This window comes from Pseudomonas sp. HB05 (assembly GCF_016756915.1).
GTDB classification, from domain to species: Bacteria; Pseudomonadota; Gammaproteobacteria; order Pseudomonadales; family Pseudomonadaceae; genus Aquipseudomonas; species Aquipseudomonas alvandae.
On record NZ_JAESPG010000018.1, the window covers coordinates 113638 to 160563 of the forward strand.

48 protein-coding genes (1 of these 48 only partly in view) are annotated in these 46926 nt (G+C 61.2%); 8 read left to right on the forward strand and 40 right to left on the reverse strand.

Features of this window, described 5'->3' with window-relative positions; genetic code table 11:
• The 22 genes from araG to JMN22_RS17155 form a co-directional block, all read right to left on the reverse strand.
• A protein-coding gene (gene araG, locus JMN22_RS17050) for an L-arabinose ABC transporter ATP-binding protein AraG (RefSeq protein WP_198798198.1) crosses the window boundary here: on the reverse strand, positions 1 to 215 show its 5' portion. It extends 1330 nt beyond the left edge of the window; the window shows 215 of its 1545 coding nt (coding positions 1-215); the start codon lies at positions 213 to 215; its stop codon lies beyond the left edge, outside the window.
• A gap of 75 nt (positions 216 to 290) precedes the next feature.
• The gene (locus tag JMN22_RS17055) at positions 291 to 1295 is read right to left on the reverse strand and encodes a substrate-binding domain-containing protein (protein WP_030137722.1); all 1005 of its coding nucleotides are present in this window, start codon (positions 1293 to 1295) and stop codon (positions 291 to 293) included.
• A gap of 174 nt (positions 1296 to 1469) precedes the next feature.
• On the reverse strand, positions 1470 to 2288 hold the full coding sequence (locus JMN22_RS17060; protein ID WP_198798199.1) for an SDR family oxidoreductase: 819 nt from the start codon (positions 2286 to 2288) through the stop codon (positions 1470 to 1472).
• A 236-nt stretch (positions 2289 to 2524) separates the two neighbouring features.
• Complete coding sequence (locus JMN22_RS17065; RefSeq protein ID WP_198798200.1) at positions 2525 to 3400, reverse strand: SMP-30/gluconolactonase/LRE family protein; 876 nt, start codon at positions 3398 to 3400, stop codon at positions 2525 to 2527.
• Entirely contained in the window at positions 3397 to 4143 is a 747-nt protein-coding gene (locus JMN22_RS17070) for a FadR/GntR family transcriptional regulator (protein WP_030137719.1), read from the reverse strand. The genes JMN22_RS17065 and JMN22_RS17070 overlap by 4 nt, the downstream gene beginning before the upstream one ends.
• A 292-nt stretch (positions 4144 to 4435) precedes the next feature.
• Positions 4436 to 4996, reverse strand: a complete 561-nt coding sequence (locus JMN22_RS17075) for a DUF1285 domain-containing protein (RefSeq protein ID WP_030137718.1) — start codon at positions 4994 to 4996, stop codon at positions 4436 to 4438.
• A 15-nt stretch (positions 4997 to 5011) separates the two neighbouring features.
• Entirely contained in the window at positions 5012 to 5617 is a 606-nt protein-coding gene (locus JMN22_RS17080) for a DUF4823 domain-containing protein (protein ID WP_030137717.1), read from the reverse strand.
• A gap of 231 nt (positions 5618 to 5848) precedes the next feature.
• The gene (locus tag JMN22_RS17085) at positions 5849 to 6817 is read right to left on the reverse strand and encodes a GTP 3',8-cyclase MoaA (RefSeq protein ID WP_030137716.1); all 969 of its coding nucleotides are present in this window, start codon (positions 6815 to 6817) and stop codon (positions 5849 to 5851) included.
• Between the two features lie 138 nt (positions 6818 to 6955).
• Positions 6956 to 7594 (reverse strand): TetR/AcrR family transcriptional regulator, encoded by a 639-nt coding sequence (locus tag JMN22_RS17090; protein WP_030137715.1) that lies wholly within the window; start codon positions 7592 to 7594, stop codon positions 6956 to 6958.
• Between the two features lie 384 nt (positions 7595 to 7978).
• On the reverse strand, positions 7979 to 8773 hold the full coding sequence (locus JMN22_RS17095; RefSeq protein ID WP_030137714.1) for a TatD family hydrolase: 795 nt from the start codon (positions 8771 to 8773) through the stop codon (positions 7979 to 7981).
• A gap of 11 nt (positions 8774 to 8784) precedes the next feature.
• Positions 8785 to 9141 (reverse strand): PilZ domain-containing protein, encoded by a 357-nt coding sequence (locus JMN22_RS17100; protein WP_030137713.1) that lies wholly within the window; start codon positions 9139 to 9141, stop codon positions 8785 to 8787.
• A gap of 40 nt (positions 9142 to 9181) precedes the next feature.
• Entirely contained in the window at positions 9182 to 10168 is a 987-nt protein-coding gene (locus JMN22_RS17105) for a DNA polymerase III subunit delta' (RefSeq protein ID WP_030137712.1), read from the reverse strand.
• Entirely contained in the window at positions 10161 to 10793 is a 633-nt protein-coding gene (tmk, locus tag JMN22_RS17110) for a dTMP kinase (RefSeq protein WP_198798201.1), read from the reverse strand. Before tmk ends, JMN22_RS17105 begins: the two co-directional genes overlap by 8 nt.
• A 19-nt stretch (positions 10794 to 10812) precedes the next feature.
• Complete coding sequence (gene mltG / locus JMN22_RS17115) at positions 10813 to 11973, reverse strand: endolytic transglycosylase MltG (protein WP_198798202.1); 1161 nt, start codon at positions 11971 to 11973, stop codon at positions 10813 to 10815.
• Between the two features lie 3 nt (positions 11974 to 11976).
• Positions 11977 to 12792, reverse strand: coding sequence for an aminodeoxychorismate lyase (gene pabC / locus JMN22_RS17120; protein WP_198798203.1), 816 nt, complete (start codon positions 12790 to 12792; stop codon positions 11977 to 11979).
• The gene (gene fabF / locus JMN22_RS17125; RefSeq protein ID WP_198798204.1) at positions 12792 to 14036 is read right to left on the reverse strand and encodes a beta-ketoacyl-ACP synthase II; all 1245 of its coding nucleotides are present in this window, start codon (positions 14034 to 14036) and stop codon (positions 12792 to 12794) included. The genes pabC and fabF overlap by 1 nt, the downstream gene beginning before the upstream one ends.
• Before the next feature lie 108 nt (positions 14037 to 14144).
• The gene (acpP, locus tag JMN22_RS17130) at positions 14145 to 14381 is read right to left on the reverse strand and encodes an acyl carrier protein (protein ID WP_003175607.1); all 237 of its coding nucleotides are present in this window, start codon (positions 14379 to 14381) and stop codon (positions 14145 to 14147) included.
• Positions 14382 to 14572: 191 nt separating this feature from the next.
• The gene (gene fabG, locus JMN22_RS17135) at positions 14573 to 15316 is read right to left on the reverse strand and encodes a 3-oxoacyl-ACP reductase FabG (RefSeq protein WP_030137707.1); all 744 of its coding nucleotides are present in this window, start codon (positions 15314 to 15316) and stop codon (positions 14573 to 14575) included.
• 15 nt (positions 15317 to 15331) lie between these two features.
• Positions 15332 to 16270 (reverse strand): ACP S-malonyltransferase, encoded by a 939-nt coding sequence (gene fabD, locus JMN22_RS17140; RefSeq protein ID WP_198798205.1) that lies wholly within the window; start codon positions 16268 to 16270, stop codon positions 15332 to 15334.
• Between the two features lie 123 nt (positions 16271 to 16393).
• Positions 16394 to 17404, reverse strand: a complete 1011-nt coding sequence (gene plsX / locus JMN22_RS17145) for a phosphate acyltransferase PlsX (RefSeq protein WP_198798206.1) — start codon at positions 17402 to 17404, stop codon at positions 16394 to 16396.
• A 4-nt stretch (positions 17405 to 17408) separates the two neighbouring features.
• Entirely contained in the window at positions 17409 to 17591 is a 183-nt protein-coding gene (rpmF, locus tag JMN22_RS17150; RefSeq protein ID WP_003179396.1) for a 50S ribosomal protein L32, read from the reverse strand.
• Between the two features lie 13 nt (positions 17592 to 17604).
• Positions 17605 to 18132 carry a YceD family protein gene (locus tag JMN22_RS17155; protein ID WP_003204262.1) on the reverse strand — a complete coding sequence of 176 codons (528 nt, stop codon included), beginning with the start codon at positions 18130 to 18132 and terminating at the stop codon, positions 17605 to 17607.
• A 105-nt stretch (positions 18133 to 18237) separates the two neighbouring features.
• Between JMN22_RS17155 and JMN22_RS17160 the strand changes: the two genes are divergently transcribed.
• Positions 18238 to 18816, forward strand: coding sequence for a Maf family protein (locus JMN22_RS17160; RefSeq protein WP_198798207.1), 579 nt, complete (start codon positions 18238 to 18240; stop codon positions 18814 to 18816).
• Between the two features lie 157 nt (positions 18817 to 18973).
• On the opposite strand, the gene JMN22_RS17165 is transcribed toward JMN22_RS17160, so the two are convergent.
• From JMN22_RS17165 to rluC, 3 genes are read right to left on the reverse strand one after another with little or no spacing between them, the layout of a single operon-like run.
• Positions 18974 to 19963, reverse strand: a complete 990-nt coding sequence (locus JMN22_RS17165; protein ID WP_198798208.1) for a S49 family peptidase — start codon at positions 19961 to 19963, stop codon at positions 18974 to 18976.
• A gap of 20 nt (positions 19964 to 19983) precedes the next feature.
• Complete coding sequence (locus tag JMN22_RS17170) at positions 19984 to 20646, reverse strand: HAD-IA family hydrolase (RefSeq protein ID WP_198798209.1); 663 nt, start codon at positions 20644 to 20646, stop codon at positions 19984 to 19986.
• Positions 20636 to 21592, reverse strand: a complete 957-nt coding sequence (gene rluC, locus JMN22_RS17175) for a 23S rRNA pseudouridine(955/2504/2580) synthase RluC (protein ID WP_030137701.1) — start codon at positions 21590 to 21592, stop codon at positions 20636 to 20638. The genes JMN22_RS17170 and rluC overlap by 11 nt, the downstream gene beginning before the upstream one ends.
• 700 nt (positions 21593 to 22292) lie before the next feature.
• Here rluC and rne point away from each other — a divergent pair.
• The gene (rne, locus tag JMN22_RS17180; protein ID WP_198798210.1) at positions 22293 to 25490 is read left to right on the forward strand and encodes a ribonuclease E; all 3198 of its coding nucleotides are present in this window, start codon (positions 22293 to 22295) and stop codon (positions 25488 to 25490) included.
• A 479-nt stretch (positions 25491 to 25969) separates the two neighbouring features.
• Here rne and JMN22_RS17185 read toward each other — a convergent pair whose 3' ends face one another.
• The 12 genes from JMN22_RS17185 to JMN22_RS17240 all read right to left on the reverse strand — a co-directional run bounded on the left by JMN22_RS17185 (position 25970) and on the right by JMN22_RS17240 (position 37467).
• On the reverse strand, positions 25970 to 26560 hold the full coding sequence (locus JMN22_RS17185) for a nucleotidyltransferase family protein (RefSeq protein ID WP_198798211.1): 591 nt from the start codon (positions 26558 to 26560) through the stop codon (positions 25970 to 25972).
• Between the two features lie 20 nt (positions 26561 to 26580).
• Positions 26581 to 27552, reverse strand: coding sequence for an XdhC family protein (locus JMN22_RS17190; RefSeq protein WP_030137698.1), 972 nt, complete (start codon positions 27550 to 27552; stop codon positions 26581 to 26583).
• Positions 27552 to 29867, reverse strand: coding sequence for a xanthine dehydrogenase family protein molybdopterin-binding subunit (locus JMN22_RS17195; protein ID WP_198798212.1), 2316 nt, complete (start codon positions 29865 to 29867; stop codon positions 27552 to 27554). The genes JMN22_RS17190 and JMN22_RS17195 overlap by 1 nt, the downstream gene beginning before the upstream one ends.
• Positions 29864 to 30334, reverse strand: coding sequence for a (2Fe-2S)-binding protein (locus JMN22_RS17200; protein ID WP_030137696.1), 471 nt, complete (start codon positions 30332 to 30334; stop codon positions 29864 to 29866). The genes JMN22_RS17195 and JMN22_RS17200 overlap by 4 nt, the downstream gene beginning before the upstream one ends.
• Positions 30335 to 30603: 269 nt before the next feature.
• Positions 30604 to 31623 (reverse strand): UDP-N-acetylmuramate dehydrogenase, encoded by a 1020-nt coding sequence (gene murB / locus JMN22_RS17205; protein WP_198798213.1) that lies wholly within the window; start codon positions 31621 to 31623, stop codon positions 30604 to 30606.
• Complete coding sequence (locus JMN22_RS17210; RefSeq protein WP_198798214.1) at positions 31620 to 32084, reverse strand: low molecular weight protein-tyrosine-phosphatase; 465 nt, start codon at positions 32082 to 32084, stop codon at positions 31620 to 31622. The genes murB and JMN22_RS17210 overlap by 4 nt, the downstream gene beginning before the upstream one ends.
• Positions 32084 to 32848, reverse strand: coding sequence for a 3-deoxy-manno-octulosonate cytidylyltransferase (kdsB, locus tag JMN22_RS17215; RefSeq protein WP_198798215.1), 765 nt, complete (start codon positions 32846 to 32848; stop codon positions 32084 to 32086). Before kdsB ends, JMN22_RS17210 begins: the two co-directional genes overlap by 1 nt.
• On the reverse strand, positions 32845 to 33030 hold the full coding sequence (locus JMN22_RS17220) for a Trm112 family protein (RefSeq protein WP_003179363.1): 186 nt from the start codon (positions 33028 to 33030) through the stop codon (positions 32845 to 32847). The genes kdsB and JMN22_RS17220 overlap by 4 nt, the downstream gene beginning before the upstream one ends.
• 23 nt (positions 33031 to 33053) lie before the next feature.
• Positions 33054 to 34064, reverse strand: a complete 1011-nt coding sequence (gene lpxK / locus JMN22_RS17225) for a tetraacyldisaccharide 4'-kinase (RefSeq protein WP_030137692.1) — start codon at positions 34062 to 34064, stop codon at positions 33054 to 33056.
• Positions 34064 to 34492: an ExbD/TolR family protein gene (locus JMN22_RS17230; RefSeq protein WP_030137691.1), complete on the reverse strand. Its 429-nt coding sequence runs from the start codon at positions 34490 to 34492 to the stop codon at positions 34064 to 34066. The genes lpxK and JMN22_RS17230 overlap by 1 nt, the downstream gene beginning before the upstream one ends.
• A complete protein-coding gene (locus JMN22_RS17235) occupies positions 34489 to 35124 on the reverse strand; it encodes a MotA/TolQ/ExbB proton channel family protein (protein ID WP_030137690.1) in 636 nt (211 codons plus the stop codon). Before JMN22_RS17235 ends, JMN22_RS17230 begins: the two co-directional genes overlap by 4 nt.
• Positions 35125 to 35220: 96 nt before the next feature.
• Entirely contained in the window at positions 35221 to 37467 is a 2247-nt protein-coding gene (locus JMN22_RS17240; RefSeq protein ID WP_198798216.1) for a DNA internalization-related competence protein ComEC/Rec2, read from the reverse strand.
• 144 nt (positions 37468 to 37611) lie between these two features.
• Here JMN22_RS17240 and JMN22_RS17245 point away from each other — a divergent pair, with 144 nt between their 5' ends.
• Positions 37612 to 38127 carry a DUF2062 domain-containing protein gene (locus JMN22_RS17245; RefSeq protein WP_030137688.1) on the forward strand — a complete coding sequence of 172 codons (516 nt, stop codon included), beginning with the start codon at positions 37612 to 37614 and terminating at the stop codon, positions 38125 to 38127.
• 166 nt (positions 38128 to 38293) lie between these two features.
• Here JMN22_RS17245 and JMN22_RS17250 read toward each other — a convergent pair whose 3' ends face one another.
• From JMN22_RS17250 to JMN22_RS17260, 3 genes are all read right to left on the reverse strand, one after another.
• On the reverse strand, positions 38294 to 39073 hold the full coding sequence (locus tag JMN22_RS17250) for an ABC transporter permease (protein WP_030137687.1): 780 nt from the start codon (positions 39071 to 39073) through the stop codon (positions 38294 to 38296).
• Entirely contained in the window at positions 39070 to 40002 is a 933-nt protein-coding gene (locus JMN22_RS17255; protein ID WP_030137686.1) for an ABC transporter ATP-binding protein, read from the reverse strand. The genes JMN22_RS17250 and JMN22_RS17255 overlap by 4 nt, the downstream gene beginning before the upstream one ends.
• Positions 40003 to 40136: 134 nt before the next feature.
• On the reverse strand, positions 40137 to 40760 hold the full coding sequence (locus JMN22_RS17260; protein ID WP_030137685.1) for a glutathione S-transferase family protein: 624 nt from the start codon (positions 40758 to 40760) through the stop codon (positions 40137 to 40139).
• A 294-nt stretch (positions 40761 to 41054) separates the two neighbouring features.
• On the opposite strand from JMN22_RS17260, the gene JMN22_RS17265 reads away from it, so the two are divergent.
• The 5 genes from JMN22_RS17265 to JMN22_RS17285 all read left to right on the forward strand — a co-directional run bounded on the left by JMN22_RS17265 (position 41055) and on the right by JMN22_RS17285 (position 46754).
• Positions 41055 to 43502 carry an acyl-CoA dehydrogenase gene (locus tag JMN22_RS17265; RefSeq protein WP_198798217.1) on the forward strand — a complete coding sequence of 816 codons (2448 nt, stop codon included), beginning with the start codon at positions 41055 to 41057 and terminating at the stop codon, positions 43500 to 43502.
• Positions 43503 to 43590: 88 nt separating this feature from the next.
• Positions 43591 to 43998: a PA2817 family protein gene (locus JMN22_RS17270; RefSeq protein WP_030137683.1), complete on the forward strand. Its 408-nt coding sequence runs from the start codon at positions 43591 to 43593 to the stop codon at positions 43996 to 43998.
• Between the two features lie 472 nt (positions 43999 to 44470).
• Positions 44471 to 45694: a type II and III secretion system protein family protein gene (locus tag JMN22_RS17275; RefSeq protein WP_030137682.1), complete on the forward strand. Its 1224-nt coding sequence runs from the start codon at positions 44471 to 44473 to the stop codon at positions 45692 to 45694.
• 56 nt (positions 45695 to 45750) lie between these two features.
• The gene (locus tag JMN22_RS17280) at positions 45751 to 46464 is read left to right on the forward strand and encodes a tetratricopeptide repeat protein (RefSeq protein ID WP_030137681.1); all 714 of its coding nucleotides are present in this window, start codon (positions 45751 to 45753) and stop codon (positions 46462 to 46464) included.
• Positions 46465 to 46484: 20 nt separating this feature from the next.
• Entirely contained in the window at positions 46485 to 46754 is a 270-nt protein-coding gene (locus tag JMN22_RS17285) for a DUF3613 domain-containing protein (protein ID WP_030137680.1), read from the forward strand.
• Positions 46755 to 46926: the final 172 nt, after the last annotated feature.

Below are 46926 nucleotides of genomic sequence, written 5' to 3' on the forward strand. Positions count from 1 at the left end.
AGATCACCGCTGCTCGGAATGTAGGCGCCACCGAGGATCTTGAGCAAGGTGGACTTGCCCGCGCCGTTCTCGCCCATCAAGGCATGCACCTGCCCCGGATGCGCGACGAAACTGATATTGGCCAGCGCCTGCACGCCGGGAAACGATTTACCGATCCCGTTGAATCGCAAGCTGCCACCGATGTTCTGTTGCTGTGCCGCTGTTTGCGCTTGCATAACCACCTCGAACTTACAGAGATCAAGCGACCCCGTCACGTGTGTGACCGGGGCCGCTTTTGAATCAACCGGCCATCAATTCCACAAGCCGATCTTTTCCAGCTCCTGCTTGAAGTTCTCCCGGGTGATCAGCGTCACCTCGTCCATGGCGGTGTACTTCGGCGGCTCCTTGCCGGTGGTGACCCACTCGTACATCATTTCGGCAGTCTTGTAGCCTTCGATGTGCGGGCTCGGCAGCATCGAACCGAAGAAGCCGCTTTCCGGTTTCTTCAGCTCGCCGATGGCGTCAGTGCCGTTGATACCAATACCGATCACGTTGGCCGCCTTGAACCCGGCCGCTTCGGTGGCACGCACGCCGCCCAGCACGGTGTTGTCGTTCATGCCGCCGATGATCAGGTTTTTCGCGCCGCTTGGCAGCTTCACCAACGCCGAGTTGGTGGAGTCCATGCTGCCGGGGACGTCGAGAGTTTTCAGGGCCGCGAAGAGGATGTGGTCTTTCGGCATGCCTGCGTCTTCCAGAGACTTGACCGAACCGTCGGTGCGCTTCTTGCCGGTGTCCAGCTCGTTGAAGGTGTTGACCACCGCGTAGGTGTCTTTCCAATCCCAGCCACGTTTTTTCGCTTCGGCCGCCATGGCGGCGCCTTGCTTCTGGCCCACCTCGAACGCAGCCATGCCCAGGTACGGCACGTCTTCCATGAACTTGCCCTTGGAATCGACAAAACGGTCGTCCACGGCAATCACCTTGAGATCATTGAGTTTGGCCTTGGCCATGATGGCCGGGCCGAGGGACACGTCCGGCGGACAGATCACGAAGCCCTTGGCACCGTTGGCGGCCAGGCTGTCGATGGCCGAGAGGGTCTTCTCGCCGTCGGGCACGGCGATCTTGATCAATTGGAAGCCTTTGTCTTTGGCAGCTTTTTCAGCGAACGCCCACTCGGTCTGGAACCAGGGCTCCTCGGCCTGCTTGACCAGGAAACCGATTTTTACCGGATCGGCCGCCAGCAAGTGGCTGCTGAGGCTGACCGCGGTCACCGCGAGGGCGGCGCGACACAGGGAACGGATCCCACGACGATGTTTCATAGCTGACTCCTTGTTTTTTTTATTGAAAGCCAAACGTCCAGGGATCTGCTCCACGTGGGTGGAAATGCGCAGGCTGGTCGCTCAAATCGTGTTACTGCACAGCATAGGTCTAAATAGTCATATCGTATGATGATTGGATTACAGGCGAAGTTTCCTACCGCAATCCAAGAATGTTCAGTCGTGGTACATGACCGAACGTCCACCATCGATGGTGATGCATGAAGCATTGATAAACGGTGCTTCGTCACCGGCCAGGAATACGGCCGTCATCGCCACTTCGATCGGCTGCCCGATACGCCGTGGCGGGTGCAGATCCAGCGCGCGCTGGCGTTCGGCATGGGGATCGGCGAAGCCGTTCCAGTAGTCGATGTTCAGTTGCGTCTCGATGTAGCCCGGCGCGATGGCATTCACGCGCACGCCCTTGGGCGCGTACTCGATGCCCAGGGCGCGGGTCAGGCCCAGCAGCCCATGCTTGGCGACGGGATACGGGAAACAGCCAGGAATGATGTGGGACGAATGGGTCGAGGCAATGTTGATGATGCTGCCCACGCCCTGCTCGATCATTTGCGGCAATACCGCCTTGCAACCGTACCAGGCGCCATCCAGGTCGATGGCGAAGCAGCGGCGCCAGTCCTCTTCGGTCATTTCCAGCGGATCGCGGAACACATTGACGCCAGCGCAGTTCACCAGCACATCGATGCGACCGTGCAGTTCAACAGCCCGGCGGGCCATGGCGTGCAGATCCTGCTGGTTCGAAACGTCGACCTTCAGCGCCTGCACATCGGCGCCTTGTCCGCGCCAATGGGCGGCGACGGCTTCGACTTTTTCAGCCTGGATATCGCTGATCACCAGTCGTGCCTGTTGCGACGCGAATGCGGCCACGATTGCTTCGCCGATACCTTGGGCCGCGCCGGTCAGCAACACGACCTTGTCTTTCAGTCGCTGCCCTTTGGGAGGCTCGGGCACGGGCGGCAAGCACAGCACGTCAGCCATGAATCATGACTCCCGCAGGCAGGCACGACAAAAACCGGACATCCGTTGATGGCCGGCCTGACAGAGCCTGAACGAGGAGTTGTTCGCGGACGCCGCCAGGGCGTCCGGGAAAAGATTGATGCATCGCTTCACCTGTTTTGTTTTTTTAGTGTGAGTGCGTATTGCTGATGGAGCCGACTATAAACCCGACCGCCAAATAATCTCAATATATATATTTACATCCCATATTTTGGGATTTAACCAGCGAACCGCGTACAAGGCATGCCCGGCACATCGACGCGCATCGACAGCACCGCACCGTCCAGCGGATGACCGAGCGGACTGGCCGCACTGGTGATGTACAGCGTCTTGAGATCTTCCCCGCCGAATACACAACTGGTCGGGCGACTGACCGGCAGTTCTATCACCCGATCGACATGGCCGTCCGGATGCAACCGCAGCAGGCAACTGCCGTCCCAGCGAGCGTTCCAGACATAACCCCGTGCATCCATGGCCGAACCGTCCGGGCCGCCACGGGAATGGGGTCCGAACCAGACTTCAGCCGGCGCCAGCTTGCCATCGGGGTAAATGAAATGACGGTACAGCGTGCCGTCCAGGCTTTCGCCGAAATACACCGTCGTGCCATCGGGGCTCCATAACAGCGTGTTGGGAATACCCAGGCCGCGTAGCAACGGCATCACACGGCCATCGGTCCCGACACGGAACAGGCCGCCGGAACGCCGCTCGACAGGCAGGTCTTCGCCATGTTCACCGATGTTGTTCTGCATGGTACCGAGCCAGAGCTGGCCCAACGCGTCGCAGCGGGCTTCGTTGGCGCGGTTGCCAGGCTGTGGATCGGCCATGCACAGCAGCTTCAGGCGCGGCTCCAACCCTGGCGAATCGAGATCCAACCGATAGACACCACTGCTCAGCGTCACCAACGCGTCGCCGCTCTGGGTCGGGATAAACGCCGAGACGTGTTCGGGCATCTGCCAGATCTGCACGTTCGCGCCAATCAGCCGCAGCGCTTGCTTGCCGATGATATCGACCCAATACAACGCCTGCGTCGGCTCATCCCAGAATGGCCCCTCGCCCAGCTTCGCGCGGTGTTCTGTCAAAGCCGTCCACTTCATTGAAACCTCCTGTCCCCGGGTGCCCCGGCGTTATCTGGTCGACCGGCCATGACATTGGGATAAAAACGCTTGATGGCCAGGTCTGCGTTATCGATCAGGGTCATGCAGGCCCAGACGCCCCGCGTCGCATCCCGTGCGGCGATCGCCTCGGCAATGTCCTTGTGGATCGGCAAAGTGCGGCGCAGCTCGTCCGGGTCGGCCGCCGACACCTCGAACGAAACCGCCAGCAACGCGCCCAAGGCCGGAACCATTTGTTCGATGAATTGATTGTGGCTGGCGGCGAGAATGCATTCGTGGAAGAACTGGTCGGCGCGGTTGTAATCCGCGCCGCTGTCCACCGCCCGCTCCAAGGCATGATAGGCCACGCGGATCGCCTGCACCTGCTCGGCCGTCGCCCGTTCGCAGGCCCATCTCACGGCCATGGGTTCGATGGTGCGTCGCAGGTCCAGCAGGTCGTCGACGAAGTTTTCCGGCAGGCCACTGCGTGACAGCCAGCCGACTACTTGCGGATCAAACAGATTCCAGCGGCGCACCGGCAGCACCCGCGTGCCGACCTTCGGCCCGACCTCCAGCATGCCTTTGGCAACCAGCGTCTTGATGGCCTCGCGAATCACCGTGCGGCTGACGCCCAGTTGCTCGCCAAGGTCTGCTTCGACCTTGATGGTTTGCCCAGGCTTGACCTGGCCGGCGGCAATCCAGCCCCCCAGCCAATCGACGGTCGATGCGTGAAAACTGCTGGACATGAATACCCCGTGGGCGATTTTTTGTTAGGCGCCCACGCTAATCATCATACGATTGGGTGTCAATTTGAATTTTGCATACCACTGTGGGAGCGGACTTGCTCGCGAAAGCGGTGGGTCAGTTGTGAAGGTGTTGGATGTACCGACGCCTTCGCGAGCAAGCTCGCTCCCACAGGGTTTGGTGGCGCACACAGATATTGCAGGCACCCCAAATCCACTGTGGGAGCGAGCTTGCTCGCGATAGCGATCCTTCAGCCGACGCGGATGTTGGATCAACCCTCACTTCCACAAAGGATCAGGGTTCCAGGCCGATGGGGAAGAACTCGCCACCACTCCACACGCCCAACCAACGCTGCCCGTCGATCTCGCGGCTGACCGCCAGCTCCACCAGTTGGTAGAACACGTTGCGATGGATCAAGGCCTCGAGGTTGCTGCGCACATGCACGTAGGGCGCCGGTTCCTGGGTCTGGGGATCGATCACGACGCGCATCGGATGTTCCGGGCCGGCTTCGGTGATTTCCTCGACATTGGTGGTGAAGCGCAACAACTGCGCTTCACCCTGCCCTTCGACTTCAAGAGTCACCGCCACGAACGGCGCGTCATCGACCTTGATGCCGACTTTTTCCACGGGAGTGATCAGGAAATAATCATCGCCGTCGCGGCGAATGATGGTGGAGAACAGCTTGACCATCGGCTTGCGCCCAATGGGCGTGCCCAGGTAATACCAGGTGCCGTCCCGGGCGATACGCATGTCGATGTCGCCGCAGAAGTCGGGGTTCCACAAGTGGACCGGAGGCAGGCCTTTGGTCTTGGGGATCTGCCCCAGCAGGTCATTGGCTTTTTGCGGTCCGCTCATGGTGTCTCCTTCTGTTTATTCGTCGCTCATCCCCAGCAGGCTGCGGGCGTACTCACGCAACGGCGTGGCGATGAGGTCTTGTGGCTGCTTGTCGTGCAACGTCAGCAAACCGCCACGGCTCTTGATGCGTGCAGTATCAATCAAATACTGGGTGCTGGTCTCGATCAACATGATTTGAATCACGCTGGTGTCGACGCCCAGGCGATCCACGGCCTCCTCATCCAGCCATTCGTCAGTATTGCCGATGCGGTTGTCGGCCTTGGCGAAGCGGGTGTAAAGCAGGTAGTGGGCGCCAGCAGCCCGCGCTTCGCCCATCGCCTGGTCGAGGCCTTCCGGGACTCGGGCGCGACGAACCATGGGGAAATATTCGATGAAACCGTTGAAGGCTTCTTCAGCCACGACGTTGGGCCGAGGATAGGCGCTGCCCGGCGGAGCAAAAGCGCCTTGGGCGATGTAGATGAAGGAATCCGGCTGGATGCGCAGGTTGTTCACGCGGCGGCTGTCGCTATGGTCCAGCAGGCCGGCATCGCTCATGTGATAACGAACGCCCTCCCCCATGTCGCTGACATTCATGCAGCCACCAAGCGTCAAAACGGTCAGCAGCAAAAACAGGCTACGCATCCTATCCTCCAAAAACCGGTGACGGAAAACCGGCGAATGGCCGTGGGATGCAGCTTTTGCGCCAGCTTGATGGGGGAATGGTTCATTATTCCTGTGGCGAGGGGATTTATCCCCGCTGGGTGCGAAGCGCCCCCAAAGGACAGAAATGTTCGACCTGATTCTCCGAGGCGATAGTTCCGGGGTGGCTGCGCAACCCAGCGGGGATAAATCCCCTCGCCACAACAGCCTTATTCAGCCACCGATGATCTTCATGATGGTTGCGCCACCGGAAAACGCCACTTCCTGCTTGTCCCCCAGCGCCTTGACCAGCAGACGCTGGAGCGCCGGCAAGGCTTGGTGACGAGGCTTGTCCAGCAGATCGCCGACGAAGTGACGGTTGCTCGACGACAGGCAGCCATGCAGCCAGCCGGTGGACGACAAGCGCAGTCGCGAACAGGTCCGGCAGAACGGCACGCTCTCGTTGGCGATCACGCCAAAATGGCCTAACCCCGGAATTTCGTAGCGCACGGCTGTCGCATCGACAGGCGCATCGGCCTGCAGGTATTCGTATTGCTCGCCAATCAGGCCCAGCAGTTGCTGGAGGCTGACGAACTGTTGCAGGAACGCATTGGAATCGCTGGCCAGGTGGCCCATGCGCATCAACTCGATGAACCGCAGTTCATAGCCACGTTCCAGGCAATACTCCAGCAACGGCATCACCTGATCGAGGTTCTGCCCGCGCAATGGCACCATGTTGACCTTGATTTTCATCCCGGCGGCCCGGGCTTGTTCCATGCCGTCCAGCACGGTCGCCAGGTCGCCGCCACGGGCGATACTGCGAAACGCAGCAGGGTCGAGGGTGTCGAGGGAAACATTGATGCGACGGATACCGGCGTTTACCAATAACGGCAATTTCTTGGCCAGCAACTGACCGTTGGTAGTCAGGCTGATGTCTTCCAGCCCCATCTGCCCCACCGCCGTCATGAAGCTTTCGAGCTTGGGGCTGACCAGCGGCTCGCCACCGGTGATGCGCAACCGCTCGATACCGGCGGCTTCGATCAGATAAGCAACGCCTCGCGCCATGGCCTCGGCCGACAGTTCATCCTGCGCAGCCACCAGCCGCTTGCCGTCAGGCACGCAGTAGGTACAGGCGTAATTGCAGGCTGAAGTCAGGCTGATCCGCAAATTGCGAAAACGCCTGCCTTGACGGTCAACGATCATGGATCACTCCGGCGAAAGAAGAATCGAGTCCGAGAAAATTGACCTAGAAATCAAGTTTTCGCAAGACCCAAGCCTGAGTATATTCCTCGGGCACTGCGCCATGTAAGCGGACATGGCGCAATCAGGTAGCTGAATGCCTCAACTGCTCGGGACTTCCGGGTCGCGCTTGCGCTTGTTGCCCATGCGCACGCCGATGTCCATCAGGAACTGGAAGAAACCTTCCTGATCTTCCAGCACGTTGCTCCAGAACGGCGAGTGATACAGCGCCACCGCGCCATGTACCAATGCCCAGGCAGCGCAATAATGGAAATACGGCGGCACGTCTTCGAGCTTGCCTTCGCTGATCCGGCCCTTGATCAAGAGGGTCAGGCGATCGAAGTTCGAAGCGCGAATCTTGTGCAGCTCCTCGACCATCTCTGGCACCTGGTTGCCCTTGACCACCTTTTCTTCGAGGCGATCGAACAAGCGATAACGTTGCGGGTCGCGCATACGGAACTCGAAGTAGGCCCGGGACAGGGCTTCCTTGTCCTTGTCGACATCGGCCGAATGCAGGAGCTCGTTCAAATCGCGCTCGTAATCGAGCATCAGGCGCAGGTAGATCTCAGCCTTGGATTTGAAGTGTTTATAGATCGTGCCTTTGCCGATACCCACGGCATCCGCAATCATCTCGACGGTGACGCTGTCTTCGCCCTGGTCGAGGAACAACTTGAGCGCGGTGTCGAGAATTTCCTGCTCGCGGCGACGAAACTCACGGACCTTACGGGGTTCTTTGTGCATAAGAAAAAGGTCTGAAGGGTCAAAATTCGAAGCCCGGTATTATGCCTAACTTACGCAAAAATGCACGGATCATCCGTTCTGGGCCACAGATCTCAACAAAACCGCGCAAATCCGGCTCCTCCGTTTCAACTGATGCCTTATCGCCGCGCAGGCGTCAGGCACAATGAGAACCTATCCGAAGCGAACGTATTCCAAATTTGTTTAAAAACCAACCCGGTGAAACTGGACGCACTGCCATAGTGATCAATACTTGAACTGTCGGCGCGACATCTCCCCCAAGTGACGCGCCGATAAAGGTGCCAACGGACCGCGTGCCTTTGTTTTACTCCTAATGGTCTTAACCCGGATTCACCCCCCAGAACCCGGGTTTTTTTTGTCTCGGTTTCAGGCCATCGGCGAACGGACGCGCGCCAATGGGAACAGGCGCTTGAAGTTTTCCGTGGTTTGCTCCGCGAACCGGCCATAGGATTCCCCCCGCAACATCGCCAGGAACTCCGCCACTTCCCGCACATATTGCGGAAGGTTTGGCTTGCCGCGATACGGGATTGGCGCCAGGTAAGGCGAGTCGGTCTCGACCAACAGGCGATCGGCCGGCACCTTGCTGGCAACGTCGCGCAAGGCGTCGGCATTGCGGAACGTGACAATACCGGACAAGGAAATGTAATAACCCATGTCCAGCGCAGCCTTGGCCATGTCCCAATCTTCAGTGAAGCAATGCAACACACCGGCCTGGGGCAGCGCCGCGTCGCGCAACAGGGCCAAAGTATCGGCCCGTGCCCCACGGGTGTGGATAATCACCGGCTTGCCGGTCTGTCTTGCGGCTTCCAAGTGCAAGCGGAACGACGCCTGCTGTACCTCGGAGGCCTCCGGCTCGTAGTGATAATCGAGACCGGTTTCGCCGATGGCGACGACTCGAGGGTGGTCGAGTTCATGCAGCAGCCAGTCCAGGGCGGGCGTAGCATCGGGTTGTACGTCCAGCGGGTGGATGCCGACCGAACAATCGACATCCTCATAACGTTCGGCCAGGACCTTGACGTCGGCAGCGTTGTCGGCGCTGACGCCGATGCACAGGAAGTGTCCGACGCCCCGCTGGCGCGCGGCATCCAGCGCGGCATCCAGGGAACCGCCGTGGGCGGCAAGGTCGAGGCGATCGAGGTGGCAATGAGAGTCTACGAGCATAAGGGGCCAGGCTACATCGTATGGGTAGGACGGTCGGACTTGAGCGATCCGGCCAGGTGGGTTTCGATCTGATTGCGGGCCGAGTTGTCACCCTCGTTGAACTGCACGCCAACGCCGGCGGCCCGATTACCCTGGGCGCCCTTGGGGGTGATCCAGATGACCTTGCCGGCGACCGGTATCTTTTCCGCTTCGTCCATCAGGCTCAACAGCATGAACACCTCGTCGCCCAGGCGATAATTCTTGTTGGTAGGAATGAACAGGCCACCGTTCTTGATAAACGGCATGTAGGCTGCGTAAAGCACGGACTTGTCCTTGATGGTCAGGGACAGGATGCCGTTGCGTGGCCCGGGACTGACAGGTTCGTTCATGCTGATCTCCGCTGCGATTGAGCTGAGTCTAGTGCCTCTGTCAGGTACGACCAGGCAAACTCGCCCATTGCACCAACAGCGCCTCCAGCAGCAACACGCGATTGAGGTTCGCCTTGCTCAGCACCTTCTGACGTTGGGCAAGAATCCAGTCCTGAATGTTCAAGATTTTGTCCTGGCTGCTTTTTTGCGCCAGGTACTGGATCACCTTGCGCATATCCGGCAATCCGAGGCCGGCTTCGTCCTCGGTGAGCTGATAACGCAGGATCAGGCTCGACCAATCGCAGAACCAGTCGAACAACAGCAACAAGGGGATGGCGTTCCACCCCTCGGCCAGTTGTGTCGGCGATTGCTGCTGCTTGAGCAGCTTCTTCACGCCGTCCACGACCAGGGCCCGCTGCTCGCGCACGCCTTGGGCCTGGAGGCTGACCGCCGCCAGCGGCGAGCCGGCGGCCAGGGTCAGCAGTTCGACGCGCTCTTCATCGGAGCTGTCAGGCAAGGCCTTGGCCAGCCATTGCAGGCTCATTGCCTCGCTGGGCAGCGGACAGGTCTGCTGAACGCAACGGCTCTTGATGGTCGGCAGCAAACGGCTCGGCTGATGGCTGACCAGCAACAGCACGGTATCGCCGGAAGGCTCTTCGAGGCTCTTGAGCAAGGCGTTGGCGGCGTTGATGTTCATCGACTCCACCGGCTCGATCAGCACCACTTTGCGCCCGCCCATTTGCGAGGTCTGGACCACGAAGCTGACCAGGTCACGAACCTGGTCGACCTTGATCGCCTTGTCCGCCTCTTCCGGCTCCAGCACGTAATTGTCAGGATGGCTACCGGCCTTGAGCAACAGGCAGGACTTGCATTCACCGCAGGCATTCGAGGCCGCCGGGGCCTGGCACAACAGGCTGGCCATCAGGCGTTCGGCCAGCGCTCGCTTGCCGATTCCGACCGGGCCATGCAACAGGTAGGCATGGGCGTGCTGGGCACGGCCGGCCAGTTGTTGCCAAAGGCCGTCCTGCCAGGGATAAGCTTCAGCCACGGGCACGCTCCAGCAAGCGCGGCAACAAATCCTCCAGCGATTGCTGGACCTGCCTCAACGGTTGAGCGGCATCGATCAACAGGTAACGCGCCGGATCGGCCTTGGCGCGCCCCAGGAAGGCATTGCGCACGGCGTTGAAGAACCCCTGCCCTTCGAGCTCGAAGCGGTCCAGCCGGCCACGAGCGCTTGCCCGTGCCAGGCCGATTTCAACTGGCAGGTCGAAAACCAGGGTCAGGTCGGGACGCAGGTCACCCTGGACAAAGGTTTCCAGCGTCGCGATGCGTTCAAGGGACAAGCCACGCCCGCCGCCCTGATAGGCATAAGTCGAATCGGTAAAGCGGTCGCACAACACGACAGCGCCGCGAGCCAGCGCCGGGCGAATCACCTCGGCCAAATGCTGCGCCCGCGCGGCAAACACCAGCAACAATTCGGTATCGGGATTCATGATTTCATCGGCCGGTGCCAGCAGCACCTCGCGAATCCGCTCGGCCAGTGGCGTGCCGCCCGGCTCGCGGGTCAGCACCACCTCGATGCCGGCAGCCCGCAGGCGTTCGGCCAGGTACTCGCGATTGGTGCTCTTGCCGGCGCCTTCCGGGCCTTCCAGTGTGATAAACAAGCCAGTCACGGGCGATCCTTAGTCAAAGTCATTGCGAGCTCGGCGGCTCGCTCGCATTCGGTTCGGGGGCAGGCTCTTGTGGCGGCACCTGAGGCACGGCTTCAGGCGCCGTGTCCGGTGACGCTGCGGGAATCGGTGCCGAATCATCCGGGGCCGCCGGGGCCGGACTGGAGCGATAATCGGCACGGCGCTTGAGCTGGAATTCACGCACCGCGTTGTTGTGCGTCTCCAGATCATCGGAAAAGACATGGCTGCCATCGCCACGGGCAACGAAGTAAAGACTGTTGCCGTCGGCCGGGTTCAACGCCGCGTGGATCGCTTCGCGCCCCACCATTGCAATCGGTGTCGGCGGCAAACCCGGGATCAGGTAAGTGTTATAGGGATTCTCTTCTTTCAGATGGGCACGGGTGAGCTTGCCGGTGTAGCGCTCGCCGAGGCCATAGATCACGGTCGGGTCGGTCTGCAGCAGCATGCCCAGACGCAGGCGACGCACGAACACTCCAGCGATCTGGCCACGTTCCTGGGGCACCCCGGTTTCCTTTTCTATCAGGGAGGCCATGATCAGGGCCTGATAGGGTTGGCTGTACGGGACGTCGGCGGCACGCTGTGCCCACTCTTTGGCAAGCACGTCGTCCAGCCGATCGTAGGCCTTCTTCAACAGATCGGCATCCGTGGTGCCCCGCACGAAGCGGTAGGTATCCGGGAAGAACCGGCCTTCGGGGAACACGCCCGAATGACCAAGGCGGTCCATGACCTGGCTGTCGCTCAGGCCAGCAAGGGTCTGCTGGAGTTTTTCGTCCTTGGCCAATGCCGCGCGCACCTGACGGAAATTCCAGCCCTCCACCAGCGTCACGCTGTACTGCACCACATCTCCGCGCTTCCAGACGCCGATCAAGGCTTCCATGGTCATGCCCGGCACCATCCGATATTCACCGGAGTGCAATGGCTGGTCGGCTAGATTGAAGCGCCAATAAATACGCAGCCAGAAGGCGTCCTTGATCAGGCCGTCGGCTTCGAGGCGCTTCAAGGTTCCGGTCGGGGTGGTCCCGTTGGGTACGTCCAGCAACTCTTCCTGGGTGATGTTCAGCGGCTGTTGCAGCGCCGAATGAATCTTCCAGGCTGAAGCGCCCAACAACAGCCCTGCCAGAACCAGTCCGGTCTCCAGCAGCAGCAAGAATTTACGTCTCACGAATCAGGCATCCAATAGCGCACGGGCAAGGGTCTGCAGTTTACGGGTGAGTGGGCCAGCCGACCAGCGTGCCGAACCGCATCCGAGTACCGGCCACACGCCATATACGCTGTTGCAGACAAAGACCTCATCGGCCTGGTGCAGCTGTTCGAGGCTGATATCCATGATTTGCGTAGCGATACCTTGGGAATTGGCTTGAAACAACAATTCTGCGCGCATCACCCCGGCGACACCACAACGGCTCAGGTCCGCTGTAGACAAGACCCCATCGCGCACCAGGAACAGGTTACTGAACACACCTTCGATCACCCGCCCGGACGCGTCCTGCATCAAGCCGTCGGCATACCGCGAATCAGTCCACTCAGCACGGGCCAGCACCTGTTCCAGGCGATTGAGGTGCTTGAGACCGGCAAGCAAAGGCTGCTCGGACAAGCGCACTGAACAGGGAAACAGGAACACGCCTTGCTCGGCATGGGCAGCGGGATAAGCAACAGGAGCACTGCCCTGCAGGATGCGTCGGGCGGTGGCCGAGGGATCGGCGGCATAACCACGCCGACTGTCGCCACGGGTCACGATCAATTTCATCACGCCGTCACCCTGAGACCGGGCGTAAGCGCTCAGCTCGGCGCTCACCACCGTCATGTCGACCCTGAGCGCCAGTCGCTGGCAGCCTGTTTCCAGGCGCTGCAAGTGACGCTCCAGCAACAGTGGCCTGCCATTGCGCACGGCGATGGTCTCGAACAACCCATCGCCATAAGCCAGGCCGCGATCTTTCAGCGACAGGACGTCAGCCGGTTGACCGTCGACCCAGCTCTCCATCAACCTGCGAACCGGCGGAACACCAGCGAACCATTGGTCCCGCCAAAACCGAAGGAGTTGGACAACACCACATCGATGTCCATGCCACGGGCTGTATGCGGCACGAAGTCCAGGTCGCACCCTTCGTCAGGCTCCTCGAGGTTGATGGTCGGCGGCGCTGTCTGGCTGTTGATCGCCAGGACGCTGAAGATCGCTTCCACGGCCCCTGCCGCACCCAGCAAGTGACCGGTCATGGACTTGGTGGAGCTGACCGCCAGCTTGTAGGCGTGTTCGCCAAACACCGTCTTGATCGCCTGGGCTTCGGCCAAGTCACCCGCCGGAGTAGAAGTGCCGTGAGCGTTGATGTATTGCACTTGGTCGCCGTTGATCTTCGCGTCACGCAAGGCGTTGGCGATGCAACGGGCGGCACCGGCGCCATCGGCCGGTGGCGACGTCATGTGGTACGCGTCGCCACTGGTGCCAAAACCGATCAGCTCGGCATAGATGGTCGCGCCGCGGGCCTTGGCGTGTTCCAGCTCTTCGAGCACCAGCGCACCGGCACCGTCGGACAGCACGAAGCCGTCACGGCCCTTGTCCCATGGTCGGCTGGCACGTGCTGGCTCATCGTTGCGGGTCGACAGCGCACGGGACGCGCCGAAACCGCCCATGCCCAGGCCGCAGGCCGCCATTTCGGCGCCGCCAGCAATCATCACGTCGGCTTCGTCGTACATGATGTTGCGCGCGGCCATGCCGATGCAATGGGTGCCGGTGGTGCACGCCGTGGCGATGGCGTAGTTGGGCCCCTGTGCACCCAAGTGGATGGACAGGAAACCGGAAATCATATTGATGATCGAGCCCGGCACGAAGAACGGAGAAATCCGTCGCGGCCCCGAATCGTGCAGCGTGCGGCTGGTTTCTTCGATATTGGTCAAGCCGCCAATACCCGAGCCCATGGCCACGCCGATGCGTTCACGATTGGCATCGGTCACTTCCAGCCTGGCGTTGCGCACCGCCTGGAAACCGGCTGCCAAGCCGTATTGAATGAACAGGTCAAGCTTGCGAGCTTCCTTGACCGACAGGTATTCCTCGACATTGAAGCCTTTTACCGAGCCGCCAAAACGGGTGGAATAGGCAGAAAGGTCGGTGTGTTCGATCAGACCAATGCCACTACGGCCAGCCAGAATGCCCTGCCAACTGCTTGGCACATCCGTGCCCAGTGGCGACAACATACCCATACCGGTGACTACGACGCGTCTACGCGACACAGCACTCTCCTTTTTCAAATGACGACTTTGCATCAGGCCTAAAGAAAAAACCGCACGCCGTGATGGCAGTGCGGTTTTTCCATGACAGCTAGCGACGACTAAAAACGATTACGCCTGGTGGCTGGTAACGTAGTCGATAGCAGCTTGTACAGTAGTGATCTTTTCAGCTTCTTCGTCAGGAATCTCGGTCTCGAATTCCTCTTCCAGAGCCATCACCAGCTCAACAGTGTCAAGGGAGTCGGCACCCAGGTCTTCAACGAAGGAAGCGGTGTTCACAACTTCTTCTTCTTTAACGCCCAGTTGCTCGGCAACGATTTTCTTGACGCGCTCTTCGATGGTGCTCATACCTTGTTTTCACTCCTAATGGACAAATTCAGGCAGCTGGCCGGTGGGTAAGTGTATAGAAAGACTTTTCGGTTTTTCAACCGAAAGCTTCACTCCTCGAACCCTGGGGCCCGCCGCCTATAAATAGATTGCAGCTTTATAACGGATTTTAGACAGCTCGTATGACATTTTTTTGAAGCAATCCGTCACATTTAACTCATGTACATCCCGCCGTTCACCGGGATTGTAGCCCCGGTCACGTATGCCGCACCGTCCGAAGCAAGAAAAGCGACCACGGACGCGATTTCTTGAGCTTGCCCCAGACGACCCAGCGGAATCTGCGTCAACAAGGCTTCACGCTGTGCTTCCGGCAGTTCACGGGTCATGTCGGTGTCGATGAAACCCGGTGCAACCGAGTTTACCGTAATCGAGCGCGAACCGACTTCTCGTGCCAGCGCACGGCTGAAACCTTCCAGACCGGCTTTCGCCGCAGCATAGTTTACTTGGCCTGCGTTGCCCATGGCACCCACAACCGAGCCGATACTGATAATTCGGCCCCAACGTGCCTTGGTCATGCCGCGCAAGACGCCCTTGGACAGCCGGTAGAGGCTGTTCAGGTTGGTGTCGACCACGTCGAACCACTCGTCATCTTTCATGCGCATCATCAGGTTATCGCGGGTGATGCCGGCATTATTCACCAGGATCGCCGGTGCACCGAACTGCTCCTGGATGCTTGCCAACACGGCGGCAACGGATTCATCACTGGTCACGTTGAGCTCGAGCCCGGTGCCCTGGATACCGTTTTCCTTCAAGGTCGCGGCGATACGCTCGGCGCCCGAAGCGGACGTCGCGGTGCCGACAACGATGGCGCCTTGGCGACCCAGTTCCAGGGCAATGGCCTGGCCGATGCCGCGGCTTGCACCGGTCACCAGTGCAACTTTACCTTGCAGACTCATGCAAGCTTCTCCTGTTCAGGCTTGCGCTGCGCGAGCGGCAGCGAAAGCGTCTGGGGTGTTGAGGTTGGAAGTGGACACGCCTTCGGCGCAGCGCTTGTTCAGGCCTGCCAGCACCTTGCCAGGGCCGCATTCGACCAGCTCGGTCGCGCCCTTGGCTGCCAGCGTCTGCACCGATTCGACCCAGCGAACCGGCTTGTAGAGCTGCTCCAGCAAGTCGCGCTTGAGGGTCTCGAGATCCGGCGCCACGTTGGCGCTGACGTTCTGCACAACAGGAATCTGCGGAGCCTGCCAGTCGATGGTGGCGATGGACTCGGCAAAACGCTCGGCAGCCGGACGCATCAGTTCGCAGTGCGACGGCACGCTGACCGGCAGCGGCATGGCGCGCTTGGCGCCACGGACCTTGCAGCCTTCGATGGCACGCTCGACGGCAGCCTTGGCTCCGGCGATAACCACCTGGCCCGGGGAGTTGAAGTTGACGGCGCTGACCACGTCGCCTTGCGCCGCTTCGGCACAGGCAGCCAACACATCGGCATCTTCCAGGCCGAGGATCGCGGCCATGCCGCCCTGCCCGGCCGGAACGGCTTCTTGCATCAACTGGCCACGACGCTCCACCAGTTTCACCGCATCAGCCAGGCTCAGGCTGCCAGCGGCCACGAGTGCGCTGTATTCACCCAGGCTATGACCGGCGACAAACGCCGGGCGCGCGCCGCCTTCAGCCAGCCACAGGCGCCACAAGGCAATCGAGGCGGTGAGGATGGCCGGTTGGGTTTTATCGGTTTGATTGAGTTGCTCTTCCGGCCCTTGCTGGGTCAGTGCCCACAAGTCGTAGCCGAGCGCGTCGGACGCTTCTTTGAATGTTTCGAGGACCAGCGGGTATTGCGCGCCCAGCTCGGCCAGCATGCCGAGGGACTGCGAGCCCTGTCCTGGAAAGACGAATGCGAGGGAAGCAGACATGAAAACAAAGCCCCTAATGATCTTGTCGTCAAAAATTGACGCCCCTGGGGGCGCTAGGAAACTGACAGTTGGATGGCGGCTTGAACCGACCGGTCACATTTAAGCATTGTCAGACGAAAACGCCTAAGTTAACAAATCCTCGAGACGGCCGTGCAAGCGTTCCGGCAGGTTTTCCTGCACTTCGATCACCGCCCGGTTGATAGCGCTTTGAAAGCCCTGCACGCCCGCCGAACCATGGCTCTTGATAACGATACCTTGCAGCCCGAGGAAACTCGCACCGTTGTGCCGCGCCGGCGCCAGGTCTGCCTGCAGCCGTCGCATCAATGGCAGCGCCAGGGCACCCACCACCCGCGAAGCCAGGCTTTGCTTGAACAGTGTCTCGATGCGCTGGCCAATCATGGTCGCCAGCCCCTCGCTGGACTTGAGCAGGATATTGCCAACGAAACCATCACAGACCACCACATCGGCCTCGCCGCGATAGAGACCATCGCCTTCGACGAACCCGATGTAATGGATGCCCCGCGCATTTTGCAACAAGGTCGCCGCCAGCTTGACCTGCTGGTTTCCCTTGATGTCTTCGGTGCCAATGTTCAGCAGCGCAACGCGAGGTCGCGCAATGCCGAGTGTCTGCGCGGCAACCGAGCCCATCACGGCGAATTGCAGAAGGTGCTCGGCGCTGCAATCGACGTTGGCGCCCAAATCGAGCAGTTGGCAGAACCCGCGCTGGGTCGGGATCGCCGCGACCATTGCCGGACGATCGATCCCCGGCAACGTCTTCAGGACATAGCGCGACAGCGCCATCAGCGCCCCGGTATTACCCGCACTGACACAGGCCTGGACCTTGCCGTCGCGCAGCAACTCAAGGGCTACCCGCATCGACGCGTCAGGCTTGCCGCGTAGGGCCTGTGCCGGCTTTTCGTCCATGGTGATGACTTCGGACGCTGGCGCAATTGTCAGGCGCGCAAGATCGACAGCCGACTGGCCGTTGAGCAGTTCTTCAAGGAGAGAGGGTTGACCGACGAGGGTCAGGTGCAGCGAGGGCGTAGCATTCAGGCAAGCAAGGCTGGCCTTAACAATGCTGCGGGGACCGAAGTCCCCGCCCATTGCGTCAATCGCGATGACTTGAGCGGACAAGTGATTACTCGTCGGCGCCCTTGTCGATCACTTTACGGCCACGGTATACGCCTTCTGGCGATACGTGGTGACGCAGGTGAACTTCACCAGTGGTTTTTTCTACAGACAGGGTGCTAGCCTCGAGAGCGTCGTGCGAACGGCGCATGTCACGGGCGGAGCGGGATTTTTTGTTCTGCTGAACAGCCATAATTGATTAACTCCTAAACGTTTGGGTCACGCTTTAACTGCGCCAATACACTGAACGGGTTGGACCGCGTTACCTCGTCCTCGCTCGGTTCGGGCTCATCTGCTCCCGCCGGCTGCTGGCATTCTTCCGGATGATGAGCAGGCACAATGGGCAAGGCGAGCAGAAGCTCCTCCTCGATCAGTGACTGCAGATCCAATGGATCTTCGCCCAGTTCCAGCACGTCATAACCTTTCGGCAACGACTGGGTATTCGCACCCTCCTTCACCACGGCGTAACTGCATTCGCTGTGGATCGGCAGGGTGACCAGCTCAAGACAACGCTGGCAAACCATTTTGACTTCAGTGTCGATAAAGCTGTGGATCACCACAGATTTACGTTCATCTCGTTCAAAAACGAATTTGGCCTGGACCGTCCCGACATCGTCGGAAAGCGGGTCGCAGAGTCTCTTCAAATCGGCCAGCAGCAGTTCACCTTGAAGGGTGGTGCCACGGTCAGCCAATTTGCGCGGGTCAACGTGAGGTGGAATCGGGTCATTCAACATAGGCGCAGCATTATAGGGATGCACCGGGCCATGTCAAAGGAAATTCAGCCCTGTCCGTCACTTGCGCGCCTGGCTAGAATCCTCCCCTGCCCATCGGAGAGAGCCATGCTGCCTTTATTATTAGCCTCAAGCTCGGTTTATCGCCGGGAACTGCTCGCCCGCCTGGGGCTGCCATTCGTCTGCAGCTCGCCAGACATCGACGAAAGCCGCCACCCCGACGAATCCGCGGTCGAGCTGGTAAAGCGCCTGGCCCGGGAAAAGGCCTTGGCATTGACCGACAGACACCCAGCGCACCTGATCATCGGCTCGGACCAGGTCGCCGTGCTCGGCGAGCGCATCCTGGGCAAGCCCCACACATTCGAAAATGCCCGCGAGCAGCTAATGGCCGCCAGTGGCGCCAGGGTGACGTTCCTGACCAGCCTGGCGCTGCTTAACAGCCAGACAGGCCGATGCCAGGTCGACTGCGTTCCGTTCACCGTGAATATGCGAACCCTGGACCTGGCCCGCGTGGAGCGCTACCTGCGCGCCGAACAGCCGTACGACTGCGCCGGCAGCTTCAAGGCCGAGGGCCTCGGTGTGAGCCTGTTCCAGAGCACTGAAGGCCCGGACGCCACGAGCCTGATTGGCCTGCCGCTGATTCGTCTTGTGGATATGTTGCTGGCTGAGGGGGTGCAGGTTCCCTGAAACACCTCCATGGCGAGGGAGCTTGCTCCCGCTCGGTTGCGCAGCGACCGCAGAAATTTTGGGGCCGCTGCGCCCGAGGCGTCGGACCGGCCCAGCGGGAGCAAGCTCCCTCGCCACAGGGACCGCATCACACTTCAGGTGCGCAGCCTTTCAAAAATCAGCGCAACGCCGGCCCCTGGAAGCCCATCCACATCGCCAGGTGCTCGGCGATGCTAGCCCCCAGCTTCTTCGAGAAGCGATCAAACGGCGATTCTTCGATGGTGAAATCCACCAGGTCCTTCTGGCCGATCACATCCCGCGCCACAGAGCTGGCACTGCCCAAGCCATCGATCAGGCCCAGGGGCAAGGCCTGCTCGCCAGACCAGACCAGTCCGGAAAACAGCTCCGGGTGCTCCTTGTCCTTCAGACGGTCGCCCCGCCCTTTCTTGACGCTGGCAATGAACTGCTTGTGGGTGGTGTCCAGCACGCCTTGCCAGAATGCGGTTTCCTCAGGCTTCTGCGGCTGGAACGGGTCAAGAAACGACTTGTGCTCGCCGGAGGTATAGACCCGACGCTCCACACCAAGCTTTTCCATGGTCCCGACAAACCCGTATCCGGCCGCCGTCACACCAATGGAGCCGACCAAACTGGCCTTGTCGGCATAGATCTGGTCCGCCGCACTGGCAATGTAATAAGCGCCTGATGCGCCGAGATCGGCGATCACCGCGTAGACCTTGATGTCCGGGTGCAAGCCGCGCAATCGGACAATCTCGTCGTAGACATAACCGGACTGCACCGGACTGCCACCAGGACTGTTGATGCGCAGCACCACGCCCTTGACCTTTGGATCCTCGAACGCCGCCCGCAGGCTGCCGACGATATTGTCCGCGCTCGCAGGCTCCTTATCGGCAATCATGCCTTCGATGTCGATCAACGCAGTGTAAGCCGAGCCGCTCACGGCGCTTTTTTCGATGCTCATCAGCGGCGTGAACAGCATGAGCGCGCCGAACAGATACACGAAAGTCAGCAATTTGAAGAAAATACCCCAGCGGCGTGAACGACGCTGCTCCTGCACACTGGCCAGCAGGGTCTTTTCCAGCAGTTTCCAGCTTTTATCGTCACCGCTTTCGGCATTCGCCTTGGCCGGGGCCTTCCATTCGTCCGTCATGCATGCCACTCCATCAAAACTTAATCGGTACGCCGGCTCAACCAGGCGTGCAATTCAGGAAAGCGGTCAATCGCCAGGCACGGCTCGAAGGCCTTCAACGCCTCGATCGTCTGCGCGCCGTAGCTGACAGCCACCGAACCCATGCCTGCATTGCGGGCCATCTGCAGGTCGAACGATGAGTCGCCGACCATCAGCGCCTGCCCAGGCGATACATCGCAATGGGCGAGAATCTGCTCAAGCATCAGCGGGTGTGGCTTGCTCGCGGTTTCATCCGCCGCACGGGTGATATCGAAATAATCTTCCCAGCCATGGGCCTTCAATACCCGATCCAGCCCACGCCGGGCCTTGCCGGTTGCGACTGCCAGGTGATACCCCTCTTCGCGCAAGGCATCGAGCGTTTCCACCACGCCGTCAAACAGCGGCGACGGCTCGGCTTCCAAGGCGATGTAGTGGTCGGCGTAATGCTGGCGAAAAACGATCAGCTCACCCTCCTCGATTTCCGGGTACAGGCTGCGAATCGCCTCCGGCAAGCCGAGACCGATGATGCCCTTTACCGCCAGATCATCGCACCGGGCAAACCCCGTACGATCCGACGCAACGTGCATCGCGTCCACGATCCGACCGATGGAGTTCGCCAGAGTGCCATCCCAATCGAATATCAGCAGCTTGTAGTCAGGATGCACTCAACCGCTCCACGGTCTTGGCCCACATGTCATCCACGGGAGCCTGCAATTTCAGCTCGCCGCCATCGGGCAGTGGCACAGTCAACATGTAGGCATGCAGAAACAGGCGCTTGCCACCCAGGTCGCGGATTTCCTTGGTGAAATCGTCATCGCCGTATTTGCTGTCGCCGGCGATGCAGTGTCCGGCATGCAGCGTGTGGACGCGGATCTGGTGGGTACGCCCGGTGACCGGCTTGGCCTCGACCATGGTGGCAAAGTCGCCGAAACGCCGAAGCACCTTGAACACGGTCAGCGCCTCCTTGCCTTCCTCGTTGACCTCCACCATGCGCTCGCCTGAACGCAGGTTGCTCTTGAGCAACGGTGCGCGGACTTGCTTGATGGAGGTATCCCAACGCCCACGCACCAGCGCCATGTAGCGCTTGTCGACACCATCGCCGCGCAATTGCTCGTGCAAGTGGCGCAGCATGCTGCGCTTCTTGGCAATCATCAGCAGACCGGAAGTATCGCGGTCGAGGCGATGGACCAGCTCCAACTCCTTGGCGTCCGGACGCAACTGACGAAAGGCTTCGATCACGCCGAAATTCAGGCCGCTGCCGCCGTGGACCGCGATGCCCGCAGGCTTGTTGACCACGATCAGCGCTTTGTCTTCGTAGACGATGGAGGCTTCCAGGCGTTGCAGCAGGCCTTGGGCCAAAGGCACCGGCTCATCACGCTCAGGCACGCGAACCGGCGGTACGCGCACGACATCGCCGGCCTGCAGCTTGTATTCGGGCTTGATCCGACCTTTGTTCACCCGCACTTCGCCTTTGCGCAAGATGCGGTAAATCAAGGTCTTGGGCACGCCTTTGAGCCGGGCCAGCAGGAAATTATCGATTCGTTGGCCGGCATATTCCGGCGAGACCTCGAGCAGTTGAACGCCAGGGGTCGAAGGGGCAGTAGTCGTCATGGCGGCGATCATAACAATTTTTTATGGAATTGAAGCACTTAATCATTGCTGCTATAGTCGCGAACGCCGCCAAAAGTGGCTGGACAGCGGACTAGCGGTCAAAAACCGGCCCTGACCAACGCAATTCACGAGGACGAGAGGCCGTCCTACGGGGTTCTTGCTACGTAACGGCAGAGTTTGCAGGTGTAACGAGCGCAGGTGACATGAGGCCTGAAATACGCCGCAAAGCAGAGTTCTGACTCGCCTTGCGCGCCACATTCACGGCCAGTTCACAAAGTGCAGTCACCCGGAAACGACCCCGAGCGAGAGCTTCGGAAACAACGCCTAAATTAGCCATGATGCGTGACCTCCCCTTTCGGAGCTCACGGTAAATGCCAACCCGCTGCGGATTCTGCGCGCGGCAGCACCCGAATTATCAGGGATACGTGTAGGGTGGAGATGTACAACCGTCGGACTGTGTAGCACTAGGCTTATATTTAGACGCTTCATCTCGTCCACAGGCGCCGGTTGATTCCTCCTCCTGACTGAGTGCTTGAGTACCAGCAAGCAGGACGCGTCCGTCGCGACTTCACCGCCATTTGGGTCGAACTCGCTGGACACTGGAATGGCACTGCCATCTCCAGGACGCACCTGACACCGACCGTGAGAAGTCGTGTGTGCCGAACGCCGTTTCCGGCAGCCCGGAAACCGACGGTACTACATGAAAAGAATGCTGATTAACGCAACTCAACCCGAAGAGTTGCGTGTTGCACTGGTAGACGGCCAGCGCCTCTACGACCTGGATATCGAATCCGGTGCACGCGAGCAGAAGAAGGCCAACATCTATAAAGGCCGGATTACTCGCATCGAACCAAGCCTTGAGGCTGCCTTTGTCGATTTCGGCTCCGAGCGCCACGGCTTCCTGCCCCTCAAAGAAATCTCCCGCGAATACTTCAAGAAGGCCCCAGAAGGCCGCGTCAACATCAAGGACGTCCTGAGCGAAGGCCAGGAAGTCATTGTCCAGGTCGAAAAAGAAGAACGTGGCAACAAGGGCGCCGCCCTGACCACCTTCATCAGCCTCGCCGGCCGCTACCTGGTCCTGATGCCGAACAACCCGCGTGCCGGCGGCATTTCCCGCCGCATCGAAGGCGAAGAGCGCAACGAACTGCGTGAAGCCCTCAATGGCCTGGTCGCACCTGCCGACATGGGCCTGATCGTTCGCACTGCCGGCCTGGGCCGCAGCAGCGAAGAAATGCAGTGGGACCTCGACTACCTGCTGCAACTGTGGACCGCCATCAAAGAAGCCTCGCTGGATCGTTCCGCGCCGTTCCTGATCTACCAGGAAAGCAACGTGATCATCCGCGCCATCCGCGATTACCTGCGCCAGGACATCGGCGAAGTGCTGATCGACAGCGTCGAAGCCCAGGACGAAGCCCTGACCTTCATCCGCCAGGTGATGCCGCAGTACGCCAGCAAGATCAAGCTCTACGAAGACAGCGTCCCGCTGTTCAACCGCTTCCAGATCGAAAGCCAGATCGAGACCGCTTTCCAGCGCGTCGTCGAGCTGCCGTCCGGCGGTTCCATCGTCATCGATCCGACCGAAGCCCTGGTGTCCATCGACATCAACTCGGCCCGCGCCACCAAAGGCAGCGACATCGAAGAAACCGCCCTGCAGACCAACCTTGAAGCCGCCGAAGAAATCGCCCGTCAGTTGCGCCTGCGTGACATCGGCGGCCTGATCGTCATCGACTTCATCGACATGACCCCGGCCAAGAACCAGCGCGCCGTGGAAGAAAAGGTCCGTGAATGCCTGGAAGCCGACCGCGCCCGCGTACAGGTCGGTCGCATCTCGCGCTTCGGCCTGCTGGAAATGTCCCGTCAACGCCTGCGTCCATCCCTGGGCGAAAGCAGCGGCATCGTTTGCCCGCGTTGCAACGGCACCGGCATCATCCGTGACGTCGAATCGCTGTCCCTGGCGATCCTGCGCCTGATCGAAGAAGAAGCCCTGAAAGACCGCACCGCCGAAGTCCGCGCCCAAGTGCCGATCCCGGTGGCCGCGTTCCTGCTCAACGAAAAACGCAACTCGATCACCAAGATCGAACTGCGCACCCGTGCCCGCATCGTCATCCTGCCGAACGATCACCTCGAGACGCCGCACTTCGAAGTGCAGCGCCTGCGCGATGACAGCCCGGAAGCCCACACCAACCAGTCCAGCTACGAAATCGCTGCTGCCGCTGCCGAAGTGGAAGACGTCCAGCCAGCTGCCGCCACTCGCACCCTGGTTCGCCAGGAAGCAGCGGTCAAGACCGCTCCGGCCCGCGCCAACGCACCGGTTCCGACCGAAGTGGCCGCTCCGGTTGCCACTCCGGCCGCAGCACCAGAGCCAAGCCTGTTCAAAGGCCTGGTGAAGTCCCTGGTCAGCCTGTTCGCCACCAAGGAAGAACCTGCCGCCCCGGCCGTCGTCGCCAAGCCGGCCGCCACCGAGCGCCCTGCCCGCAACGAAGAACGCCGCAACGGTCGCCAGCAGACCCGCAACCGCAACGGTCGTCGCGACGAAGAGCGCAAGCCCCGCGAAGAACGTGCACCGCGTGAAGAGCGCGCGCCACGCGAGCCGCGTGAAGAACGCCAGCCTCGCGAAGTCCGTGAGGAAGTGCCAGCCGTAGCCCGCGAAGAACGCGCACCGCGTCCGCCGCGTGAAGAGCGTCAGCCTCGCGCACCGCGTGAAGATCGCAAGCCGCGTGGCGAGCGTGAGGAACGTGTTCGCGAACTGCGCGAGCCACTGGATGCCGCCCCGGCCGCTGCTGCCGCCACCGCTGAAGAGCGTCCGGCCCGCCAGCCTCGTGAAGAACGCGCACCGCGTCCGCCACGTGAGGAACGCCAGCCACGCGCCGAGCAAGCCGCCGCCGCTGCCAGCGAAGAAGAAGTGCTGAACGCCGAAGAGCCGTTGCAGGAAGACGGCCAGGACACCGCCGAAGGCGATCGTCCACGTCGCCGCTCCCGCGGCCAGCGTCGTCGCAGCAACCGTCGTGAGCGTCAGCGCGATGCCAACGGCAACGTGATCGAAGGTTCGGAAGAATCCGAGTCCACCGAGAACGCCGAAGCGCCAAGCGCCGCTGACCTGGCCGCCGGCCTGGCCGTCACTGCGGCCGTTGCCAGCAGCGCGATCAGCGCCCCAGCCGAAGCCCAGGCAAACGAGCAGGCTGAGCGCGCCACCGCTGCGGTGGAGAACGCGCCGGTTGAAGCGCCTGTCGTCGAATCCACTGCCCCGGTAGAAGTCACCGCTTCGCCAGAAGTGGAACTCGCGCCGGTACGTGAAGCCCAGCCTGAAGCTGAAGTCGCCGCCGAGCCTGCGCCCGTTGTTGAAGCGCCCATCGTCGCTGCCGAACCGGTTGTCGAAGCACCGGCAGAGGAAAAGGCGCCAGAGCCTGCCCGCGAGGAGCAGACTGCGTTCAACTGGACCGCAGAGCCCGCCGCACCGGCACCTGTTGTCGAGCCTGAGCCAACGCCAGAGCCCGTGCAAGCGGTCGAGCCAGAAGTGGTCGAACCTGCTCCAGTGGTCGAAGCACCGGTGGCTGTCGAAGCGCCTGCCCCCGCGCAAGAGCCTGCACCTGCCAGTGCCCTGACCGCGAATGGCCGCGCACCGAACGATCCACGTGAAGTGCGTCGTCGCAAGCGTGAAGCCGAGCGCCTGCAGAAGGAAGCTGAACAAGCCGCCGCTGCCGCCGCTCAAGCGCCTGCTGCCGAACCGGCTCCGGTCGTGGAAGAAGTCGTCGAGGCAGCCCCTGCCCCGGTCGCTGAAACCCCAGCCGAACCAGCCCCGGCGCTCGACGAACCCCAGCACTCCGCTGAAGAAGTCGAAGTCGCGCCACGTCACACTGAAGCCTTGGAAAAAGAGCACGAGCCTAAACCTCACGCCTGATTCCATCGCCCAGTAAAAAGCCCCGCCTGGTGATGCCAGGCGGGGCTTTTTTATGCCTTCAGACTTATCCACAGGGACCTGATGCCCATCGAAGATCGTTGTGGCAGCGGGCTTGCTCGCGAAGGCGGTGGGTCAGCTTGCATCAATAATGAATGTCAGACCGCTTTCGCGAGCAAGCCCGCTCCCACAGGGGGCCGGGGTCGGATACAAGATTTATGCACCACTGAAGATCCACTGTGGGAGCCGAGCTTGCTCGCGATGGCGTCGGGTCAGCTTGCATCAATAATGAATGTCAGACCGCTATCGCGAGCGAGCTCGCTCCCACAGGGGGCCGGGGTCGGATACAAGATTTATGCACCACTGAAGATCCACTGTGGGAGCCGAGCTTGCTCGCGATGGCGTCGGGTCAGCTTGCATCAATAATGAATGTCAGACCGCTTTCGCGAGCAAGCTCGCTCCCACAGGTTTTGAGTCGCCTGTTATTTGAAGGCCAGTGCTTCTGGCACATCGACATCCCAGGTCACGCCAGGATCATCCACCGGCACTTCAAGCACCTGCGCCCCGGCAAACAACACCTTGGCACCACGATCCCCGGTCAGCGCCATCAGTTTCGGCCCAAACTCCCGACCAAATCCCACCGGATGCCCGTACTCGCCAGCCAGGACTGGCACGCTGATGCCATCCTCACGTATTCCTGCAACGACCTGCTCGATGCTCGACGGCAGGATAAAAGGCATATCGCCCAAGATCATCAGCCACCCATCAAGGTCCGGGCAGGCCTGGACGCCCGCCGCAATGCTGTCGCCCAACCCGGGCGAGTCCAGTTCCACGAAGTCGCACCCGTAAGCCTGGGCCATGCGAATGGCTTGCGGCCGCCCCTTGCCTGTCACCAGCACACGCTTTTCCAACGAGGCCGGCAGGTTGACCAGTACATGCTCGATCACCGATCTGACGGCGCCATCTCGGCCCGCACAATCGGCCAGCAACTTATCCTTTTCCGCACCAGCCACCTGACGGAAACGGCTGCCCGATCCCGCCGCCAGGATAATCACGCCTATCGACTTTCCCATTCGCCCTCCTCGCCCACGGCCTACAGCGATTTTTTCTGCCGCAGTTCCACGCCATTCTTGATGGCCACGATTTCCGCCAGCAGCGACAAGGCGATTTCCGCCGGGGTGTGGCTGCCGATGTGCAAGCCGATCGGTCCATGCAGGCGTCCAATCGCCTCCGCAGACAAGCCTAGCTGAGCCAGATTGTCCCGGCGCTTCTGGCTGTTGACCCGCGACCCCAGGGCACCCACATAAAAAGCCTTGGAGTCCAGGGCCGTGAGCAGCGCCATGTCGTCCAGGCGTGGATCATGGGTCAGGGCCACGATGGCCGTGCGCTCGTCGGTCTGGATACTCAGCACCGCTTCGTCGGGCATACCCGAGACAAAGCGGCCATGTTGCTCTTCCCAACCGTAGACGAACTCCTTGCGCGGGTCACAGATCAACACCTCGAAATCCAGCAAGCGAGCCATTTCCGCCACGTAGCGAGACAGTTGCCCGGCGCCGATCAGCAACAGCCGCCATCGCGGCCCATAAATGGCGCGCAGCACCTGCCCATCGAACACCAGGGCGTCGGTTTTGCTCGCCGGAACCAGAGTCACGCGACCACTGGCCACCGTCAGCTCACGGGCGACGATCTCATGGGCCTCGCAACGCTCCAGCAACTCGGCAACCCAGTGTGGATCGCCCACCCGCTCCTCCGTCAGGCGCAAGGTGCCGCCACACGGCAGGCCAAAGCGCGCCGCCTCCTCGCGGGTGACGCCGTAGGTAATGAGTTGCACCGGCGGCCCCTCCGCCGGAATCCGACCGTCGTGCAACCGGGCGATCAAGTCATCCTCGACACAGCCGCCCGACACCGAACCAATCACCACGCCATCCTCGCGCAGGGCCAACATGGCTCCCGGAGGCCTTGGCGCGGTGCCCCAGGTCTGAACCACGGTAAACAACACCACTCGCTGCCCGGCGCGGCGCCATTCCAGCACGCTGCGCAATACGTTCAGGTCAACGCTGTCCATCAGGCTTTGGCCTGCTGCCAGCCTTGCAGCTGATAACGCACGGGCAGATCGCGGATACGCTTGCCGGTGGCGGCGAAGATGGCGTTGCACAGGGCTGGCGCAATCGGCGGCACGCCCGGCTCGCCAACGCCGCCCAACGGTACCTCGCCCGGCGAAGTGACCAGGTGCACCGCTACCTCCTTAGGCGCCAGGGACATGCGAGCGACTTCGTACATGTGGAAATTATCCTGTTGGACCTTGCCGTCCTTGAAACTGATCTCGCCGACCATCGCGTTACCCAGGCCCATGACGCAGGCGCCTTCGAACTGCGAACGGATGCGTTCAGGGTTGATCTGCGGGCCGCAGTCCACGGCAATATCAGCCTTGTGCACGATCACCGTGCCGTCGTCCTTGACCTCGACTTCGATCGCCGCCGCGACATACGTGACGAAGCTGTAATGCACCGCCAGCCCCAGCCCGCGGCCCTTGGGCAACTCTCGCCCCCAACCGGCAGCCTTCGCGGCGGTTTCCAGCACGGTGCGGATCCGCGCCGTATCGATGGGATAGCGCTCGGGAGATTCACCGTAGTTCCAACTGTCATTGAGGCTGTTCGGATCGATCTTGCGGTCCGGGCCGAGCAGCTTCAGGTGATATTTCAGCGGATCCTGGCCGGCCTTGTGGGCCAGTTCGTCAATGAAGCTCTGGATCGCGAACCCATGGGGAATGTTCGACACCGAGCGGTACCAGCCAACCCGCGTGTGGGCCACCGCTTCAGGGTTTTCCAGGCGCATGTTGGGAATGGCGTAGGCCATGTTGGTCACGCCCATCCCCACTTCGAACGGCGCTTCATGGGTCATCCCCGGCGCGAACAGCGCGGTGATGGTCGGGGCCACGGTGCGGTGCAGCCAACCGGAGGGCAACCCGTCCTGGTTCAGGCTGGCCTTCAGGTATTCGGCCGAGACGGTGTGGAAGTACGAATGATGAATGTCGTCCTCACGGGTCCACTGCACCCGTACTGCCTGGCCGGGGAACTCCTTGGCCAGCACGGCCGCTTCGACGACGAAGTCGGGCTTTGACTTGCGCCCGAAACCGCCACCCAACAACGTGATGTTGACCGTGACCTTCTCGAAAGGAATGCCCAGGCGTTCCGCCACGCGCTCACGGGTAACCTGGGGTGCCTGGCTCGGCGCCCAGGCTTCGCATTGACCGTCCTTGAACCGGGCGACAGCGACCATGGGTTCCATGGGCGACTGGGACAGGTGCGGCAGGTAGTACGAAGCCTCCAACGTCGAGTCGGCCTTGGCCAATGCGTCGTCGAGGTCGCCGGTGCTGCGCAGGACTTTTCCCGGCTGGCGGGCGGCCGCTTCCAGTTCCTTGCGGTAGGCAATGGAGTCATAACCGGCATTCGGGCCATCGTCCCACTGGATCTTCAGTGCTTCGCGCCCCTTGATCGCCGCCCAGGTATTCTTCGCCACTACGGCGACGCCGCCCAGGGGCTGGAATTCGGAGGGCAACGGACGCCCCTCGATCTGCAGCACCTTGACCACGCCCGGTACTTTCAGCGCTGCACTGCTGTCAACGGACTTGACCTTGCCGCCATAGACCGGCGGACGCGCCACGACGGCGTAGAGCATGCCATCAAAATGCACGTCGGCGCCGAACACCGCGCGACCGTTGACGATGTCCGCACCATCGATGGCGCGGCTCGCTTCCTTGCCTATATAGCGGAACTCCGACGGCTGCTTGAGACGCAGGCTGTCACGCCCCGGCACTGGCAAGGCACTGGCGGCGGAGGCCAACTCGCCATATCCCAACTCTCGACCTGAAGGCTGGTGCACCACTTTGTGCAGTTGCGCGCGGCATTCGCCCACCGGCACCTTCCACTGGGCAGCGGCGGCCAGTTCGAGCATGGTCCGGGCGGCGGCACCGCAGCGACGCATCGGCTCGTACCAGTGACGCATGCTGCGTGAACCGTCAGTGTCCTGGTTGCCGAAACGCGCTTCGTCCGCCGGTGCTTGCCGAACCTTGACGAGTGCCCAGTCGGCGTCCAGTTCGTCGGCCACCACCATGCTCAGACTGGTGCGCACACCCTGGCCCATTTCCGAACGGTTGCAGATCACCGTCACGCTGCCGTCGGCGGCAATGCTTACGTAAATATTAGGGTCATCGACCGCGCCATGGGGCATCCCCTCGGCGCCGTATTTCTTCTCTTCGGCGAAGGCATCCGGCAACCCCCAGGTGGCCGCCAACACCAGCACGCCGGTAGCGCTGGCGCCCTTGAGGAAACCCCGACGACTGAGGTTGCTCAGCACGAAATCATTGGGCAGACGGCTCATGCCTTGGCCTCCTTCAAGTGGGTGGAAGCCTGGCGGATCGCGGTCTTGATCCGGTTATACGTGCCGCAGCGGCAAATGTTGCCAGCCATGGCTTCTTCGATCTGCTCGTCGCTGGGGTTGGGGTTGGTCTTGAGCAACGCCGTGGCGGACATTATTTGCCCGCCCTGGCAGTAACCGCACTGGGCCACCGCGGTATCCAACCAGGCCTTCTGGACCACTTGCCCGACCGGGTCGACGTGAAGTGCGTCGATGGTGCTGATCTCCTGGCCTTTCACCGAGCCAATCGGCGTGATGCAACTGCGCGCCGGGGCGCCGTCGATATGAATGGTGCACGCGCCGCACAAGCCCATGCCGCAGCCGAACTTGGTGCCGTTGTAGCCGGCCACGTCTCGGATCGCCCACAGCAGCGGCATGTCCTCGGTCACATCCAGTGAGTGGTCTTTTCCATTGAGTTTCAGGGTAATCATGGGCACGCCCGCATCGTTATCGAGTTATGTGGGTCGAGCCATCTGCCGTTGGGTTATCGGTTCGGTATCGCAGACTGGCTCAGGCTAAATCGGGCTCTCTTGTGCACACGCAAGCAAGCGTCTGCACCGGGCCTTGTGGATACGAATGCTCGCATCGTCAGCCAATTAAATTAACCCAGGAACAAGCAAAACGCCCTGCACAATCCTGCACGAATCACGTTGTGCAGGTCATGCAGGGCGTTTTTCTTCTCGCGGTTGCGAGGTGCCTGTCAGTACCGATTAGGCTCCATCTCAAGATCAACCTGAAACCGCTCCGCGATGTCCTTCTGGATCCGCCGAGCCAGGTCCAGCAACTCCAGCCCCGTGGCATCGCCGTAATTGACCAGCACCAGCGCCTGCAACTTATGCACCCCGGCGTCGCCTTCACGAAAACCTTTCCAGCCGGCCCGTTCGATCAACCAGCCGGCGGCGATTTTCATTTGGCCGCCAGGCTGTGGATAAGCCACCAGGTCGGGGTACTGCTCCTTGAGATGCGCCACGTGAGCGGCTGGCACCAACGGATTCTTGAAGAAGCTGCCGGCGTTGCCCAGCACGGCCGGGTCTGGGAGTTTTTCGCTGCGGATGCTGCAGATAGCTTGGCTGACATCCGTGGGCGTTGCCTGGTCGATGCCTTGTTCGGTCAACCGCTGGCGCACCGGGCCGTACTCCAGATGCAAATGAGCGACACGACTGAGGGCGAAACGCACCCGCAGGATCAACCAGCGATCGGCCTGCTGCTTGAACAGGCTGTCGCGGTAGGCAAAAGCACATTCATCGAGGGTGAAATCGCGCAGCTCACCGGTGTAGCGATCCAGCGCGGTGAGGCCCGCGAAGACGTCCTTTATCTCAACGCCGTAGGCTCCGATGTTCTGCATCGGCGCCGCACCCACCGTACCGGGAATCAGGCTGAGGTTTTCCAGGCCCGCCCAACCTTGGGCCAGCGTGTGCTGGACAAATGGATGCCACGGCTCCCCTGCTTCGGCCTCGACCACCACGCGCTCACCGTCATCGCTGAGCATGCGGATTCCCTGGCTGGCCATACGCAGCACAAAGGCGTCGATGTCACCGGTCAACAACAGGTTGCTGCCGCCGCCAATGACCAGCAACGGTACGTCGTGACCCGCGGCGTAAGCCAGGGCCTCGCGAACATCCGTATCGCTATTGGCCTCAGCGAACAGCCGGGCGTTTACGTCGACGCCAAAGCTGTTGAACGGCTTGAGGCTGACGTCAGCCTGGACTTGCAAGCTCATAACCGCCCCTTCAATTCGATCACCAGACGATCCGTGGCGCGCTCGATCAGGTCCAGCACCTGCTCGAAACCTTGCTCACCGTCGTAGTACGGGTCTGGTACGTCGTCGAGTTCGGCCTCGTAACGACGCAGGAACAGATCCAGTTCCGCGCGGGCATTGACCGGTTGCAGGGCCTTGAGATTGCGCAGGTTGCTGCTGTCCATCGCCAGGATCAGGTCGTAGGCAGCGAAATCGGCCCGCGTCACCTGCCGGGCACGCTGGGCCGACAAGTCGTAGCCGCGACGCAGAGCCGCGGCCATGCTGCGTTTGTCCGGCGCCTTGCCGACGTGCCAGTCGCCGGTACCGGCGGAAGCGACTTCCACCTGCCCCTCCAGCCCGGCCTCGCGCAACTTGTAGCGCAAGATACCTTCAGCAGTCGGCGACCGGCAGATGTTGCCCAGACAGACGAACAAAACCCGCATCAAGCCTCCAACAGGCGACGGATGCGCTCAAGGTCTTCAATGGTATCGACACCGGTGGGCGGGGCGATCAGCGCATCGGCAACATGGATTCGCACGCCGTGCCACAAGGCACGCAGTTGTTCCAGGGATTCGGTGTTTTCCAGCCAGCACGGGCCCCACGCCACGAAGTCCTCGAGGAAACCGGCGCGGTAGGCATAAATGCCGATGTGACGACGGTACGGCACGCCTTCGGGCAACACGTCCGGGTTCTTGGCGAATGCCTCCCGGGCCCACGGCAAGGTCGCCCGACTGAAGGTCAGCGCCAGGCCATTGAGGTCGCTGACGACCTTGACCACGCTGGGATTGAACAGGGTCTGCACGTCCTCGATCGGCTCGGCCAGGGTAGCCATCTGCGCTTCGGGGTGAGCCGCCAGGTTGGCCGCGACCTGATCGATCACGCTGGGCGGAATCATCGGCTCGTCACCTTGCACGTTGACCACGATGGCGTCGGGCGAGAGACCGAGCTTAACGGCCACCTCCGCCAGACGATCGGTACCGGAATTATGATCCTCACGGGTCATTACCACCTCGGCGCCGAAGCCCTTGCAAGCTTCCTCGATGCGCGCGTCATCGGTCGCGACCACGACGCGTTGGGCGCTGCTCTTGCTGGCCTGCTCCCAGACATGCTGGATCATCGGCTTGCCGGCGATCAACAGCAGCGGCTTGCCAGGCAAACGCGTCGAGGCAAAACGCGACGGAATGACAACGGTAAAGGCAGTGGTCATTTATCCAGGCGCTCGTCAGTGGTCAGGGTGCGGGCTTCGCTCTCGAGCATCACCGGGATGCCGTCGCGAATCGGATAGGCCAATCCGGCGCCCTTGCTGATCAGCTCGGTCTTGTCGGCGCTGAGCTTGAGCGGGCCTTTGCAGACCGGGCAAGCCAGGATATCGAGCAGTTTGGTGTCCATGTAATTCCCCTGGATAAAACGTGTTAAGGCAAGAGTCGATCCGGCAACAGGCGCATCAGCTGCGTATCGAACCAGTCCGCGAAGGCCGGCGACGGAGCTGCGTCCACCGCCAGGTACCACCAGTCGGGCGCGGCGAAGGCGCGGCATTTGACTGCGTCCTTTTCCGTCATGACCACCGGCAGGGACGGCGTGAAGCTCAAGGCCTGGGCGCTGTATTCGGCATGGTCGGCAAACCCGTGCGGTATGGGCCGCCAGTGTAGCGTTTCGAGGGTCTTGAAGAAACGCTGGGGATTGCCGATACCGGCCACGGCGTGCAGGGCCTGGCCCGCTGGAAAATGGTCGATGGGGCGCCGTTCACCGCTGGCCAGGTTGACCAGCGCGGTGGGCCGCAATTCGAAGGCAAAGCCGTCGTCGCGATCAGCGGCAGCGCCGTTGAACAGCACGGCGTCGACCGATTGCAGGCGCTCGACCGGCTCGCGCAACGGGCCGGCGGGCAGGCACCGCCGGTTGCCCAGGCCACGGGCATTGTCGATCAATACCAACTCGAGATCGCGGGCCAGCCGATAATGCTGCATGCCGTCGTCGGACAGGATCAGGTCCAGCGGCTCGGCCTCCAGCAAAGCCTGGACAGCCCGGCTGCGATCGGGATCGATCATCAATGGCACACCGGTGCGCTGGACAATCAGCAGCGGCTCGTCGCCCGCGACATCGGCGCCTTGGCTGGCCTCGACTCGCCAAGGCAATTGCGGCGGCTTGGCACCATAGCCCCGACTGACCACGCCGACCCGCAGGCCACTGCGCTGGCAATGCTCGATCATCCACAGGATCAACGGCGTCTTGCCAGTGCCACCTACCGTGATATTGCCGACCACGACCAGCGGCACGGGCGGCTGGTAGATCTCACCCTCGCCCGCCAGGAAACGCTCGCGCTTGCCGACCACGACGCGGCGGTACAGCCACTCCAGCGGTCGCAGCAGCGCCAGGGCGGGATGCCCTTCATACCAGGCGGCAAGCAATCGATCGGACATGGCCATCAAGGTGCAGGCGCCGCCTCGACCGTCGTCATGCGCAGATGGCTGAAGCCGAGCTTGCCGGCTGCGTCCATGGCAGTGATGACCGATTGATGGGGCGTCTTGCCGTCGGCGCTGATGGACAGCGGCAGGCTGGTGTCTCCGCCGGATTCCTTCTGCAAGGCCTCGATCAGGCTGGCGAGGTCACTTTTTGGCAGCAAATGGTTGTTCACCGAGAACGTCCCTTCGGCGCTGATCGTGACTTCGAGACTCTTCAATTGCTGGTCTTCAGCCGGCGAACCACTGACGGCCTCCGGCAATTCGACCTTGAGCTGGGTTTCCCGGGTGAACGTGGTCGTCACGACGAAAAACAGCAAGAGGATGAATACCACGTCGATCAGCGACGCGAGATTGATCTCGATGTTTTCCCGTGGTTTGCGGCGGAATTTCACTTCTTGCCCCCGGCCAGGTCCACATCACGGTCGCCCTGCACCACCTCGACCAGCTTGATGGCTTCCTGCTCCATGCCGACCACCAACTCGTCGACGCGGCGCTGCAGGAAACGATGGAAAAACACCGAGGGGATCCCCACCATCAAACCGGCGGCGGTGGTGATCAAGGCCTTGGAAATACCGCCCGCCAGCACCGACGCATTGGTGGTCATGCCGGTACCGGTAAAGGCGCTGAAAATATCGATCATGCCCAGCACCGTGCCCAACAAACCCAGCAACGGGGCCATGGCGGCGATGGTGCCCAATGCATTGAGGTAGCGCTCCAGTTCATGGATGACCCGGGCCGCCGCCTCTTCGATGCATTCCTTCATGATCTCGCGACCATGCTTGGAGTTGGCCAGGCCTGCGGCAAGGATTTCTCCCAGCGGCGAACTGGCCCGCAGTTCCTTGAGCTTGTCCTTGTTCAGTTGCTTGTCCTTGATCCAGACCCAGACCTGCCCGAGCAAATGCTCCGGGGTTACGCGACTGGCCCGCAGGGTCCACAGGCGTTCGGCAACGATACCCAGTGCCGCGATGGAACTCAGAATGATCGGCAACATCATCCAGCCGCCGGATTTGACCAATTCCCACACAGTGACAGCCCCCTCGAAAAAGTGCGCCACTTTATCATACAGACTCGCCGTGCAGGCCCGCCCAGCCAACAACGCAACCCACAACACTGAGGCAGGTCAATGCCGGGGCGACGGCCCAGCGGACGGCGGCTCGCGCCAGTAGCGGCGATTCCCAGCCTCGGTGTGCGCGGGTTCGAATGCACCCAGTTGCAGACGAATGGCGCCCTGCTCGGCGCTGTCGTGGATTGCCATGCCGAATTTCCTATAGCGTTGCATGACCCAGGGATGCGGGTGGCCGAATGCGTTGTTTCGCCCTCGGGAAATCAATACCGAATGCGGCTTGAGACGCGCCAGCAGCGCCATCGACGACGAACTGCGACTGCCATGATGCGGCGCGGCCAGCCAATGAATCGGCGCCCCCAGCGGGCCATCGAGCATGGCTCGCTCGGCGTGGGCATCGATATCTCCGGTCAACAGCAAGCGCTCGCCGTCGGCTTCGATCAGCAAGACGCAGGACTTCTGGTTGCTTTCGACCGCTGACGCCCAGCGCCACAGCTCGAACCGGACCCCATCCCATTCCCAGCTCTCGCCGCTGTCGCACGGCGCCGCCAGCAGATCGGCGGGCAGCGCATCAGGATCGCCGCTGATGACCCGAGTCGTCGCCAACCCATTGCGCACCGCTTGTGCTCCGCCGGCATGATCAGCGTCGGCATGGCTGAGCAGCATCAGGTCCAACCGTCCCACACCAAGCTTGCGCAAGGTCGGAACCACCACGCGCTCGCCTGCATCGGCCTCGCCAAAGCGTGGCCCCGCGTCATAAAGCAACGCATGCCGATGGGTACGCACCAGGACTGCCAGCCCCTGGCCGACGTCAAAATGCCAGATTTCGGCGCGTCCGTGGGGCACCTGTTCCCGAGGAGGAAACACGATCAGCATCAACATCGGCCAACCCAGGACACGCAGTGGCAGGCCCTTGGGCAGCAACAACAGCACAGCGCCGAGCGCCGCGATACACAGCGCCCACAACGGGACAGCGGGAGGCATCCAGGCCGCCATTCGCCCTGCAACCAGTTCGAGGCCTTTGAACAGCAGATCGAGCAACCCACCGGCGACCCACAACAGGTTTTCCCCGACGCCCGGAACCGGCAGCAACGCCGTGCCAAGCAGTGCCGCCGGTAATACCAGCAAACTGATCCAGGGCACCGCCACCAGGTTGACCAACGGACCGCTCAGGCTGACCGGCAAGCCAAGGATCAATAACAACGGGCATAGGCCGAGCGCAATCAGCCACTGGGCTCGGGTCCAGGTCTGCCACCAGCGCCAAGGGCCCAGGCGACCGCCGAAGGTGAACATCAATATCGCGACGGCGGCAAACGACAACCAGAACCCGGGGCGCAGGCTCGCCAGCGGATCGAACATCAACACGCCGATGAAGGCCAGCAGCCAGGCCCACCAAGGTTCGGCTTGGCGGTAACGCCAGCGCCACAGCAACACCAGACCGATCATCGTGCAGGCCCGCCGCACCGGCACTTCAAATCCGGCGAGCAAGCCGTAGCCCACAGCGGCGACGAAAGCCAAGGCGCAGGCCCAGGGCAACCACGGCAGACGCGCCGGCCAAACGCCATAACGCGCCGCGCCAGCCACCAGCAGATACACCAAGCCGGCAAACAGGCCGATGTGCTGGCCGGAAATCACCAGCAGATGGACCGTGCCGGTGTCTTGCAGTACTTGCCAATCTTCGCGGCTCAATCCAGCCCCGTCGCCAAGCACCAGCGCCATCAGCGCACCGGAACGCCCTTGGGCATCGACCTTTGCCAACGCCTGGCGCACTCCATCGCGCCAAGCGCCCTGCGCCGGCTGCACCCGCAAACCCTCCTTGACGGTGCCGGTCGCGCCGATGCCGCGGCTCAGCAGCCACGCTTCGTAGTCGAAACCATGGGGGTTGAGCAACCCGACGGGCCGCTTGAGCTTCACTGCCAGGCGCCACTTTTCACCGCTCCTGACCGGCGGCCCGCCATACCAGGCCAGGCGCATCAACGCAGGCAAGCGCGTGCGTCGGGAGTGGGCATCGGCAAGCTCGAAACGCACCATGCCCTCACCGTATTGCGGCAAACCGACGACGTTTCCCTCGACCCAGCGGGTTTCACCGTCCAGGGCAGCGGGCAACCGGTCATCCAGCGCAAGCTGCGCCCCAACGCAGGCCCAGGCCAATCCGAGAAGAAAAAAACTGGCCGGGCAGGTGCGAAACGGCAGCATGACCAGCGCTGTTATCGCCATCGCCACGATCAGCCACGGTGGCGGCAACGCCGGTAAGAAAATCGGGACCAGCAACCCGAGTGCGAGCGCGATCATCACTGTGCGCATAAGCCCATCCTTGAGAGTTCCCTCTAAGGCTTAGCCGGTCTGCGGCACCGCGAACGTTATCAATTGTCACAAAGTCTGAATCTGCCGGCCGTAGAATCCGGACATACTTGCGGCCTGACTGCTTTGACCCGACCGAGAAGCCTTATGCCCCGGCGCCTATTCAAACGCTACATGCCTGACCCTGCGAGCATTCGGGAACACAAATCCTTACGCTTTCTTGGCACCCTGCTGCACGACCCCAACCTCTGGCACCTCAATCGCCATTCAGTGGCGCGGGCAATGGCTGTCGGATTGTTTGCCGCTTTTTTACCCATTCCTTTGCAGATGTTGCTGGCCGCCGCACTGTCCATCATGGTTCGCGGCAACATCCCGATTGCCGTGAGCCTGGTCTGGCTGACCAATCCCATCACGATGCCTGCGGTATTTTTCTGTACCTATCAAACCGGCGCCTGGCTGATGGACGTGCCCGCCCGTACGCTGCCGGACGAATTGACTTGGGAGTGGATTACCAATCAACTGTCAACGTTGTGGCAGCCGTTTCTGCTGGGTTCGGTGGTGACTGGGTTGGTGCTTGGGGCTTTGGCCTACTTCGTGACCATGAGTTACTGGCGCTGGTGGGTGGCGCGGCAGTGGCGGCGGCGCAAAAAAAGCCGTAAGTGAGATGCATAAAGGCCTCCTGGGAATGGAGGCCTTTATTGTGGTGTTCTGATGGATCTCTTCGCGAGCAAGCCCGCTCTCACACTGATCTATGTCGAACGCTGATCTGGCGTTCACTGAATATCGAATGTGGGAGCGGGCTTGCTCGCGAAGAAGGCGATGCGTCTTGTCAGGTGCGCATCCCGCGGCCGCTGACCAGCAACCGCGCGCAGCCCACATAAAGCACAACAGTCGCCACCAGCATGAACGTAATCGCAATACTGATCCGAATGTCCGAAACCCCAAGGATCCCATAGCGAAACGCGTTGACCATATGCAGCACCGGGTTGGCCAGGGACACGGTCTGCCAGAACGGTGGCAGCAACGAGATCGAATAGAACACGCCACCGAGGTAAGTCAACGGCGTGAGCACGAAAGTCGGGATGATGGAGATGTCATCGAAGTTGCGCGCGAAGACGGCATTGATGAAACCCAGCAGCGAAAAGATCGTGGCCGTCAGGACTACCACCAGGATCGTCACCCCCAGGTGATGCACCTGTAGATTGGTGAAGAACAGCGACAGCAGCGTCACGATCAGGCCCACCGCCAACCCTCGCAACACACCGCCCAAAGTGAAGCCGATCAGGATTGTATGGGGCGAAACCGGCGAGACCATCAGTTCTTCGATCGAACGCTGGAACTTGCTGCCAAAGAAACTCGACACGACGTTGCCGTAGGAGTTGGTGATCACCGACATCATGATCAGCCCCGGCACGATGTAGTCCATGTACGTGAAGCCGCCCATGTCGCCGATCTGCCGGCCGATCAGGTTGCCGAAGATCACGAAGTACAGAACCATTGTGATGGCCGGGGGCAGCAGGGTCTGCGGCCAGATCCGCATGAAGCGCCGGACTTCACGGTAGACAATGGTATTGAGGGCGATCAGGTTGGGTCGCAGTTCGGAACTCATACCGCCACCTTCGCCAGGTTTTTTTCCACCAGGGACACGAACAACTCCTCAAGGCGATTGGTCTTGTTGCGCAGGCTCAGCACTTCAATATTTTGCAGGGCCAGTTGAGTGAACAGCCCGGTGATGCCGGCGGATTTGTCGACCTGGACTTCCAGGGTATGGCCGTCGAGCAACCGAGCCGGGTAGCCGATGAGCTGCGGGGCGACACTCAGGTCATGCTTGAGATCGAGCAGGAAGGTCTCCACATGCAACTGGCTCAGCAACTGCCGCATGCTGGTGTTCTCGACGATGGTGCCATGGTCGATGATGCCGATGTTGCGGCACAGCTGTTCGGCCTCTTCCAGGTAATGCGTGGTGAGGATGATGGTGATGCCTTTCTGGTTCAATTCGGTCAGGAAGGTCCACATCGAACGGCGCAACTCGATGTCCACGCCCGCGGTCGGTTCGTCGAGGATCAGCAGGCGCGGTTCGTGCACCAACGCACGGGCGATCATCAGGCGGCGCTTCATGCCGCCGGACAACGAGCGGGACGGCACATCACGCTTGTCCCACAGCCCCAGTTGGGTCAGGTATTGCTCGGCGCGTTCGTTGGCGATTTTCGGCGGAATGCCGTAGTAGCCGGCCTGCGTCACGACAATATCGAAGGTCTTTTCGAACTGGTTGAAATTGAATTCCTGGGGCACCACGCCAATGCAGCGCTTGAGCGCGGCGGGAGCGCGGTCCAGGTCATGGCCGAACACGTTGACCGTGCCGCTGGTCTTGTTCACCAAGGTGGAAAGAATGCCGATGGTGGTGGACTTGCCGGCGCCGTTAGGGCCAAGCAAGGCGAAGAAATCACCTTCGGCGACGTCCAGATCGATACCACTCAGGGCCTGGAAACCGTTGCCGTAGGTTTTGGTTAACTGCCGTATGGACAGAGCGGAACTCATATCGGATTACGCACCAAGAAGGGGAAAAGAGAAGAATAGATAAGGGCGTGCGACGAGCAATGCAACCACCCGCACGAAGGCAATGGTGCGTGGCGTCGCCGCACAAGTACAGTGAAGCGTGTCGATAGTAAGTATTAAGTCAACGCGGTCATCACGGCTTTGCGATAGGCCGGACGCTGCTGGAGCCGTGCGTACCAGGCTTGCACATTGGGCAGCGCGGCACGCTCGATGGGCATCTCGAACCAGGCATAAATGAAACTGCCCAGGGGGATATCGCCCATGCCGATTTCATTGCCGCTAAGGTAAGGCTGTTGGCCCAGGGTCTGCTCCACCATTGCCAGCAGGTCTTCGCATTCCTTGATCGCAGCCTTGATGGCGGCCCAATCCTGCTGCTCGGCTGGGGTGCGCAAGACGCCCCAGAACACCGTGCGAAACGGTGCGGCAAAACTCGACGTCGTCCAATCCATCCATTTTTCCGCCGTGGCCCGGGCCTGTACGTCAGCGGGGTACCAGGCGGAATCCGGGGCGTGGCGAGCAACCAGATACCGGACGATGGTGTTCGACTCCCAGAGCACGAAGCCGTCGTCTTCTATCATCGGAACCCGGCCGTTGGGGTTCTTCGCGCGGTATTCGGGCGTGTCCACCACACCGAACGCGCCGCCTGCATCAACAGACTCATAGATGAGCCCCAGTTCTTCGGCGCACCACAACGCCTTGCGCACGTTCGATGAATTCTTCCGGCCCCAGATCTTCAGCATCACGGCTTCCCTCGATGGATAAATGCCGCAGCAGCATACGCCGGATCAGCAATGGCTCAAATCACCGAGCGAGAGCGCACCGCCAAACCTTCCTGAGCCGCCAGGGCATTTACGCCAAACAATGACGTTTTCTCACTTCGGCAACGAACGATTTCCCACGGCTGTTGCCAACCAGACTGGCGCAATACAGGGAGGGTTTCCCACGAAATCAGTCCCATTGCGCCTACCGCCGGTTTTGCACGGGCCGTCTACGCTCTGAAGGTCGGTTTTGCCTTGGTTCACGGAGGATCACTTATGCTGTTGTTGTGGATACTGGTTCTGGTCATCGGAGTCGCCTGGCTGGCGCATCGGCGCACCGCCCCGCTACCGGCGCTGGGTATTGTCGCGGTCTACCTGCTGGCGATGGGTGTCGCCAGCCATGCGCCCGACTGGCTGATGCTCCTTCTCTGGCTGGTGCTCGCCGCCATCGCGACGCCGCTGCTGCTGCCGGACCTGCGCCGCAAATATTTCAGCGCGCCGATGTTCGACTGGTTCCAGAAGACCCTGCCACCCATGTCGCAGACCGAGCGCGATGCCATCGACGCGGGCACGGTGTGGTGGGATGGCGAACTGTTCAGCGGCCGGCCGGACTGGGACCTGCTGCTGACCTATCCCAAGGTAAAACTGACCGAAGAAGAACAGGCATTCCTCGATGGCCCAACCGAAGCGCTTTGCGCGATGGTCAGCGACTGGCAGATCGGCCAGGCCATGGACCTGCCGCCAGAAGCCTGGGCACATATCAAGGAGCACGGTTTCTTCGCCCTGATCATTCCGAAGGAATACGGCGGCAAGGGGTTCTCCGCCTATGCCCATTCCCAGGTGGCAATGAAACTCGCGACCCGCAGCGGCGACTTGGCTTCCACCGTGATGGTCCCCAACTCCCTCGGTCCGGCGGAACTGCTCCTGCATTACGGCACCGACGAACAACGCAACCACTACCTGCCGCGACTGGCCCGTGGCGACGACATCCCCTGCTTTGCATTGACGGGTCCATTGGCCGGTTCCGACGCCGGGGCGATGCCAGACACCGGGATCATCTGCAAAGGCGAATGGCAAGGCGAGGAAACCCTCGGCCTGCGCTTGAACTGGGAAAAGCGCTACATCACCCTTGGCCCGGTCGCCACGCTCCTTGGCCTGGCCTTCAAGGCCTATGACCCGGACCACTTGCTCGGCGACGAAGAAGACCTGGGGATCAGCCTGGCACTGATTCCTACCGATACGCCCGGCGTCCACATCGGCCGTCGCCACCTGCCCCTCGGCGCCGCCTTCATGAACGGACCGAACTGGGGCAAGGACGTCTTCATCCCCCTGGATTTCCTCATCGGCGGCCAGGCCATGCTCGGCAAGGGCTGGATGATGCTGATGAACTGCCTGTCGGTCGGCCGCTCGATTTCCCTGCCGGCGGTCGGTACCGGCGCGGCGAAGTTCACCAGCCTGGTCACCGGCCAGTACACCCAGGTGCGTGAACAATTCAACGTGCCATTGTCGGCGTTCGAAGGCATCCAGGAAGCCATGGCGCGGATCGGTGGCAACGCCTGGCTGATGGACGCCGCGCGCATGCTGACCGCCAACGCGGTGGACCTCGGCGAAAAACCTTCGGTGCTGTCGGCGATCCTCAAATACCACCTGACCGAACGCGGCCGCGAATGCATCAGCCACGCCATGGACGTGCATGGCGGCAAGGGCATCATCATGGGGCCGAACAACTACCTGGGGCGCAGTTGGCAAGGCGCACCGATTTTCATCACCGTGGAAGGCGCGAATATCCTGTCGCGCAACTTGATGATCTTCGGCCAGGGCGCCATCCGCTGCCATCCCTTCGTGCTCAAGGAAATGGCCCTGGCCACCCGCGAAGACAAGGACCAGGCGTTGCTCGAATTCGACGGGCTGCTGCTCAAGCACATCGGTTTCGCCATCAGCAACGCCGCCAGTACGCTGGTGCTCAACCTGGGCCTGGGGCATTTCGACAACGTGCCAGGCAATGCCCTGAGCCAAGGTTATTTCCGCGCACTCAACCGGCAGGCGGCAGCATTCGCCCTGCTGGCGGACCTGAGCATGATGTTGCTGGGCGGTGAGCTCAAGCGCCGCGAGCGTTTGTCTGCCCGACTGGGTGACGTGTTGAGCAACCTTTACCTGGCCTCGGCTGCCCTCAAGCGATATCACGATCTCGATTCGCCGGACCACATGGCGCCACTGTTCCAGTGGGCCATGGAAGAAAGCCTGGGCCAGTCGGAGCGCGCATTGGACGAACTGCTGGGCAACTTTCCCAACCGGGTGCTGGGCTGCCTGTTGCGCCTGGTGGTGTTCCCCTTGGGTCGTCGCCACAGGGGACCGAGCGACAGGCTCGATGCCGAGGTCGCGGCTGTTATCGGACGTTCCAAGGGCGACCCGACCCTGGAAGAGTTGCTACAGGGCTGCTATCGCCCGCAATCCACCGACGATCCGGTGGGCGCGCTGCAACACGCTGCCGACCTGCTGGCCGCAGCCCATCCGCTGCATAAAAAAATCCATGCTGCCCTCAAGCAGGGCCAGCTCAATCCGGCCCCCGGAGAACACCTCATCGATGCAGCCCTGGAAGCAGGCGTGTTGCAGGCCGGTGAAGCACAGACCCTGCGCGCGGCCGAGGCGGCACGGCGCAAGGTCATCGACGTGGATGACTTCGATAAGGAAGCCTTGACGCTCGCCGAGGACAAAGTCCGGTGATCCGGACGGCGATCTGATCACTAGCATGTAAAAGCAGGCGCAGGCACTTTATACTCCTGCGCCCGTTTTGCTCTTGAGGACTTATCTCGTGTCCAATGTCGTTGCCGATCACCTTGTCTTGCTTGACCACTTGCGCAGCATCCTGGTCGCCGTGGGTGAGGCCGAACAGGTTCCCGAAGAAAGCCATGCGCTGTTCCTGGAGCGCTTTGATGACCTGCGCGCGCAACTGCCCGTCGACCCGATCGAAAGCCAGTACCTGGGTCAGGATCTCCTGTGCCAGGTGATCGTCCGTTATCCCCAGATTGCCCACCTGGTCCCCCGCGACCTGCTGTGGTATTTCGCCGGTGATTGCCTGCACTACATGCCCGACGAAGAAATCAGTCTGTACCAGGCCCTGGAGGAGCGTCGTTTCGAAGCAGAACAAAACGACGAGCCCTTCGATTGGAACCAGGAAAAACAATTGCTGGCAATGTCGGATCAGGACAGCAAGCACTGATCGCAAGCAGCAATGCAAAGGCCCGCACGGTTTAACCCTGCGGGCTTTTTTGCGGCTTTTTGTTGATGGCGGCGCCTGGGATTTGTCCTGCTGAATAACAGCGAAAGACAAATTATTGACGCACTCAACCCCATGCTTTTCGCCCCCGTCACTTTTTAGACGTTTTTTTCACAAACGCCGTGGCGCTTTGCCAGCGTTGAACTACTGTCAATCAGAAGCGAGCAGGGAACAGGCGAACCGATCCATAGCCGACCTGATTGGCAACCGTCGTTCTGCTCGCCAGCCCGGCTATCAAGGGCGTTTCAAGATGTGCTGAGTACCGCGTGCCATCCAGTCAGGACGTCCAATGTGCCCCAGGCCAATTGCCGGCGACATTGAGTGATTTGATGAAAATGGGGGGGCAGCCCGGGCCCCATAAATGATCCGAGGCACTGGTTAGCCTAGGGACGGCCTGTCTGTCGAGGATCATTTTATGAGCTATCGTACTGTGCCCGCGTTGAAACACCTTGTTCATGGTTTGTTCTGGATGGGCCTCGGCCTGGATGCGGCTTACGCTGCGGCGGACAGTTGTTCCCAACTGGACAATTTGCCCGCCACCTTCGAGGTTGGCCAGGGCCTGCAGAGCGAGCTGCGTATTCTTGCTCCCGTCACAAAGCTGGCGGTGGGCGATCCGAAAATCGCCGATGTGCAACCCAGCGGCAACGATGCCTTCATTCTTACGGGCCTCATGCCCGGCGCCACCAGCCTGATGGTGTGGACGGCCTGTTCGAAAATTCCCCGTCAAAGCATGGTTTTCGTGACAGGCCGAGCCACCACTGCACTGACCAGCGCAGCAAGCGTGCCGTCGGACGACCCGATGCTGCTCGCCCAAGTGCAGACCGACATCCGTTTCGTCGAAGTCAGCCGGACCAAACTCAAGGAGGCCTCGACCTCCATTCTCGGCACACGAGGCAATTTCCTGTTTGGCTCGCCGAGAACCTTGCCCACCGTCGGCGGTATCGTCCGGCCCTCCTTGCCGGTCAATAACGATATGTTCAATCTGTCGTTCGCCACCGGCAAGACGCTATTGATGATCAACGCCCTGGAAGGCAGCGGCTTCGCCTACACCCTGGCGCGGCCAAGCCTGGTGGCCCTCAGCGGGCAGAGCGCCAGCTTCCTGGCCGGTGGCGAAGTGCCGATTCCCGTGCCCAGTGCCGGCAGCGACAACGTGTCCATCGAGTACAAGGAATTCGGCATCCGCCTGACCCTGACGCCCACCGTGATCGGCAAAAACCGCATCGCGTTGAAAGTCGCGCCAGAAGTCAGCGAGCTGGATTTCACCAACGCCGTGAACATCGCCGGGACGCTGGTACCCGCCCTGACCGTGCGCCGCACCGATACCAGCATCGCTTTGGCCGATGGCGAAAGCTTCGTCATCAGCGGCCTGATCAGTACCCGCAACAGCTCACAGGTGAACAAGTTTCCCGGTTTGGGGGATATACCCATTCTCGGCGCGTTCTTTCGCGATAACTCCATCAACCGCGAAGAGCGCGAGCTGTTGATGATTGTCACCCCGCACCTGGTCCAACCGCTGGCCGCCGACGCGCAACTGCCTACTTTGCCGGGCGAGCAACTGCGCAATTACGACCCGAATTTCTACCGCATGTATTTCCTTGAACATGGCGAGTTCGATAACCGCAGCGGGCTGTCCCAATGAGCCGCTACGTGCAGTGCGAAGCGCCAGCCATTCAACCGGTTTCCAAGGGGCATGGGATGAAAGCAATGATTGCGATAACGGCGACCTTGATGCTCGCCGGTTGTGCCAGCCATGGCACCGTGGCGTCGAGCGCGGCCAGTTGCGCCAAGCCCGGCGCCGATCAGGAATTGGCCCTTAACCTGGCCGATGACATGGCCAATGAAGGTCGCTTGTATGCCAGCCTGGCGAACCTCGAACGCTTGCCCGAAGACTTGGTCCAGGTCCGTTTGCGCAAGGCCCGGGTGCTGCGCCTGATGGGACGCAGCGAGGCCGAGCCTTTGTATAAAAGCCTGCTTGGAACTTGCCTGGCTGCCGATGGTGAACATGGTCTTGGTCAATTGGCCGCTGCCAAGAATGACAACGCCAACGCCACGGAACACCTCGAACGTGCAGCAAAGATGGCGCCCACCGAAGGAAAAATCCGCAATGACCTGGGGGTTGTCTACCTCAATCAAAAGCGGATTCCCCAAGCCCGCTTCGAGTTCATGACGGCCATGGAACTGCAGCAGTCAAACACGCTGGCTGCGCTCAACATGGTGACCCTGCTGATCTACCAGGACAACTGGAAGCAGGCGGCGGAACTGGCGAGCATGGCCAAGCTGAGCCCCCAACAGGTGGCGGATGCACAAGCCCGTGCGGAAAAAATCCGCGGCTCTGCCGGTAATGCAACGACCTCACAATCGAACCGCCTGACCGAGGTCGTCGATGCCTCTACCGGCGCGGTCAAGTAGCGTTTCGAGGAGTCCGAGAGATGAAGACCCAACAATTGTTGATCGTATGCCTGACTTGCCTGTCCACTTCCGCCTGGGCGATCGACCCAGGCCCGTCTTCGGCGGCGCAGCAAGGGACCGAGAGCTGGATGCAACTGCAAATCCGCGGCGTGGTGGCCTCCACCAACCTGCAAACCGCCTCGGCCGCCGAACGCGAGCTGGCCATGCAGCGCTGGCTCAACAGCTTTACTTACCCGATCCCGATGTTCTTCGACCAGGACATGGGGGGAGACGTCAGCAAGAGTGAGTGAAGCGTTGCAAGCATAAAGACCGCAGCCTCCGACACCCCTACGCTTGATGTAGGGAGTTGCCGGGGGCTGCGGTCTTTTGGCTGAAGGCATTGACTAAACGCCTGTGGGAGCGGGCTTGCTCGCGAAGGCGGAACCACAGCCAACACCTGCATTGACTGACCCACCGCTTTCG

Coding starts and splice junctions, on each gene's coding strand:
- acpP (WP_003175607.1), bottom strand. CDS start 14,381: ATGAGCACCATCGAAGAGCGCGTCAAGAAAATCGTTGCCGAGCAACTG.
- JMN22_RS17095 (WP_030137714.1), bottom strand. CDS start 8,773: ATGCTCGTAGACTCTCATTGCCACCTCGATCGCCTCGACCTTGCCGCC.
- JMN22_RS17275 (WP_030137682.1), top strand. CDS start 44,471: ATGAGCTATCGTACTGTGCCCGCGTTGAAACACCTTGTTCATGGTTTG.
- JMN22_RS17090 (WP_030137715.1), bottom strand. CDS start 7,594: ATGCACAAAGAACCCCGTAAGGTCCGTGAGTTTCGTCGCCGCGAGCAG.
- JMN22_RS17210 (WP_198798214.1), bottom strand. CDS start 32,084: ATGCGGGTTTTGTTCGTCTGTCTGGGCAACATCTGCCGGTCGCCGACT.
- JMN22_RS17075 (WP_030137718.1), bottom strand. CDS start 4,996: ATGAGCGGACCGCAAAAAGCCAATGACCTGCTGGGGCAGATCCCCAAG.
- JMN22_RS17265 (WP_198798217.1), top strand. CDS start 41,055: ATGCTGTTGTTGTGGATACTGGTTCTGGTCATCGGAGTCGCCTGGCTG.
- JMN22_RS17160 (WP_198798207.1), top strand. CDS start 18,238: ATGCTGCCTTTATTATTAGCCTCAAGCTCGGTTTATCGCCGGGAACTG.
- rne (WP_198798210.1), top strand. CDS start 22,293: ATGAAAAGAATGCTGATTAACGCAACTCAACCCGAAGAGTTGCGTGTT.
- JMN22_RS17165 (WP_198798208.1), bottom strand. CDS start 19,963: ATGACGGACGAATGGAAGGCCCCGGCCAAGGCGAATGCCGAAAGCGGT.
- JMN22_RS17260 (WP_030137685.1), bottom strand. CDS start 40,760: ATGCTGAAGATCTGGGGCCGGAAGAATTCATCGAACGTGCGCAAGGCG.
- pabC (WP_198798203.1), bottom strand. CDS start 12,792: ATGGAGAGCTGGGTCGACGGTCAACCGGCTGACGTCCTGTCGCTGAAA.
- JMN22_RS17195 (WP_198798212.1), bottom strand. CDS start 29,867: ATGAGCCGTCTGCCCAATGATTTCGTGCTGAGCAACCTCAGTCGTCGG.
- JMN22_RS17240 (WP_198798216.1), bottom strand. CDS start 37,467: ATGCGCACAGTGATGATCGCGCTCGCACTCGGGTTGCTGGTCCCGATT.
- JMN22_RS17100 (WP_030137713.1), bottom strand. CDS start 9,141: ATGAACGAACCTGTCAGTCCCGGGCCACGCAACGGCATCCTGTCCCTG.
- JMN22_RS17085 (WP_030137716.1), bottom strand. CDS start 6,817: ATGATCGTTGACCGTCAAGGCAGGCGTTTTCGCAATTTGCGGATCAGC.
- rpmF (WP_003179396.1), bottom strand. CDS start 17,591: ATGGCTGTTCAGCAGAACAAAAAATCCCGCTCCGCCCGTGACATGCGC.
- JMN22_RS17055 (WP_030137722.1), bottom strand. CDS start 1,295: ATGAAACATCGTCGTGGGATCCGTTCCCTGTGTCGCGCCGCCCTCGCG.
- JMN22_RS17065 (WP_198798200.1), bottom strand. CDS start 3,400: ATGAAGTGGACGGCTTTGACAGAACACCGCGCGAAGCTGGGCGAGGGG.
- JMN22_RS17255 (WP_030137686.1), bottom strand. CDS start 40,002: ATGAGTTCCGCTCTGTCCATACGGCAGTTAACCAAAACCTACGGCAAC.
- JMN22_RS17070 (WP_030137719.1), bottom strand. CDS start 4,143: ATGTCCAGCAGTTTTCACGCATCGACCGTCGATTGGCTGGGGGGCTGG.
- JMN22_RS17220 (WP_003179363.1), bottom strand. CDS start 33,030: ATGGACACCAAACTGCTCGATATCCTGGCTTGCCCGGTCTGCAAAGGC.
- JMN22_RS17250 (WP_030137687.1), bottom strand. CDS start 39,073: ATGAGTTCCGAACTGCGACCCAACCTGATCGCCCTCAATACCATTGTC.
- fabD (WP_198798205.1), bottom strand. CDS start 16,270: ATGTCTGCTTCCCTCGCATTCGTCTTTCCAGGACAGGGCTCGCAGTCC.
- rluC (WP_030137701.1), bottom strand. CDS start 21,592: ATGACGACTACTGCCCCTTCGACCCCTGGCGTTCAACTGCTCGAGGTC.
- JMN22_RS17080 (WP_030137717.1), bottom strand. CDS start 5,617: ATGCGTAGCCTGTTTTTGCTGCTGACCGTTTTGACGCTTGGTGGCTGC.
- JMN22_RS17185 (WP_198798211.1), bottom strand. CDS start 26,560: ATGGGAAAGTCGATAGGCGTGATTATCCTGGCGGCGGGATCGGGCAGC.
- fabG (WP_030137707.1), bottom strand. CDS start 15,316: ATGAGTCTGCAAGGTAAAGTTGCACTGGTGACCGGTGCAAGCCGCGGC.
- JMN22_RS17200 (WP_030137696.1), bottom strand. CDS start 30,334: ATGATTACCCTGAAACTCAATGGAAAAGACCACTCACTGGATGTGACC.
- kdsB (WP_198798215.1), bottom strand. CDS start 32,848: ATGACCACTGCCTTTACCGTTGTCATTCCGTCGCGTTTTGCCTCGACG.
- JMN22_RS17190 (WP_030137698.1), bottom strand. CDS start 27,552: ATGGACAGCGTTGACCTGAACGTATTGCGCAGCGTGCTGGAATGGCGC.
- JMN22_RS17245 (WP_030137688.1), top strand. CDS start 37,612: ATGCCCCGGCGCCTATTCAAACGCTACATGCCTGACCCTGCGAGCATT.
- lpxK (WP_030137692.1), bottom strand. CDS start 34,064: ATGGCCATGTCCGATCGATTGCTTGCCGCCTGGTATGAAGGGCATCCC.
- JMN22_RS17155 (WP_003204262.1), bottom strand. CDS start 18,132: ATGTTGAATGACCCGATTCCACCTCACGTTGACCCGCGCAAATTGGCT.
- JMN22_RS17060 (WP_198798199.1), bottom strand. CDS start 2,288: ATGGCTGACGTGCTGTGCTTGCCGCCCGTGCCCGAGCCTCCCAAAGGG.
- murB (WP_198798213.1), bottom strand. CDS start 31,623: ATGAGCTTGCAAGTCCAGGCTGACGTCAGCCTCAAGCCGTTCAACAGC.
- JMN22_RS17280 (WP_030137681.1), top strand. CDS start 45,751: ATGAAAGCAATGATTGCGATAACGGCGACCTTGATGCTCGCCGGTTGT.
- JMN22_RS17285 (WP_030137680.1), top strand. CDS start 46,485: ATGAAGACCCAACAATTGTTGATCGTATGCCTGACTTGCCTGTCCACT.